A 54,026-nucleotide genomic window follows, 5' to 3' on the forward strand; every position below is an offset into this window, starting at 1 on the left:
TTCGATGACCCATCCGGTATTAGCCCCGATTTCTCGTGGTTATCCCAGACCTGAGGGCAGGTTCTTTACGTGTTACTCACCCGTCCGCCGCTCATTCCGTCGACTTCCCCCCGAAGGGTTCCGTCGATTTCCTGCGCTCGACTTGCATGTATTAGGCACGCCGCCAGCGTTCGTCCTGAGCCAGGATCAAACTCTCCAAAGAATTTGATATAGCTCTTGAAAATGACGAAGCTTGCGCTTCAATCAAAAATTGTAAAACTTTTTTTGCCTCATCGTTCAGTTTTCAAAGACCAAATGTTGTCGTGTTAGCGACTTTTTAATAATAGCGAGTTCACTTTTTAAAGTCAACCGTTTTTTATTATTTTTTCACTTTTTTTCTGTTGCTCAAATTTGAACAGCAGCGACGTTTATTAATATATCAATGCCTGCACTATTCGTCAACTGTTTTTCTAAAAAAACTTTGATTGCTTCAAAAATTATTTCGATACGCTTAAATTGGCCGTGGACTCCCTTCTTAACCAATGGAAAAGCTCAGGCGAAATCACCTGAGCTCATCACTGGCAAGAGAACATTACGACGATTTAGACGAGACGCGTTTCTTCGCCTTTAATGACTCTTTAGGACCACTATTCGATTTTGACACTGCTTCACCGTGCGCTGGCGCTTGGAAGCGATGAAGCATCAACACTTGATAAGCGTTGGCGAACACGAGCGTCGCAAGTGCCGGCCATAGAAGAGCGATCTCATCTGTCGCTTGCAGTGCCGGAATCCACTCAATCAACGTAATGACGATCATCAAGAAGAGCGCAGGGATAAATGCACTCGCGTTCGTCTGTCTCGCCTTGCTCGTCGCTACGATCCACGACACGACGACTAGGACGAGCATCTCTCCGATATAACGCCACATGTGATCATTTCCAAATGCGAGCATGCGTAGATAGACCGCGTCAAATAACGCGAATACAATCAAGAGCACTTGAACTCGATTCCACAGTTTCGCTCCACGGAATAAATCCAAGCCGACACGGTGGACGATCAAGTAGGCAAAAAAGCCCATCATACTGATTCCCGTCCACGTGCTCGAGTAACTGAGTGCCGTCACGATCGCTTCCCACGACTGACTGACCAAATAACCCGGATTGGCGAGTAAATTCATCAGGAACCCAAATAGCGTCCCAAAAACGAGTGTCGTCCAAAACAAACGTAAAAAACCTTGTACTTTCATCTGCTAACCATTCACCCTTCTATTTGTTGAATGACCGATTGCGCCAATTCATCATATGTTGTCTCAAACGGATGCCCATCCCGGTAGACCGAAGGCGCAAAGTCGTCTTCATTGTCATACGGCTGACCGAGCGGGATTTGCGCGAGCAGTTTACTCTTGAGCGCTTCTGATAATTTTTCGCCGCCGCCGTAACCGAAGACGTATTCTTTCTCGCCCGTTACCTTGCTCTCGAAGTACGCCATATTCTCAATGATTCCGAGCACTTTATGGTTCGTCTTGATTGCCATCGCACCCGCTCGAGCCGCGACGAACGCAGCGGTCGCGTGAGGTGTCGTTACAATCAACTCCTGGCATGACGGGAGCATCGAGTGGATATCAAGCGCGACGTCACCTGTCCCTGGCGGTAAATCGAGCAACAAGTAGTCGAGGTCGCCCCACTCCACATCATTGAAGAAGTTGTTGAGCATCTTCCCGAGCATCGGTCCGCGCCAGATGACCGGCGCATTGTCTTCGACGAAGAAGCCCATCGAGATGACTTTTACCCCGAACCGCTCGACCGGGATGATTTTTTCACCTCGGACGACGGGACGTTCTTCAATCCCGAGCATGTCCGGGACACTGAACCCGTAAATATCGGCATCGATCAAGCCGACCTTTTTACCGGCACGTGCTAACGCGACCGCCAAGTTGACCGACACCGTCGACTTCCCGACGCCGCCTTTTCCTGAGGCGATTGCTATGAACGTCGTTCCTGAGTTTTCACGAAGGATAGCCGGTTTTGTCGCTTCTTTTAAACTTTCGTCATTTAGCGCTTCGAAACGAAGGCCGACCGTCTTAAAGCCTTTTCCTTTCAGCAATGTGACGATCTCTTGCTGCAGCTGAAGCTGCTCCCCGCTCCCGGTCTGACCGAGCGCCACTTTCACGCTGACATAGTCTTCTTTAATTCGGACGTCTTTCACGCCAGCTGTATCTCCAAGCGTACGATTGATCGTCGGATCGACCAATCCTGCTAATTCTTCACGAACTTGTTCTACTGTAAGCATGTCATTTCCCCCTAATTTCTGTCTCGATAACAGTATATCAAAAAAAGCGTTTTCTTGAGGGAACGAAAACCAACTATTTCTCGAGCAACAAAAAAACTCTCCGCCCATAAAGGGCGAAGAGTTTAGACCAAACTGTTCGAAGATTAACGCTTCGAGAACTGTGGTGCGCGACGTGCTGCTTTAAGACCGTATTTTTTACGCTCTTTCATACGTGCGTCACGAGTCAAGAAGCCTTTTTCTTTGAGGCTTGGACGGAATTCTGGGTCCGCTTGAAGAAGCGCACGTGATACGCCGTGGCGAATCGCTCCAGCTTGTCCAGTGAATCCACCACCGTTAACGTTAACGATGATATCGTATTTACCTTCTGTTTCAGTCAATACGAGTGGTGATTTTGCCATCATGATCAAAGTCTCATGACCGAAGTATTCTGAAATATCACGGCCATTTACAACAACTTTGCCGTCACCTGCAACGAGGTGAACACGAGCCACCGAGTGCTTGCGGCGGCCAGTTCCGTAGTAACGTACATCTGCCATCGTTTAGTTCCTCCTTGTGTCCCGATTAACCGCGAAGTTCGTAAACTTCTGGTTTTTGTGCTTCGTGGTTGTGCTCAGCTCCAGCGTAAACGTGGAGTTTAGTGAATTGTTGACGACCGAGTGATCCTTTTGGAAGCATCCCTTTGATCGCGAGTTCAAGCATACGCTCTGGGCGTTTTGCAAGAAGCTCTTTTGCAGTTTGTGATTTCAAGCCGCCTGGATGACCTGAATGACGGTAGTACATCTTGTCGTTCAGTTTGTTACCAGTCAATTTGACTTTCTCAGCGTTGATGATGATGACGTGGTCTCCGCAATCAACGTGTGGTGTGAAAGTTGGCTTGTGCTTACCGCGAAGAAGTGATGCTACTTCACTAGTCATACGACCGAGTGTTTTGCCTTCTGCATCGATAAGGTGCCATTTGCGTTCTACTTCAGATGCTTTAGCCATGAATGTCGTGCGCATGTGGAATACCTCCTAAAATGTCTGTTCATTTGAATTTTTTAATGCTTGTTTGATGCTTTATCATAATCCTAGTTTACGGGGCTAAGATTGTGGTTCATCTCTCAATGTGAAAATGAAATGCCAATGAATATGATACGTTTTTACAAGGGGAATGTCAATCTACTTTTTTATAATTCACATTCCATAAATATAAACCGTGCGGTGGAGCCGTAATCCCAGCACTGCGGCGGTCTTTCGCCGCGAGCATTCGACTCACATCGGCCGGCTCATACTTCCCTCTGCCAACCTCCATTAACGTACCGACCATAATCCGGACTTGGTTGTACAGAAAGCCGGATCCGACGAACCGAAAGTACATTTCGTCTCCCGCCTCAACGAGTTCCGCTTCATAAATCGTGCGGACACGGTCCACCACTTCTGACTTCGTCACCGAAAACGAAGTGAAATCATGTGTCCCGACGAGTGACCGGAGCGCTTGACGCATCCGTTCCCGGTCAAGCGCATACGTCACCGTCACGGCATGATGGCGGCGGAACGGATCAACGTCAGTGCGAATGAAGTAACGATACTCTTTCCGTTTCGCACCATAGCGGGCATGGAAAGAAGCATCTACTTCTTCGGCCGAACAAACAAGGATATCATCTGGCAACATCGCGTTCAACGCTTTGACGAAGCGATCTGCCGGCATCGATAAATGCGTATCGAAGTGGATGACCTGACCTTTAGCGTGGACACGGGCGTCCGTCCGCCCAGAAGCGACGACTTTCACCGCTTGACCATGCATCTTCGCAAGAACCGTCTCGACTTCGGCCTGAACCGTATTGCCGTTCGGCTGGACTTGATAGCCCGCATAATTCGTCCCATCATAAGCAATCGTCAATTTAACCCGTCTCATCCTATCCCTCGCAATCCAATCAATATGAGCGTCAAGCAGACAAACACGATCAACAATCCGGTATCGCGCCGTTCCCACGTCATCTCACGCCATCTCGTCCGCCCTTCACCCCCACGGTACCCGCGAGCTTCCATCGCCGTGGCAAGGTCCTCAGCCCTCTTAAACGCGGACACGAACAACGGGATCATGAGCGGGACGACCGCTTTTAACCGATCTTTAATCGGACCACTCTTCAAATCGACGCCTCGTGCCTGTTGCGCCTTCATGATGCGATCCGTCTCGTCGGCTAGCGTCGGCAAGAAACGAAGCGAGATGGACAGCATCAGGGCGATCTCGTGTGCCGGCACTCGTATGCGTTCGAGGGGACGAAGACCGGCTTCAATCGAATCGGTCAGTTCCATCGGCGTCGTCGTCAAGGTGACGAGCGTCGTCAACATGACGAGATAGAAGAAACGGAGCGAGACGATCAAGCCCATTCTCACCCCTTCCGAATAAATCGAGAACGGACCGAGTGAAACGAGCAACGTCCCTTCCCGATTAAAGAACAGTTGCAACAGGAGTGTGAACACGATCAAAAATAAAATCATTTTCAACCCGTTCCATAAATAGCGCCATGACAACTGAGACAATTTGACCGCAAATAACGTGAACGCGAGTAAAAACACGTTCGTCCACAAATTGTCGGCCAAGAAGACGACTGGAATAAACCCGAGGATGAACAGCGTTTTGGCCCGAGCGTCAAGTGTGTGCAGCCATGAATGACCGGGAATGTATTGCCCGATGATCATATGGCTCCCCCCTTTCTCAACTCGGCCGCAATCCAGTCCGCCAGTTCGACTTCCGTCCGAAGGGATGGAGGCTCGACCCCGAACGCCGGTGCGAGTTCAAGCGCGAGCCGAAGCACGTTCGGGACGTCGAGTTGCAACGAGCGAACGAGTGACTCGTCCTTGAACAGTTCGAACGGGTCACCATCGAAGGCGACTCGTCCTTGTTCCATGACGACGACACGTTCCGCATACGTCAACACGTCATCCATGTCATGCGAGACGAGGATGAGCGTCAAGTCGAGTTCTTCTTTTAAACGTTTAAACAGTGCCAGCATGTCTTGACGGCCGAGCGGGTCGAGTCCTGCCGTCGGTTCATCGACGACTAAGACGTCCGGACGGCTCGCGAGCACGCCCGCAATCGCGACGCGTCGCATCTGTCCGCCCGACAAATCGAACGGGGAACGGTCCCATAACGTTTCATCGAGACCGACAAGGCGCAGGGCCGCATGGGCCCGTTCTTTCGACTCGGCCTCCGTCGCACCGAAGTTGCGGGGACCAAACATAACGTCGCGTTCGACCGTCTCTTCAAACAGTTGATGCTCGGGATACTGAAAGACGAGCCCAACGCGGCGCCGAAGCGGAAGCAAACTTTGCTTTTTATCGCGACGCTTCGTAATCGCACGTACTGTAATGTCATCCACGACGACACGACCTTTTGTCGGTCGCAGTAAGCCGTTCATATGCTGAACGAGTGTCGATTTCCCAGAGCCGGTATGGCCAAGAAACGCAACAAGCGCCCCCGACGGAATAAATACATTCACATCGCGCAGCGCGGTTCGTTCAAACGGAGTATTCAATTGATAAAGGTATGTCACTTCTTCAATGCTAATCGGCATAGATGGTTCACCAACTCCGAATGTTGTAGCATCAGACGATCGAGTGGTATGCCCCGTTCCTTCAGTTCGAGTTGCATCCGTACGATAAACGGCACATCCAATTGGATGGCACGTAACGCTTCCGGATTTCTAAACACGTCTTCTGGTGTACCGGTCATTGCGATTTTCCCTTTAGACAGGGCAATGATACGGTCGGCAAACAACACTTCGTCGAGCTCGTGTGTAATGGCGACAACGGTCATCCCTTCTGAGACGAGCTGTTGTACCGTTTGTAACACCTCTTTACGCCCAATCGGGTCGAGCATCGAGGTAGCTTCATCGAGCACGAGGACATGCGGGCGCATTGCGAGAGCCGAAGCAATCGCAACACGCTGCTTTTGTCCACCGGATAACTGATGCGGTTCACGGTCCGCTAGTTCCGATAATCCAACGCGCGCTAGACTGTCATCAATTCGACGAACCATTTCTTGACGTGGAAGTCCCATGTTTTCGAGAGAGAACGCCACATCATCGCGCACGGTCGCCCCGACAAACTGATTGTCGGGATTTTGGAAGACGACACCGATCCGTTTACGAACGTCCCACACGTCTGTGGCGTCCGTCGGATCGAGCGTCTCAACCCGGACCTCTCCTTCCTGAGGAAGCAAAAGCCCGTTCCACAACTTCGTCAAAGTCGACTTGCCGGAACCATTATGGCCAACGATGGCGAGCCATTCCCCTTTGTATACATCGAGTGACAACCCGTCTAAGGCTGGCTCGGTTTGTCCCGGGTAACGAAACACGACATCACGTACCATAATTTGAGATTCCATCTGTCGACTCCTTTCCGATGTGGAAACAGGGCAATACGTGACCGCATGCCCTGTTGACTGCCTAATGAATTAGACGAGTTCGATGATTACGACTTCCGCACCGTCACCGCGGCGTGGGCCGACTTTCATGATGCGTGTGTATCCACCTTGACGTTCAGCGTAGCGTGGTGCCACGTCTTCGAACAATTTTTGGATTGCGTTTTTCTCTCCAGCGCTCTCTTTGCGAACGAATGAAGCTACTTGACGACGGGCATGAAGATCGCCACGTTTTCCAAGAGTGATTAATTTTTCAACGACTGGGCGAAGTTCTTTCGCTTTTTGTTCAGTTGTTTGAATGCGCTCGTTGATAATAAGGTCAGTTGCAAGATCACGCAAAAGAGCCTTGCGTTGCGAGCTTGTACGGCCAAGTTTCGAATAAGCCATTACATTTCCCTCCTTCGGTTGAACTTAGTCTTCTTTACGCAAGCCCAAACCGAGCTCGTCCAACTTGAGTTGAACTTCTTCGAGTGATTTACGTCCGAGGTTACGGACTTTCATCATCTCTTCCTCTGATTTGTTTGCGAGTTCTTGAACAGTGTTGATGCCGGCGCGCTTCAAGCAGTTGTACGAACGAACTGAGAGATCGAGTTCTTCGATCGTCATTTCAAGTACTTTTTCTTTTTGGTCTTCTTCTTTCTCGACCATAATTTCTGCGTTGAGAGCTTCGTCAGTCAAACCAACAAAGATATTCAAGTGTTCTGTCAAAATTTTCGCTCCAAGCGATACTGCTTCTTCCGGACGGATTGAACCATCTGTCCACACGTCTAATAGAAGCTTATCGAAGCTAGCATCTTGACCGACACGTGTTTTGTCTACTTCGTAGTTCACGCGTTGAATCGGTGTATAGATCGAATCGATTGGAATGACACCAATCGGCATATCATCACGTTTGTTATCTTCTGCCTGGACGTAACCACGACCACGGCGAGCAGTCAAACGCATGCGAAGCGTCGCATTGTCAGCGAGAGTCGCGATGTGGAGCTCAGGATTCAAGATTTCAACGTCGCTATCATGGGTAATGTCTGCCGCAGTGACAGCACCGGCACTTGAAACGTTAATCTCAAGCGTTTTCTCTTCTTCCGAGTACACTTTGAGCGCTAACTTCTTGAGGTTTAAAACAATTTGGGTGACGTCTTCGACGACTCCGTCAATCGTTGAGAACTCGTGAAGCACGCCATCGATTTGAACCGCCGTAATCGCTGCACCAGGAAGCGATGACAATAAAATTCGACGCAGTGAGTTGCCGAGAGTAGTGCCATATCCACGTTCAAGCGGTTCCACCACGAATTTACCAAACGTAGCATCCTCGCTGATTTCGACCGTTTCGATCTTTGGTTTTTCAATCTCGATCATCTGAACCCCTCCTTGAGTGTATCCTGCCACGCAGCTTGCGCTGCATTGTATATGTTGTTCGTGCTAGGTAAGCCCATCACACGCACAAACGATTATACGCGGCGACGTTTTGGAGGGCGGCAACCGTTGTGCGGAACAGGTGTTACGTCACGGATTGCAGTTACTTCAAGACCAGTAGCTTGGAGGGCACGGATTGCCGCTTCACGTCCAGCACCAGGACCTTTAACGTTAACTTCTACTGTACGCATACCGTTGTCCATTGCAACTTTCGCTGCAGTTTCAGCAGCCAATTGTGCTGCGAACGGTGTCGATTTACGTGATCCTCTAAATCCAAGGTTACCAGAAGTAGCCCATGAGATCGCGTTACCTTGCGTGTCAGTGATTGTGATGATTGTGTTGTTAAATGTAGAACGGATGTGTACCACACCGACTTCAATATGCTTTTTGACTTTACGTTTTGAACGTACATTTTGCTTACGTTTCGCCATTGTTCAATTCCCTCCTTTACTTCTTCTTGTTCGCTACTGTACGGCGTGGGCCTTTACGAGTACGCGAGTTGTTCTTCGTGTTTTGTCCGCGAACAGGGAGACTACGGCGATGACGGACACCGCGGTAGGCGCCAATCTCGATCAAACGCTTAATGTTGAGTGAAACTTCACGACGAAGGTCACCTTCAACTTTAATTCCGTCAATTGCTTCACGGATGCGGTTGATTTCGTCTTCTGTAAGATCACGTGTGCGTGAATCTTCAGATACGTTTGCAGTCTTCAAGATTTCTTGTGCTTTTGTTTTACCAATACCAAAGATGTATGTGAGCGAAATAACGATACGTTTTTCGCGCGGAATATCTACACCAGCAATACGTGCCATGTGTGCACCTCCTCTTAGATTAACCTTGTTTTTGTTTGTGTTTCGGGTTTTCGCAAATTACCATTACTTTTCCTTTACGGCGAATAACTTTACATTTTTCGCAAATCGGTTTTACCGACGGTCTTACTTTCATGATTATACCCTCCTCCTGGAAAAATCGGAGTTACTTATAACGGTACGTGATTCGCCCGCGAGTCAAGTCGTACGGAGACAACTCGACAGTTACGCGGTCGCCTGGAAGGATTCGAATGTAGTGCATCCGAATTTTCCCTGAGACGTGCGCGAGCACCGTGTGGCCGTTTTCTAACTCCACTTTAAACATTGCGTTTGGAAGTGGTTCGATAACAGTGCCTTCCACTTCAATGACATCTTGTTTCGCCATCATTTATTCCCCTTTCTATATGAAGATATTTAGGAGCACAGACGATCTATTGTACAGTACTGTGAGAGAAGGATCCATAACGGATCAGCACGCAACAATAGAGCCTCATTCACCGGAATCGAGTTTCGTTAAAATCTCGTATCCATCGTCTGTGATGGCGATGGTGTGCTCAAAGTGGGCGCACATGCTACCGTCCACTGTCACAACTGTCCAGTTGTCAGCCAGCGTTCGAACATAGCGTTGACCAGCGTTGACCATTGGTTCAATGGCTAACGTCATCCCAGTCTTTAGGCGCGGCCCTTTCCCCGGTGGACCATAGTGCGGAATTTGCGGTTCTTCATGCAAATTTTGACCGACACCATGACCGACATACTCACGGACGACAGAAAACTCATGAGATTCAACATACGCTTGAATCGCATGCGAGATGTCTGTCAATCGCAGTCCAGCCTTGGCGTGCTCCAATCCTTTATACAGACTTTCTTCGGTTACGTCAAGCAACCGCTGTGTCTCTTCTGAGATTGTTCCCACTGGATAAGTCCAAGCGGAATCTCCATGGTATCCGTTATAGTGGGCACCGATGTCGATCGAGATGATATCTCCATCGTTCAATACCCGTTCTCCGGGAATTCCATGAACAAGTTCTTCGTTCACTGAAGCGCAAACACTACCGGTAAAACCGTTGTAGCCTTTGAACGACGGTGTCGCACCTTGGCTGCGAATGTAATCTTCCGCAATCCGGTCGAGCTCTAGCGTCGTAATACCTGGTTTGATGTGCTCTTTGAGCACCTGGTGCGTTCGAGCAACAATTTGCCCAGCCTCACGCATAATCGCAATTTCTCGAGGCGTCTTCGTGATGATCATTCAGTATCACCGAGTAACGCTTTAACATCGGCATAAACGACATCGATTGGACGATCTCCATCCAATGTACGAAGATACCCTTTTTCTGCATAAAAGTCAATAAGTGGTTTCGATTGCTCGATGTTGACGTCAAGGCGACGGCGAACCGTTTCCTCTTTATCGTCTTCACGTTGCATGAGTGCCGACCCATCCACATCACAGATGCCTTCCACTTTTGGTGGATTGAAGATCACATGATATGTCGCTCCACACGTCGGGCAGATCCAACGACCTGTCAAACGCGGAACGAGAATTTCCGCAGCCACATCAATGTTGACGACGTGGTCGATCTGTTTCCCCAAATCTTTAAGCAAACTTTCGAGTGCCTCTGCTTGAGCAACAGTACGCGGGAATCCATCGAGTAAAAAGCCATTTTTCGTATCATCTTGACTCAAGCGTTCACGTACGATTCCGATTGTTACCTCATCCGGTACGAGTTCACCTTTATCCATGAACGATTTAGCTTCTTTACCAAGTGGCGTTCCGCCTTTGATTGCCGCACGAAACATGTCGCCTGTCGAAATGTGTGGGATTTGGTACTCTTCGACGATTTTAGCCGCTTGAGTCCCTTTCCCTGCACCCGGTAAGCCCATGAGTACTAGATTCATCTCAGTTAGCCTCCAGTTTTGATTTTCACAACACATCGTAAACACGACAGGAAGGAAGGGAGAGCCCTTCCTTCCGCTTTAACGGATAAAGCCTTTGTAGTGTCGTTTTACGAGTTGACTTTCGATTTGTTTCATCGTTTCGAGGGCTACCCCGATTACGATCAACAAGCTCGTCCCTCCGATTTGCACCGAAGTTGGGAGACCGGCAAGCTTAATGAAGATTGTCGGCATGATCGCGACGAGCGATAGGAAAATCGCTCCGAAGAAAGTCAATCGATAGAGCAACTTCGTGATGTACTGTTCTGTTTGCGCCCCAGGACGAATCCCAGGAATATAGCCACCTTGCTTCTGCAGATTTTCTGCCATTTGCTCTGGGTTGACCTGAATAAATGTATAGAAGTAAGCGAACGCGATGATGAGCGCTACGTAGATTGACATTCCGATTGGAGATGTCGTATCGAAGTAAGTCTGCAACTTCTGCGTCGTTTCCGGAGAAGCAATGAAGCTTGCAACAGTTGGCGGTGTCACCATGAAGGAAATCGCGAAGATAACCGGGATGACACCAGCAGCGTTTAGCTTGATTGGCAAGTGCGTCGACTGACCGCCCACAGGGGTACGGTTCGCCGTGCGCTTCGCGTATTGAATCGGAATCTTACGTGCCGCTTGTTGAACATAAATGATCCCAACCGTCACAGCAAGAATAACGAGCAAAAGCACAGCCAAGTAAACGATGTTAATGAATAACGCGTCTCCAGCATTTTGGAGCTTCGTCTCGTAAATCTGCGTGAAGATTCTTGGGAACCCAGCGATGATACCCGCGAAGATGATGACGGAAATACCATTCCCGACACCTTTCTCCGTTGTCATCTCACCGAGGAACATCAAGAACGCCGTACCTGCAGTAAGTACAATCGCGATCACGAAATAGGTTGCCGTTCCCCACGTCTCATTGACGAGACCTGGGTAGAGGCGGTTAAATCCGAACGACAGTGATGTCGCTTGGACAAACCCTAACATGATCGTCCCATAGCGCGTGACCGTCGCTAGCTTCTTACGCCCGGACTCGCCTTGTTTTGCCCATTCGGCAAACTTCGGAACGACGTCCATTTGTAAAAGTTGTACAACGATCGATGCCGTGATGTACGGCATGATCCCCATTGCGAACAGGGAGAAGTTCTGTAAAGCATTTCCTCCAAACAAGTTCAAGAAGTCGAGTAGACCTCCTGAGTCAAAACGCAACACATCCGTATTCACCATCGGCACCGGGATATGGGCCCCGATGCGGAAAATGATGATGATTGCGAGTGTGAAGAGAATACGCTGTCGAATATCTTTCACGCGCCACATATTGGAGATCGTCTGAAACATCAGATCACCTCAACTGAACCGCCAGCTGCTTCGATCGCTTCTTTCGCTGCACCCGAGAATTTGTTGGCTTTAACAGTTAATTTTGTTTCAAGCTTGCCGTTAGCAAGTACTTTGATTCCGTCTTTAGCAGAGCTGACGACACCAGTCTCGATTAAGAGTTCTGGAGTGACTTCAGTACCTGCTTCGAAACGGTTAAGCGTGTCTAGGGAAACAACTGCATACTCTTTACGAGTAGGGTTGTTGAAACCGCGTTTTGGAAGACGACGGTAAAGTGGGTTTTGTCCACCTTCGAACCCTGGACGAACGCCACCGCCTGAACGAGCTTTTTGACCTTTATGTCCACGGCCAGAAGTTTTACCGTTACCAGTCGCCATACCGCGACCGACACGGTTGCGTTCGTGACGCGAACCTGGAGTTGGCTTCAATTCATGGAGTTTCATAGTGGCACCTCCTTATTATTAAAATCGATATTATTCGTTAATTTCTTCTACAGTCACAAGGTGCGACACTTTTTTGATCATACCACGCATCGCGACGTTGTCAGGGACAACGACGGTTTGATGCATTTTGCGAAGACCAAGTGTACGTACTGTTACACGCTGATCCTCGGGACGACCGATTGTGCTGCGTGTGAGGGTGATTGCGAGTTTCGCCATGTCTAGTTCCCTCCCTTATTTAAGAAGTTCTTCTACGCTTTTACCGCGTAGTTTAGCAACTTCCTCTGCTTTTTTAAGCTCTGTCAAGCCTTTGACCGTCGCACGGACGATGTTGATCGGTGTGTTTGATCCAAGCGATTTCGAAAGGATGTCACCTACACCTGCAAGTTCGAGCACTGCACGAACTGGACCACCGGCGATAACCCCAGTACCTTCAGAAGCAGGTTTCATGAATACACGACCTGCTCCGTATACTCCTGTGATTTCGTGTGGAATTGTTGTACCAACCATTGGTACTTGAACCATGTTTTTCTTAGCGGCTTCAATAGCCTTGCGGATCGCTTCTGGCACCTCTTGTGCCTTACCTGTACCGAAACCGACGTGACCATTTTTGTCACCTACGACTACGAGAGCGGCGAAACGGAAGCGACGGCCACCTTTCACAACTTTCGCGACGCGGTTTACGGTAACAACGCGTTCTTCAAGTTGTTCCATGTTAACGTCTAACTGGCGCATCGAGTGTCCCCTCCTTTTTGTTAGAATTTAAGACCCGCTTCACGAGCTGCTTCTGCAACAGCTTTGACGCGGCCATGATAGAGGTATCCACCACGGTCGAACACAACAGTGTCGATACCTTTCTCGAGTGCACGTTCAGCTGCAAGTTTACCAACAGCTTTCGCTGCTTCAACGTTGCCGCCGTTTGTAAGATCGAGTGCTTTATCTTTCGAAGATGCTGACACAAGCGTTGTTTGTGACGCGTCATCGATAAGTTGTACGTAGATGTTCTTGCTCGAACGGAATACGTTCAAACGTGGACGAGCTGCCGTCCCGGTGATCGTACGACGTACACGAGCATGACGTTTCTTACGAACTGCATTTTTATCTGCTTTTGTGATCATTTATGCCACTCCTTTCCGTTCATTTCGTGACGAATTACTTACCAGTCTTACCTTCTTTACGGCGAATACGTTCATCAGAGTAACGAACACCTTTACCTTTGTAAGGTTCTGGAGCACGGTACGAGCGGATTTGAGCTGCAACGTGACCGACGCGCTCTTTGCTAATCCCTTTTACGATGATTTGCGTGTTTGAAGGAACTTCGATCTCGATACCTTCTTCAGCAACGTACTCGATTGGATGCGAGTAACCGAGGCTGAGGACGAGTTTGTTACCTTGCTTAGCAGCACGGTAACCAACCCCTGAGATCTCAAGTGTTTTCTGGAACCCGTTAGACACACCTTCCACCATGTTGGCGATGAGGGCACGTGTCGTACCGTGGATCGTACGGTTCTCTTTCGAGTCATCCGGACGAACAACAGTTAGTTCGTTTTCTTCAATTTTGACTTCCAAGGCTGGGTTAGCTGAAAGCGAAAGTTCACCTTTAGCACCTTTTACTGTGACAATGTTGCCTTCTGCAACCGTTACAGTAACGCCAGCTGGAATCGTAACTGGTTTTTTACCAATACGTGACATTGATTACACCTCCGTTCTTGTTAGAAAAGTGACTTACCAGATGTAGGCGAGCACTTCGCCGCCGACTTGTTGTTGGCGAGCTTCTTTATCAGTCATAAGACCTTTTGATGTCGAAAGAACTGCGATACCGAGTCCTCCGAGTACTTTTGGTACTTCATCTGCTTTTGCATATACACGAAGACCTGGTTTCGAAATACGTTTGAGACCAGTGATAACACGTTCGTTGCTTGCTCCATATTTAAGGAAAAGACGAAGTGTACCTTGTTTAGCGTCCTCGATATATTCAACATCGCGAATGAAACCTTCACGCTTGAGGATCTCTGCAACCTCACGTTTGATATTAGAAGCTGGAAGCTCCAATTTTTCATGGCGAACCATGTTAGCGTTACGGATACGTGTAAGCATATCTGCAATAGGGTCTGTCATTACCATGCGATGTACCTCCTTTCACACTGTTAGTGGATTACCAACTTGCTTTTTTAACACCAGGGATTTGACCTTTGTATGCAAGATCACGGAACTTGATACGGCTGATCCCGAATTTACCCATGTAACCATGTGGACGACCTGTGATACGGCAACGGTTATGAAGACGTACAGGTGACGAGTTACGTGGCAATTTGCTGAGTCCGATGTAGTCGCCTTCAGCTTTTAATTGCGCGCGTCTCTCAGCGTACTGGGCAACGAGTTTCTCGCGTTTTTGCTCGCGATTCACCATTGACTTTTTAGCCATGTTGTCGACCTCCCTTTATTATTTTTGGAATGGCATTCCGAGAAGTGTGAGCAATTCACGTGCTTCTTCGTCTGTGTTCGCTGTTGTAACAACAACGATATCCATACCGCGTACTTTAGTTACTTTATCGTAATCGATTTCAGGGAAAATAAGCTGCTCTTTCACACCAAGCGTGTAGTTACCGCGTCCGTCGAATGCTTTCTTCGATACACCGCGGAAGTCACGTACACGTGGAAGTGAAACAGTTACTAATTTGTCGAGGAAATCGTACATGCGCTCGCCACGAAGTGTTACTTTCGCACCGATCGGCATGCCCTCACGAAGTTTGAAACCAGCGATTGATTTCTTAGCCTTCGTTACGAGTGGTTTTTGACCTGAAAGAATTGATAATTCTTCCACTGCCATGTCAAGAGCTTTCGAGTTCGAAACAGCGTCACCTACACCCATGTTGATGACGATCTTGTCGACTTGTGGCACTTGCATAACCGAGTCATAGTTGAATTTATCCATCATCGCTTTCACGATGTCGCTTTTATACTTCTCTTGCAAACGGTTCATAGTCGAATGGACCTCCTTTCGTCACGTTGTTCTTATTTATCGAGTACTTCGCCCGATTTCGCGACACGAACTTTTTTACCATCGACTACTTGGAAACCAACGCGAGTTGGTTTGCCCGTTTTAGGGTCGATTGGCATGACGTTCGAGACGTGAATTGGTGCTTCGATTTCAAGGATACCGCCTTGTGGATTCGCTTGTGATGGTTTAGCGTGTTTTTTCATCACGTTAACCCCTTCAACGACTACGCGGTTCTTGCTTGGCATAGCTTTGAGGATAACCCCTTGCTTGCCTTTATCTTTACCAGACATTACCTGGACTGTATCGCCTTTTTTAACATGCATCGTTTTGCGCACCTCCTTATAGGATTGAAATTGGAAATTAAAGTACTTCCGGTGCCAACGAAACGATCTTCATGAATTCTTTTTCACGAAGTTCACGTGCAACTGGCCCGAAGATCCGAGTGCCGCGTGGGCTCTTGTCATCTTTGATGATGACTGCTGCGTTCTCATCGAAACGGATGTACGAACCATCTTTACGACGAGCGCCGCGTTTTGTACGAACGACAACTGCTCTGACAACGTCACCTTTTTTAACAACGCCACCTGGTGTTGCTTGTTTTACCGTCGCGACGATGATGTCACCGATGTTTGCAGTCTTACGACCTGAACCACCGAGGACTTTAATTGTCAACAGTTCACGCGCGCCAGAGTTGTCTGCTACTTTCAAGCGAGATTCTTGTTGAATCATGCGAGTGTACCTCCCTCCGGATGTTTATAGATCCGAACTGTTATTAGATGATTACTGATTCTTCTACTACTGTTACGAGACGGAAACGTTTGTCTTTAGAAAGCGGACGTGTTTCCGCGATGCGGACCACATCGCCTACTTTAGCGACATTGTTCTCATCGTGCGCTTTAAATTTCTTCGTGTAGTTTACACGTTTTCCATAAAGCTTATGACGTACTTTTGTTTCAACTGCAACGACGATCGTTTTGTCCATTTTGTCAGACACGACGCGTCCAGTGAGTACTTTACGCTTATTGCGTTCCATGAGTGTTACCTCCTCTTCAATAATCCGATTAGATTAGCCGTTGTTGATGCCGAGTTCGCGTTCACGAAGAATCGTTTTAGCACGCGCAATCGACTTGCGTACTTCACGGATACGAGCAGGATTCTCAAGCTGACCTGTAGCTAATTGGAAACGAAGGTTAAAGAGTTCTTCTTTCCACTCGCCTACTTTACCGTTGAGCTCTTCATTTGTTGATTGACGGAGATCAGTTGCTTTCATTCGTATCACCACCATTTTCTTCACGTTTCACGAACTTACATTTCACTGGAAGTTTGTGCGCTGCAAGGCGAAGTGCCTCACGTGCGACTTCCTCAGATACACCCGCGATTTCGAACATTACTTTACCAGGCTTAACTACAGCTACCCAGCCTTCTGGAGCACCTTTACCCGAACCCATTCGAACTTCGAGAGGCTTTTTAGTGTACGGCTTGTGTGGGAAGATCTTGATCCACACTTTACCGCCACGTTTCATATAACGTGTCATTGCGATACGTGCTGATTCGATTTGACGGTTTGTGATCCAGCTCGCTTCGAGCGATTGGAGACCGAATTCACCGAAATGTACTGTTGTGCCGCGTTTTGCATTTCCGCGCATTTTACCACGGTGTACACGACGATATTTCACGCGTTTAGGTAACAACATAGTGTGTTGCCTCCTTCCTGAAAGAGTGTTTATTATTTAGTGTTTTTTGTTGGAAGAACTTCTCCGTGGTAAAGCCATACTTTAATTCCGATTTTACCATACGTTGTGTCAGCTTCAGCTGTTCCGTAGTCGATGTCGGCACGGATTGTATGAAGCGGAACTGATCCTTCTGAGTACTTCTCTGAACGAGCGATATCAGCGCCACCAAGACGACCAGAAACTTCTGTTTTGATCCCTTTGATGCCAGTGCGCATCGAACGTTGAATTGACTGTTTCATTGCACGACGGAATGACACACGGCCTTCCAATTGACGAGCGATGTTTTCAGCAACAAGCTTAGCGACTGCATCCGCGTTTTTCACTTCAACAACGTTGATGTGAACACGTTTGCCTTCAGCAAGCTTTGTGATATTTTTACGGAGTGACTCGATTTCCGAACCACCTTTACCGATGACCATACCTGGTTTCGCAGTGTGAAGCGAAATGTTTACGCGGTTTGCAGCGCGTTCGATTTCAACTTTAGCCACACTAGCATCCTTCATTTTGTTTTCGATGTATTCACGAATAACGTAGTCTTCATGAAGGAGATCTGCGTAGTCTTTCTCAGCGTACCAACGCGAATCCCAGTCTTTGATAACACCAACGCGAAAACCGTGCGGATTTACCTTTTGACCCACTACATATCCCTCCTTATTTCTCAGTTACCACGATGTGAATGTGGCTTGTGCGTTTGTTAATACGACTTGCGCGACCCATCGCACGTGGGCGGAAGCGTTTGAGTGTTGGACCTTCGTTGACGAAAATTTCAGATACAACAAGGTTCTCAATGTTCATATCGTAGTTGTGCTCTGCGTTAGCGATCGCTGATTTCAATACTTTTTCAACGATTGGCGACGCTGCCTTGTTCGTGTGAGCAAGGACAGAGAGCGCTTCGCCGACTTGTTTCCCGCGAATTAAGTCTACAACGAGACGTGCTTTGCGAGGAGCAAGACGGACCATATTAGCTGATGCTTTAGCTTGCATGGATTTGACCTCCCCTCAGATTACCGTTTCGTTTTCTTGTCTGATCCGTGACCTTTGTACGTGCGTGTTGGAGCGAATTCACCAAGTTTGTGACCGACCATGTCTTCTGTCACGAATACTGGTACGTGTTTACGACCATCGTGTACACCGAACGTGTGACCCATGAATTCTGGGAAGATTGTCGAGCGACGTGACCAAGTTTTGATGACTTGCTTCTCACCAGATTCGTTAAGTTTGTCAACTTTAGCGAGCAAATGGTGATCTGCGAATGGACCTTTTTTCAAGCTGCGACCCATGATAGAACCTCCCTTTGGAATGATTCGGGAACGGCTCTTTCGAACCGCCCAAGAATCATGTAATAATTATTTCTTACGACGACGAAGGATGTACATGTCGCTCGATTTGTTTTTCTTACGAGTTTTGTAACCAAGAGCTGGTTTACCCCAAGGAGTAAGTGGGCCCGAACGACCGATTGGCGCACGACCTTCACCACCACCGTGTGGGTGATCAACCGGGTTCATTACAGAACCACGTACTGTTGGGCGTTTGCCTAACCAACGTGAACGTCCTGCTTTACCGATGTTTACAAGTTCGTGTTCTTCGTTACCAACTGAACCGATTGTAGCGCGGCAAGTGCCGAGGAACAAGCGTGATTCACCTGATTGAAGACGAACGATGACGTACTTGCCGTCACGTCCTTGGATTTGTGCCGATGCACCAGCCGCACGAACAAGCTGACCGCCTTTACCAGGCTTAAGCTCGATGTTGTGGATAGTAGTACCGACAGGGATGTTTACGAGTGGAAGAGCGTTCCCCACTTTAATATCCGCTTCAGGACCAGACATGATTTCCATGCCTACTTTGATGCCCTTAGGAGCGAGGATGTAACGTTTCTCACCATCTGCATAGTTGATGAGGGCGATGTTAGCTGAACGGTTTGGATCGTATTCGATCGTAGCAACGCGTCCGATGATAGCATCTTTGTTACGTTTGAAATCGATGATACGGTATTTACGTTTGTGCCCGCCACCTTGGTGACGTACAGTCAAACGACCTTGGTTGTTACGACCGCCTTTTTTCGAAAGCTTTTCAGTTAACGATTTCTCAGGACGGTTCGTTGTGATCTCTGCAAAGTCGAGAGATGTCATGTTACGGCGACCGTTAGTGGTCGGCTTAAACTTTTTAATTGCCATCGAGGATTCCCTCCTTTTCTTCTAAGGTAGTAAATTAACCGAGGAAGTCGATTGTGTTGCCTTCAGCAAGAGTTACGATCGCTTTTTTACGACGCGATGTGTAACCAGAGTGACGACCGACACGTTTCGCTTTCGGTTTCATGTTCATTGTGTTTACCGAAGCAACTTTCACGTTGAAAATTGTTTCGATAGCGTGCTTCACTTGTGATTTAGTCGCTTTAACTTCGATCTCGAAAACGTATTTGTTAGCTTCCATGAGGCTAACTGAACGCTCAGTGATGATCGGACGTTTGATGATATCGTATGCTTGAGCCATTATGCAAGCACCTCCTCTACCTTCGCAACCGCATCTTTAGTGAAGATGACTTTATCGTTAGCAATGAGGTCAAGAACGTTAACGCCCGCTGCCTCGATTACAGTCACTCCTGGGATGTTACGAGCTGCGAGAGCGATAGTCTCATTGTAGTCCGCTGTGACTACAAGAGCCTTACGTTCTACTGATAGGCCAAGAAGTACTGCGACCATATCTTTTGTTTTTGGTGCATCGAAAGCAAGGCCTTCGAGGACGATCATTTCGTTGTTTTGTACTTTCGACGACAAAGCCGAGAGAAGTGCAAGACGACGAACTTTTTTAGGAAGCTTGTAAGAGTATGAACGTGGAGTTGGACCGAAGACTGTTCCACCACCAACCCATTGTGGTGAGCGGATCGAACCTTGGCGCGCACGACCAGTTCCCTTTTGTTTCCATGGTTTACGGCCGCCACCGCGTACTTCCGAGCGACCTTTCGTATCGTGAGTACCTTGACGGCGTGATGCTTGTTGCATGACGATCGCGTCATAAAGTACTGATTCGTTTGGCTCGATACCGAAGATGGCTTCAGCCAATTCGATTTCGCCAACTTGTGAACCTGTTTGGTTTAGCAAAGCTACTTTAGGCATTCGTAATTCCTCCTTTCCGTGCAGTTAATTAGTTACCTTTGACAGCTGTCTTGATGATGACGTTCGATTTACGAGCGCCTGGGATTGCGCCTTTAACGAGTACAAGGCCGCGTTCCACGTCAACTTTGACAATTTCAAGGTTTTGAATCGTTTTACGCTCGCCACCCATTTGACCAGGAAGAAGCTTCCCTTTAAATACGCGGTTAGGCGCTACAGGACCCATTGAACCAGGGCGACGGTGGTAACGCGAACCGTGGGACATTGGTCCACGTGATTGTCCGTGACGCTTAATCGCACCTTGGAATCCTTTACCTTTTGAAGTACCTGTTACGTCCACTAATTCACCTGCAGCGAAAATGTCCGCCTTGATCTCTTGACCGATTTCGTATCCTTCTACTGAAGTACGAATTTCTTTCATGAAGCGCTTAGGTGTCGCGCTTGCTTTCGCAGCGTGACCTTTTGCCGGTTTGTTTTGACGTGATTCTTTGATGTCTCCAAAACCGAGTTGAACTGCTTCGTAACCGTCTGTTTCAAGTGTTTTAACTTGAAGCACGACGTTTCCTTCGACAGCAACTACTGTTACCGGTACGACTTCGCCTGCTTCGTTGAAGATTTGAGTCATACCAAGTTTTGTTCCTAAGATTCCTTTAGCCATGAGATACACCTCCTGTTTAATAATTATTGTCTCTTCTGGCTAGTATCTACTATATGAAGAATTAAAGTTTGATTTCGATGTCAACACCTGATGGTAATTCGAGACGCATAAGCGCATCAACCGTTTTTGGTGTTGGGTTAACGATGTCGATCAAGCGTTTGTGTGTACGCATTTCGAACTGTTCACGAGCATCTTTATACTTGTGGACCGCACGAAGGATCGTGTAGATCGATTTGTCAGTTGGAAGCGGGATTGGGCCCGAGACCTTCGCACCTGAACGTTTCGCAGTTTCAACGATTTTCTCAGCTGATTGATCGAGAACGCGATGGTCGTATGCTTTTAAGCGAATACGGATTTTTTCATTTGCCATGTAAGTTTCCCTCCTTTGTCGCCTACTTTTAAAAATAGACAGTTCTCAGCGGAAATTTCCACACCGGCCATGGCAAAGCTGCCTGGCGTGTCATAACCTCCCGCTTCATCGCAGCGTGCTTGTGTCAGCAGAGGCATCCGATCATTGCAATTCAACGATAGGACCCATTTTCTGCTGTAAAGTCTCTCACCACTCGCACAAACACTTAATCATTATATCGAATCTGCAAAACAAATGCAAGATTTGATTTTTTTCGATCGTGCCGGATGTCTGATGAGTTGTTCAACGTTCACTAATGTAACAAGATTCGAATCCTTTTGCAAGTTCTTTTCCTTCTTTTGTTGAACTATTTTTCAAAAGAAGGCCCATGCCAACTCTTCCTAGCGTTTCATATACTCTTTAAACTGCTCAGTGACGGCTTCGACGACCGATGCCGGAGCTCGTTTCAAACACGTTTGCACAATCGAGTTGTTGAACGGGTGCGTCATAAAGTATTCGTGCAGCTTGTCGACTTTCTCTTCCCGCCCCATCACTGAATAGAGGACGACCCACTCTTCAAGATGCATCCAACTCTCGTCCGGTTCAATGTAAGGATGCGTATAAATCCCGTCCGTGCAACGCATCCGAAAACTAGCCATCACGTCGATGTCCTGGCCTTCAAACGTATATTCGCCAAAGTACGTCGTCATATACTCGTCGTGCGGACCAGACTCTTCTTTTTTTCCGGCACGGCTGAGCACACGGTCAATCGTCTCGAACTGGTCAGGCTCAACGAATAGATCCAAGTCACGCGCCGTCTCGACGATTCCGTGATGCTTGAGTAAACTTGACCCGCCAAAGCGGCAGGCAACGCCGTTCAACCGGCAAAGCGTCTCCACTTGCTTTTCCATCATCGATTCTCCTTCCTACAATCCTATCTCCTATCCTATCACTTCGTTTCAAAAAACAAAAAAGCAGCCCGCAAATGCGGACTGCTTAAGACATCGATTACTCGACGATTTCTGTTACCGAACCAGCACCTACAGTACGGCCACCCTCACGGATTGAGAAACGTGTTCCGTCTTCGATCGCGATTGTAGAAATCAATTCGATCGTCAACTCGATGTTGTCTCCTGGCATTACCATTTCAGTACCTTCTGGAAGGTGAACGATACCTGTTACGTCAGTTGTACGGAAGTAGAACTGCGGACGGTAGTTCGCGAAGAATGGCGTGTGACGGCCACCCTCTTCTTTAGAAAGAACGTAGATTGAAGCTTTGAATTTAGAGTGCGGAGTGATTGTACCTGGTTTAGCAAGTACTTGTCCACGCTCGATGTCTTCACGTGATACACCACGGAGAAGAGCACCGATGTTGTCGCCAGCTTCTGCATAGTCAAGAAGCTTACGGAACATCTCTACACCAGTACATACAGTTTTCTTAGTTTCTTCTGTAAGACCAACGATTTCAACTTCGTCGTTGACGCGGAGAATACCACGCTCAACACGACCAGTCGCTACAGTACCGCGACCAGTGATTGAGAATACGTCCTCAACTGGCATCATGAAGTCTTTGTCCGTGTCACGAACAGGCTCAGGGATGTACTCATCAACTGCGTTCATGAGTTCCATGATTTTTTCTTCCCATTGTGGTTCGCCGTTAAGCGCGCCAAGAGCTGAACCTTTGATTACAGGGAGGTCGTCGCCTGGGAAGTCATATTCAGAAAGAAGTTCACGGATTTCCATCTCAACGAGTTCGAGAAGCTCTTCGTCGTCAACCATGTCAACTTTGTTCATGAATACTACGATGAAAGGAACACCTACTTGACGTGAAAGAAGAATGTGCTCACGTGTTTGTGGCATTGGGCCATCTGTTGCCGAAACAACGAGGATCGCGCCGTCCATTTGTGCAGCACCAGTGATCATGTTTTTAACATAGTCAGCGTGACCTGGGCAGTCAACGTGTGCGTAGTGGCGTTTTTCAGTTTCGTACTCGATGTGAGCTGTTGCGATTGTGATACCGCGCTCGCGCTCTTCTGGAGCACCATCGATTGCGTCAAACTTTGTAGCTGTTTTCCCTTGTGCTTTTGAAAGTACAGCTGAAATCGCTGCAGTCAAAGTTGTTTTACCGTGGTCGACGTGGCCAATTGTACCAACGTTAACGTGCGGTTTAGAACGGTCGAATTTTTCTTTACCCATTCTAGATTCCTCCTCTATAGACAATTAATTTTTTATTTAACTAGGAAGACGTAGGCTACTTTTAACATACGTCCTCCTTAGCTTACAACAATCATTTCAGCGTTACAACCGTTATTAGCCGTTCGCTTTTTTGATGATTTCTTCTGCAATTGACTTCGGTACTTCTTCGTAGTGGTCGAAGTGCATCGAGTACGTTCCACGTCCTTGCGTACGTGAACGGAGTGACGTTGCATATCCGAACATTTCCGAAAGTGGAATCATCGCTTTAACGACTTGTGCGTTACCGCGAGCTTCCATACCTTCTACGCGTCCACGGCGTGACGTGACGTCACCCATGATGTCTCCCAAGTATTCTTCTGGGATGACAACTTCAACACGCATCATTGGCTCAAGGATGACAGCTTTCGCTTGTTCCTTAAGTTGTTTGACCGCCATCGAAGCAGCAACTTTAAACGCCATCTCGTTCGAGTCGACATCGTGGTACGATCCGAAGACGAGGGCAGCTTTAACGTCAACTACTGGGTAACCAGCGAGGATACCGTTTTCGAGAGCTTCTTGAATACCGTTTTGAACAGCTGGTACGTATTCACGTGGAACAACACCACCGACGATCTTGTTCTCAAATTCGAATCCAGCACCTTCTACGTTCGGTTCGAATTCAACGACAACGTGACCGTACTGACCGCGTCCACCCGATTGACGTACGAATTTCGAATCGATCTTCGCAGCGCTACGGATTGTCTCACGGTAAGCAACTTGTGGTGCACCGACGTTTGCTTCGACTTTGAATTCGCGACGCATACGGTCAACGAGGATATCAAGGTGAAGCTCACCCATACCAGAGATGATCGTTTGACCAGTCTCTTGGTTTGTTTCAGTGCGGAAAGTTGGATCCTCTTCTGCGAGTTTCGCGAGGGCTTGACCCATCTTGTCTTGGTCTGCTTTCGATTTAGGCTCGATTGCGACCGAGATAACCGGTTCTGGGAATGTCATTGACTCGAGAACGACGTTGTCTTTCTCTGAGCAAAGTGTGTCACCAGTCGTTGTATCTTTAAGACCAACAGCAGCGGCGATGTCACCAGAAAATACCATTGGAATTTCTTCACGGCTGTTTGCATGCATTTGAAGGATACGACCGAGACGCTCGCGCTTCCCTTTAGTCGAGTTCTTCACATACGAACCAGCTTGTGCTGTACCAGAGTACACACGGAAGAATGTCAATTTACCGACGTAAGGGTCAGTCATGACTTTGAACGCAAGTGCCGAGAACGGCGCTTCGTCAGAAGGTTCACGCGTGATTTCTTCTTCTGTATCGAGGTTGATTCCTTTGATTGACTCGACATCAACTGGTGATGGGAGGTAATCAACAACAGCGTCCAACATCAATTGAACACCTTTGTTTTTAAAGGCCGAACCTACAAGTACAGGATAGAATTCAACGCTAAGTGTTGCTTGACGAATACCAGCTTTGAGTTCTTCGATTGAGATCTCTTCGCCTTCGAGGTATTTCATCATCAAATCTTCGTTGTAATCCGCAACGCCTTCGATCAAGCGACCACGAAGTTCTTCAGCTTGGTCAGCCATATCAGCTGGGAAGCCTTCTGTTACTTCGATGTCAGTACCGAGGTCGTTCGAGTACATGTATGTCTTTCTTTCGACGAGGTCGATGATTCCTTTGAATTCATCTTCTGCGCCGATTGGAAGTTGGATTGGGTGTGCGTTAGCGTGCAAACGTTCGTGAAGTGTTTTCACCGAGTACATGAAGTCCGCACCAATCTTATCCATCTTGTTGACGAATACGACACGTGGAACACCGTATGTTGTCGCTTGACGCCATACAGTTTCTGTTTGTGGTTCAACACCTGACTGAGCGTCAAGTACAGCAACTGCGCCATCAAGTACACGGAGTGAACGTTCAACTTCAACTGTGAAGTCTACGTGTCCAGGTGTATCGATGATGTTTACACGGTGGCCATTCCACTGTGCAGTCGTCGCTGCAGAAGTGATCGTGATTCCACGCTCTTGCTCCTGCTCCATCCAGTCCATTTGTGAAGCTCCTTCATGAGTTTCACCAATCTTGTGGATACGACCTGTGTAATAAAGAATACGTTCAGTTGTAGTCGTTTTACCGGCATCGATGTGAGCCATGATCCCGATGTTACGAGTATTCTTTAGGGAGAATTCTCTTGCCATACTGGGTATTCTCCTTCCGCATGTGTTTTTCGTGTGCTGGCACACGATATGATTATACCCGAAAGCCACTCCATTAAGCCACCGCTTGGTGACGTGGAGTGGTCTTTACGTTTAACTTACCAACGATAGTGAGCAAACGCTTTGTTCGCTTCTGCCATCTTATGCATGTCTTCGCGTCTCTTAACAGAAGCACCAGTGTTATTGGCTGCATCCATGATTTCATTCGCGATACGTTGCTCCATCGTCTTCTCGTTGCGGAGACGAGCGTAGTTCACGAGGTAACGAAGACCAAGTGTCGTACGGCGTTCTGGACGAACTTCAACAGGAACTTGGTAGTTTGCTCCACCTACACGGCGAGCTTTAACTTCAAGTACAGGCATGATGTTTGTCATTGCTTCTTCGAACACTTCCATAGGCTCTTTGCCTGAGCGTTCAGCGATGAGACCAAATGCGTTGTAAATGATAGTTTGAGCTGTACCTTTTTTACCGTCTAACATGACACGGTTAATGAGGCGAGTTACCAATTTCGAGTTGTAGATCGGATCTGCGATAACGTCACGACGTTCTGCACGGTTTTTACGCATCCGAGTACCCTCCTTTCAAAATTTCAGTAGTTTAGTTTGCGAGAATTACTTCTTCGCAGCTTTCGGACGTTTCGTACCGTATTTAGAACGGCCTTGCATACGTCCGTCCACACCTGCAGTGTCAAGTGCACCACGAACGATGTGGTAACGTACTCCTGGTAAGTCTTTTACACGTCCTCCGCGGATAAGAACAACGCTGTGCTCTTGAAGGTTGTGGCCAATACCTGGAATGTACGCAGTCACTTCGATTTGGTTAGTCAAACGAACACGGGCATACTTACGTAAAGCCGAGTTCGGTTTCTTCGGAGTCATTGTACCAACACGTGTACAAACACCACGTTTTTGTGGTGAGCTCACGTTTGTTTGTGACTTGATGAAACTGTTGTAACCTTTGTTAAGTGCTGGAGAGTCAGATTTAACGACTTTCGATTTGCGTCCTTTACGGACTAACTGGTTGATAGTAGGCATCTTTGAAGATCCTCCCTTCCTGAATTATGCTATTTTCTAGACCCACCGACCCGGGTGGTTCATTTAAGGTCATAACGAAACGCTTTTACGAGGCGTAGGCATTCCATGACCTCGCAAAAACGTGAGTTATACCTTGAAAGTGGCAATAATAGCAGCCAAACCTTTCCGTAGAAAGATCGGTTAACGTCCAAGTAGCTTGCCGACTGCTGGACACCATTGTCATCGACAACAACCGATTGGCGGCACTAAATCATAGTAGCACCGCCAAAGAGTGCTGTCAAGACGTTTTTACTCGACGTTCGCGTCTTCGAGGACGGCTTTCGACGCATCTTCTTTAAGTTTAACGTCACGGTATACCGGCATCCCTGTACCAGCTGGCACGAGTTTACCGATGATGACGTTCTCTTTGAGTCCGAGAAGATAGTCGCGTTTGCCTTTGATGGCAGCGTCTGTCAACACGCGAGTCGTTTCTTGGAACGAAGCGGCCGAGAGGAACGAATCTGTCTCAAGCGACGCTTTCGTGATTCCGAGAAGGACCGGTTTCGCCGTTGCTGGGCTCTTACCTACGCGAAGTACATCTTTACACGCTTCTTTGAAGACGCCGATGTCGACGAGTGAACCAGGGAGAAGTGGCGTGTCACCTGACTCGATGACTTTGACGCGACGAAGCATTTGGCGAACCATGACTTCGACGTGTTTGTCGCCGATTTCTACCCCTTGCATCCGGTATACTTTTTGAACTTCTTGAAGAAGATAGTTTTGGACACCAGACACACCACGGACGGTGAGCAATTCTTTCGGATCGATCGAACCTTCCGTGAAGACTTCCCCGGCATCTACCGTGTCGCCGATCTGAACGCGTAAACGCGCTCCGAACGGAATCGTGTACGTACGAGTCTCACTGAGTCCTTCGACCGTGAGTTCCCGCTTGTCACGCGACTCGGTAAAGTCGATGACCGTACCAGGAATTTCCGAGATGACCGCTTGACCTTTCGGGTTACGAGCCTCGAATACCTCTTGGATACGTGGAAGACCTTGCGTGATATCATCTCCGGCTACCCCACCTGTGTGGAAGGTACGCATTGTAAGCTGCGTTCCTGGCTCACCGATTGATTGCGCGGCGATGATTCCGACTGCTTCGCCAACTTCAACGTTCGAGCCGGTCGCCAAGTTACGGCCGTAGCACTTCTTACATACGCCGTGTGACGTGTTACATGTGAAGGCTGTACGGATTTCAACTCGTTCGATACCAGCGTCGACGATGTCGCGGGCGATATCTTCTGTGATCAATTGGTTCTTCTCAATCATGACTTCACCCGTTTCCGGATGTGCCACTGTCTCGAACGCTGTACGGCCGACGAGGCGGTCATACAAGTTTTCGATTTCTTCCGTGCCTTCGCGGAGAGCGGCAACGCGGATTCCGCGGTCCGTTCCACAATCTTCTTCACGGATGATGACATCTTGGGCAACGTCGACGAGACGACGCGTCAAGTAACCTGAGTCAGCCGTTTTAAGGGCTGTATCGGCAAGACCTTTACGCGCACCGTGCGTTGAGATGAAGTATTCTTGAACCGTTAGTCCCTCACGGAACGACGATTTGATTGGAAGTTCGATGATGCGGCCAGATGGAGCGGCCATCAAACCACGCATCCCTGCGAGCTGCGTGAAGTTGGACGCGTTACCACGGGCACCTGAGTCAGACATCATGAAGATCGGGTTCAAGCGGTTGAGGGATTTCATCAATCGCGATTGAATCTCGTCCTTCGCTTCGTTCCAAGAGCGTACAACGCGCTCGTAACGCTCATCTTCAGTGATGAGACCACGACGGAACGACTTCATGATTTGGTCGACTTGAGTTTGCGCTTCATCAAGGATTTCTTGTTTGTCCGGAAGAACGATGATATCGGCGATTCCGACCGTCACACCCGCTTTAGTCGAGTGTTTGAAGCCGAGATCTTTCATCCGGTCAAGCATGCGGCTCGTTTCAGTCGTTTCAAACTTCTGGAACACTTCCGCGATGACTTTACCAAGGAATCCTTTTTTGAACGGTTCGATGAGTGGACGTGCGGCAATTTCTTCCGCGACGTTGGCACCTTTTTCGATGAAGTACTTATCAGGCGTTGCTTCCTGCAAGTTTTCCATCGTCGGTTCGTTCAAGTATGGGAACGTGTTCGGCAAGATCTCGTTAAAGATCATCTTACCGACTGTCGTGATTAACATTTTCTCATTTTGCTCCGCTGTGAACGTCGGGTTGTTGAGCGTACGTGCTGGAAGGGCGACACGTGTATGCAAGTGGACGTATCCATTTTGATACGCGATGAGCGCTTCGTTGACGTTCGACAAAATTTTCCCTTGTCCGATGGCATCGTCGCGTTCAAGCGAGATGTAGTAGTTACCGAGGACCATATCCTGCGATGGTGTAACAACTGGTTTACCATCTTTCGGGTTCAAGATGTTCTGTGCAGCGAGCATGAGGAGACGAGCTTCTGCTTGCGCTTCGGCTGAAAGTGGTACGTGGACCGCCATTTGGTCACCATCAAAGTCGGCGTTGTAAGCCGTACATACGAGTGGGTGTAGACGAATCGCACGGCCCTCGACGAGAATCGGTTCGAAAGCTTGAATCCCTAGACGGTGAAGTGTAGGGGCACGGTTCAAGAGAACCGGATGCTCACGAATGACTTCTTCGAGGACGCCCCAGATTTCTGGTTGCATCTTCTCAATTTTGCGTTTGGCGTTCTTGATGTTCGACGCGATCCCGCGACCGACAAGTTCTTTCATCACGAACGGTTTGAAGAGTTCAAGGGCCATCTCTTTCGGGAGACCACATTGGAACATCTTCAAGTTCGGTCCAACGACGATAACCGAACGTCCTGAGTAGTCGACCCGTTTACCAAGAAGGTTTTGACGGAAACGACCTTGTTTCCCTTTCAACATATGTGAAAGCGACTTAAGTGGACGGTTACCTGGACCTGTTACCGGACGACCACGACGACCGTTGTCGATGAGGGCGTCAACCGCTTCTTGAAGCATACGCTTCTCGTTTTGCACGATGATGTTCGGCGCGCCGAGATCGAGCAAACGTTTGAGACGGTTGTTACGGTTGATGACTCGACGATATAAATCGTTCAAGTCAGAAGTCGCAAAGCGCCCACCATCGAGCTGCACCATCGGGCGAAGCTCAGGTGGAATGACAGGAAGTACTTCGAGGATCATCCAATCTGGATCATTCCCCGACGTGAAGAACGCATCGAGCACTTCAAGACGTTTGATCGCACGTGTACGACGTTGGCCTTGAACTGTCTTCAATTCTTCGCGGAGTTCTCCGACTTCCTTCTCGAGTTGTACGTCTTGAAGGAGTGTCCGGATCGCTTCCGCACCCATGTCTGCTTTAAAGTCACTACCGTACTTCTCACGGTAGAGACGGAATTCTTTTTCCGAGAGAAGTTGTTTCTTCTCGAGCGGAGTGTCACCTGGTTCTGTCACGACGTACGACGCGAAGTAGATTACTTCTTCGAGCGCACGCGGTGACATATCGAGAACAAGCCCCATTCGACTTGGAATCCCTTTGAAGTACCAGATGTGCGAAACCGGAGCCGCGAGCTCGATGTGGCCCATACGTTCGCGACGCACTTTCGCTTTCGTCACTTCAACGCCACAGCGGTCACAAATGACTCCTTTATAACGGATTCGTTTGTATTTCCCGCAGTAACATTCCCAGTCTTTCGTAGGACCGAAGATTCGTTCACAGAACAGTCCGTCCTTCTCTGGTTTGAGTGTACGATAGTTGATTGTTTCCGGCTTTTTGACTTCCCCGTAAGACCACGAACGGATCTTTTCGGGTGAAGCCAAGCCGATTTTCATATATTCAAATCGATTAACATCTACCAAGGGGCCGACCTCCCTTTTCGCCTTATTCCTCTTCCGTAACAGTCGGTTGAACGACTTGTTCTAACGCCGATGTTGCGTTCGGGATGTTGTCGTCATCTTCATCTTTCATTTCAACTTCTTCGTCGTCCACAGACATCATCTTGACTTCCATACCGAGCGCTTGAAGCTCTTTGATCAAGACGCGGAACGATTCAGGAACGCCCGCTTTCGGAACGCTCTCGCCTTTCACGATTGCTTCGTATGCTTTCACACGACCAACCGTGTCATCCGACTTGATTGTAAGGATTTCTTGGAGCGTGTAGGCTGCGCCGTACGCTTCAAGTGCCCAAACTTCCATCTCACCGAAGCGCTGTCCACCGAACTGTGCTTTACCACCGAGCGGTTGTTGCGTAACGAGCGAGTATGGTCCTGTCGAACGAGCGTGAAGTTTATCATCAACCATGTGCGCAAGTTTGATCATATACATGACACCGACCGAGACGCGGTTATCGAACGGTTCACCAGTACGACCGTCATAGAGACGAGTCTTGGCATCTTTGTCCATTCCAGCTTCTTCAATCGTTGCCCATACGTCTTCTTCACGTGCGCCATCGAATACAGGTGTCGCCACTTTGATGCCGAGCTTTTTAGCCGCCATTCCAAGGTGGAGTTCAAGTACCTGACCGATGTTCATCCGCGATGGTACACCGAGTGGGTTAAGCATGATGTCAATCGGTGTGCCGTCTGGCATGTATGGCATGTCTTCTTCAGGGAGGATCCGCGAGATAACACCTTTGTTACCGTGACGTCCCGCCATCTTATCCCCTTCGTGAATCTTACGTTTTTGAACGATGTAGACACGAACCATTTGGTTCACACCCGGTGAAAGTTCGTCGCCGTTCTCACGGTCGAACACCTTGACGTCCAAAATGATGCCGTCGCCGCCGTTTGGTACACGGAGTGACGTATCACGGACTTCACGGGCTTTCTCACCGAAGATCGCATGCAAGAGACGCTCTTCCGCCGTCAGTTCAGTTACACCTTTAGGCGTGACTTTCCCGACGAGGATATCGCCATCTTTCACTTCCGCACCAATGCGGATGATCCCACGATCGTCCAAGTTGCGAAGCGCGTCATCACCGACGTTCGGAATATCACGTGTGATTTCCTCAGGTCCGAGTTTCGTGTCTCGTGACTCTGACTCATACTCCTCGATGTGAATCGAAGTGTAGACGTCATCTTTCACGAGGCGCTCACTCATGATGATCGCATCCTCATAGTTGTAACCGTCCCAAGTCATGAAGGCGACAACGACGTTACGACCGAGCGCGAGCTCACCCATATCCATCGATGGACCGTCAGCAAGGATTTCTCCTTTTTCGACTTGGTCACCAGCAGCGATGATCGGCTTTTGGTTATAGCACGTTCCTTGGTTCGAACGAACGTACTTTTGAAGTTTGTAGCGGTCAAGGTCACCTGAAACCGTTGTTCCATTCACGTCAGACGTGCGGCGGACCAAGATTTCACGCGCTGTGACACGCTCGACGACACCTGGGTATTTCGCGATAATCGCGGCCCCAGAGTCTTTCGCTGACACGTACTCCATACCAGTACCGATAATCGGCGAGTCTGGTTGAAGGAGTGGTACAGCTTGACGTTGCATGTTCGCTCCCATGAGGGCACGGTTCGAGTCATCGTTCTCAAGGAACGGGATACATGCTGTTGCCGCAGAAACAACCTGTTTCGGCGAAACGTCCATGTAGTCGACTCGACTTGGCTCAACTGACAAGTTTTGTCCGCGGAAGCGGCAAAGGACTTGCTCGTTTGCAAAGTAACTGTCTTCAGTGAGCGGCATGTTCGCCTGGGCGACGACGTAGAGATCTTCTTCATCCGCCGTCATATATTGAATCTCGCTCGTGACGAGACCTGTTTCTGGGTCGACTCGGCGGTACGGTGTCTCAATGAAACCGTACTCGTTTACTTTCGCAAAAGATGAAAGCGAGTTGATGAGACCGATGTTCGGTCCTTCAGGTGTTTCGATTGGACACATCCGACCGTAGTGCGAATAGTGAACATCTCGAACTTCGAAGCCGGCACGCTCACGTGTCAAACCACCCGGTCCGAGTGCAGAGAGACGACGCTTATGCGTGAGCTCTGCGAGCGGGTTTGTTTGGTCCATGAACTGTGACAACTGCGAGCTACCGAAGAACTCTTTCAGCGATGCGATTACCGGGCGGATGTTAATCAGCGCCTGTGGTGTGATCGCATTTTGATCTTGAATCGACATCCGTTCTTTTACGACACGTTCCATACGAGAAAGACCGATACGGAATTGGTTTTGGAGAAGTTCTCCGACTGAACGAAGACGACGGTTTCCTAAGTGGTCGATGTCATCTGTTGTTCCGACTTCGTGAAGTAAGTTGAAGAAGTAGTTGATCGATGCAATGATATCCGCTGGTGTGACGTGCTTGATGCTACGGTCGATGTTGCCATTACCGATAATGTTCAAGACACGCTCTCCATCCGGGTCATCCGGTGAGATGACTTTAATCGATTGGAGACCAAACGGCTCACCTTCAGCAACGCCGCCAGTTGGCTCAGCGTCCATGTAACCGAGACCGTTTTCCAAATGCGGAAGGACGCGGTCTAAGTTGCGACGGTCGAGGATTGTTCCAGCTTCGGCGATCACTTCGCCTGTCTCTGGGTCAACGAGCGTCTCGGCCAATTTCTGACCGAAGAGACGGTTTTTAAGATGAAGTTTTTTGTTCATCTTATAACGACCAACGTTTGCGAGGTCGTAGCGTTTCGGGTCAAAGAAACGTGAGACGAGAAGTGATTTCGCGTTTTCAACCGTTGGTGGTTCACCAGGGCGGAGACGCTCGTAAATCTCGATCAACGCTTTCTCTGTCGACTCGGTATTATCTTTTTCAAGGGTGTTCCGAAGATATTCATCATCCCCGAGAAGGTCGATAATTTCTTGGTCCGTACCAAATCCGAGAGCACGCAACAACACCGTTACCGGGATCTTACGGGTACGGTCGATACGAACATAAACGATATCCTTAGCATCTGTCTCAAGTTCGAGCCATGCTCCACGGTTCGGGATGACTGTTGCACCGAAACCACGTTTACCGTTTTTATCGAGTTTAGAATTGTAATAGACGCTCGGCGAACGAACAAGCTGGGAAACGATGACGCGTTCTGCGCCGTTAATAATAAACGTTCCCGACTCTGTCATAATCGGGAAATCACCCATGAATACTTCTTGTTCTTTAAGCTCACCTGTCTCTTTGTTTTGCAGACGTACTTTCACGCGCAATGGCGCAGAATAAGTGACGTCGCGCTCCTTCGAGTCATCAATCGAATATTTCGGCTCGCTAAGCGAGTAATCGATGAACTCAAGCACGAGGTTTCCAGTGAAGTCGGAGATTGGCGAAATGTCGGTAAACATCTCTTTCAATCCTTCACGTAAGAACCACTCATAAGAAGCAGTTTGAATTTCAATCAAATTCGGAAGCTCTAATACCTCACTGATACGGGCAAAGCTTCTTCTCTGACGGTGACGACCGTACTGAACAAGTTGACCAGTCAACTGATTCACCTCTCAGACCCCCAATTCTCTATCGAATTTTTCGGGCGTAATAATCGAACATTGTCATTGAATGTCGCCCTTTTTCCGCGTCTAAAAAGCGGCAAACGCGGCAATTCAAGGCGAATTCCATTCCAATGGCATTTTATAATGTTAGCATATACGTTATAGCGAGTCAACAAGACTCAACCGTTTGTCAAGAGCGAATTGCCCGGAAAATAAAATAGCCTTTGTCTTTGGCAACCGTCTCGACCTGACCGAACACATCTTCAAGCAACTTCTTAGCAGAAGGCGCTCCTTGTTTCTTTTGAATGACGACGTAGAGTGCCCCGCCTATGACGAGATGCGCGTACGCATCTCTTAAAATCGTGTGAACCACTTGCTTCCCGGCCCGAATCGGCGGATTGGTCACGATAGCGGCAAATTGCTCGCCTCCGACTCCATCATATGCGTGGCTAAGCCGTGTTTCGATCGTCACCCCGTTTTGGGCGGCGTTTTGCTCTGACAAGGCAAGCGCTCGTTCGTTCACGTCGACGAGAAGCGCTTCACGCCCAGAGGCGTCGGCAAGCGAGATCCCCATCGGACCGTAGCCGCAGCCTACATCTAAAATGCGACCTTCAACTTCCGGCACTTCAAATGACTCGATTAAGAGACGTGACCCAAAATCGACCGATCCTTTCGAGAACACGCCGCGGTCCGAGGTGAAGCGATACATCTTCCCTCGCAACTCATACGTCCACGTCTCAGGGGCACTTTTCGAACTCGGATCGTTCGTATAGTAATGATCTCCCATGCATTGAACCTCCTAACCCACTCTTCAAGGAAATAAAAGAAGCTCGCCATAGCGAGCTTCTATACGTTGTGAAGTAAAAGTTAGATTACTTAACTTCGACAGATGCGCCAGCTTCTTCAAGCTTAGCTTTAACTGCGTCTGCATCTTCTTTAGAAACGCCTTCTTTGACTGGAGCCGGAGTTCCGTCAACGAGTGCTTTTGCTTCTTTAAGACCGAGGCCAGTAAGTTCACGTACTGCTTTGATTACGTTGATCTTACCAGAACCTGCGCTTGTGAGGATTACGTCGAATTCAGTTTGCTCTTCAGCTACTGCTGCGCCTGCACCTGCTGCTGCTACTGGAGCTGCTGCTGATACGCCGAATTCTTCTTCGATTGTTTTTACGAGTTCGTTAAGTTCGAGAACCGTCATTGATTTGAGGTCTTCGATGAATTGCTCTTTGTTGAAAGCCATTATGGTTTTCCTCCTTTGATGTTGTAAAAAGTTTTTTTACGCTACGCGACAAAGATTAAGCAGACTGCTCTTCTTTTTGTTCTGCGATTGCGTTTGTTGCGATTGCGAGCCCGCGGATCGGAGCTTGAAGGACGCTGAGAAGCATCGAGAGAAGACCATCGCGTGATGGAAGTTCTGCAAGGGCTTTAACTTCTTCGAGTGAAGTTACTTTGCCTTCGATGATTCCGCCTTTAAGTTCGAGCGCTTTGTGCTCTTTTGAGAAGTCGTTCAAGATCTTCGCTGGAGCAATAACGTCTTCTTTCGAGAACGCGATTGCAGTAGGACCTGTGAAGACTTCATCGAGACCGTCATAACCAGACTGAGTCGCCGCGCGACGAAGGAGACCGTTTTTGTATACTTTGAACTCGATTCCAGCGTCACGAAGTGTTTTACGGAGTGTAGTCACTTCTTCAACTGTAAGTCCACGGTAGTCAACAACGATCGTTCCAACGCTTGCTTGCATTTTCTCAGCGATTTCATCAACGAGTACCGATTTCTGAGCTACGATTTTTTCGCTTGCCATGTTTGTGCACCTCCTAGTCAATTCTTATACCGGACGAGAGGCTGCTCTCCAAAAAGAAATCCCTCGTATGAAGACATACGAGGGCGTAATTGTTTGAAAGTAAACCTGTGACAACAGGCTCAAGTTCGAGCAAAGACACCTCGGAAGGGTTTACGGACCGATGTCCACCTTCTGTCTGCGGTAATCCAACATATTCGGTTGAACGTGTTTTACTTTAACAGCGGCATCACACGTTGTCAACAGTTTATTTCAAGTGAATTACTTGATGAAATCGGCAGTCGCGACACGGATACCAGGACCCATTGTCGAAGAAAGCGCGATGTTTTTGAGGTAAGTTCCTTTTGCAGTAGCAGGCTTAACTTTCATGAGTGTCTCGAGGATAGTCTCGATGTTCTCAGAGAGTTTTGTTGCTTCAAATGACTTCTTACCAACTGGTACGTGGATGTTACCGGCTTTATCAACACGGTACTCAACTTTACCAGCTTTGATGTCCGCGATTGCTTTCGCAACGTCGAACGTGACTGTGCCTGTTTTCGGGTTAGGCATGAGGCCTTTTGGTCCGAGAACGCGACCGAGTTTACCAACTTCACCCATCATGTCAGGTGTCGCAACGATAACATCGAAGTCGAACCATCCTTGTTGGATTTTAGTGATGTACTCAGCGTCGCCGACGAAGTCAGCGCCAGCCGCTTCAGCTTCTTTAACTTTTTCGCCTTTTGCAAAGACGAGAACTTTTTGTGTTTTACCAGTACCGTGTGGAAGTACAACGGCACCGCGGATTTGTTGGTCCGCTTTCTTCGGATCTACGCCGAGACGGACAGCAATTTCGATTGTTTCATCGAACTTAGCTGTTGCAGTTTTTTGAACGAGTTCAACCGCTTCTGCGAGGTCGTAAGACTTCGTGCGATCAACAAGCTTAGCTGCTTCTTGGTGTTTTTTACCCATGATTCTTTTCCTCCTTGTGGTTAGCGGAATTTCCTCCCACATAATGAAGGGATTGAAGGTGAGCAAAATATGCACCGACAATCCCAGAGACTAATAAATTAGTCTTCGATTACAATACCCATACTGCGCGCAGTACCTTCAACCATAAGCATCGCTGTTTCTACAGACGCTGCGTTAAGGTCAGGCATTTTAAGTTCAGCGATTTCGCGAACTTTATCACGCTTAACCGTTGCTACTTTCTTACGGTTCGGTTCTCCTGAACCGCTCTCGATACCAGCAGCTTTTTTCAAAAGAACTGCAGCTGGTGGAGTTTTCGTAATGAATGTAAACGAACGATCTTCGTATACCGTAATGACTACAGGAATAATCAATCCGGCTTGGTCTTGTGTACGAGCGTTGAACTCTTTACAGAATCCCATGATGTTAACACCTGCTTGACCAAGTGCTGGACCAACTGGTGGTGCTGGGTTAGCTTTACCAGCAGGGATTTGAAGTTTAACGAGTTTAGTAACTTTTTTCGCCACGAGACACACCTCCTTAAGTCTAAAATGTGGTTTCTTGGACGTTGTGCGCCCTCCCACTCAATCTATTAGGTCGAGTTTGTACTGAAATATAGCACAACATCAAACATTTCCGATTGTACCATCCGTTTCCGAGAATGGCAAGTGGGTTTTAGTTAATTTTCTGAACTTGTTCGAAATCAAGCTCAATTTTTGTTTCGCGGCCGAACATGTCGACGACGACTTTGAGCTTCTCTTTGTCAGTTTCGATCTCATCAATCGTACCTTCAAAGTTCTCGAACGCGCCTTCTTTGACACGAACGAGATCGCCAAGCTCATAGTTATAACGGTCTTTCTTCTCGATCAGACCCATCTGCGAAAGGACGTTCGTCACTTCGTCAGGCTGGAGCGGGATCGGCTTGGCGCCGCCCCCGGTTGATCCGAGGAAGCCCGTTACGTTTGGCGTGTTACGAACAACATACCATGAATCGTCTGTCATAATCATCTCGACGAAGACATATCCAGGGAAGTTTTTCACTTCACGCTCTTTAATTTTCTTTTCGCCACTCTTCAACGTGACTTCTTCTTGCGTTGTTTCGGTCGGAACGAGGACGCGGAAAATTTTATCTTCCATGTTCATCGAACCGATTCGACGTTCTAGGTTTTCTTTGACATTGTTCTCAAAGCCAGAGTACGTCTGGACAACAAACCATTGTTTCTCCACGGCTTTCACCTCTTTCCTTAGTTAATCAATAGGTTGACGAGATAACTGACACCAGTATCTACGCCGAACACGAACAGGCCGATCACGACGACCGTCGCGATGACTGTGATGGTATATTTTGTGAGCTCTTTACGAGTCGGCCAACTCGTCTTCTTTAACTCTTTCCATACATCGCGCAAAAAGTTCATGGTAGCTTCCTCCTACGTTGAATGCCAATCTACGTTACTTTGATTCTCGATGTGTTGTGTGCGCATTGCAACGACGGCAGAACTTGTTCAGCTCGAGCCGCGTCTGCACATCATCTTTCTTGGTCGTCGAGTAAACTCTTGACCCGCAATCCGCGCACTCGAGACTTACTTTCTTTGCCATCCATAAGCGCCCCTTTCGACAGCTCCATATTAAAAAAGAGCGAAAAAAAAACGCCTCCTGTAAATGGCGTCTACGGACAAGGCGCTGCCTTAAAAGTATCACATAGGAGGCGTGCGGTCAATACGAGTTAACTCGTCAGCATTTTAACGTCAACATGCCGCTCGAATTTTTTCTTCACGCGCTGCAAGGCGTTATCGATCGACTTCACGTGACGGTCAAGGTCGTCAGAGATTTCTTGATACGAACGGCCATCCAAATAAAGACGAAGCACTTTTCGTTCCAAGTCACTGAGGAGCTCATCCATCTTCTCTTCCATGAACAGTTGTTCTTCCCGCGTGACGAGCAAGTCTTGCGGATCGTTCGGATGCGGAGGCAAAATCACGTCGAGCAACGTCCGGTCAGACTCATCGTCAAAGATCGGCTTGTCGAGCGAGACGTATGAGTTGAGCGGAATATGCTTCTGACGCGTCGCCGTCTTAATCGCCGTGATCATCTGACGGGTGATACACATCTCGGCAAAACTCTTAAACGACGCGAGGCGTTCATCCCGATAGTCACGCACGCCTTTATACAGACCGATCATTCCCTCTTGGACGATATCCTCGTGGTCGGCGCCAATCAAAAAGTAAGACCGCGCCTTCGCCCGCACGAAGTAACGGTAACGTTCAATCAAAAACTCGAGCGCATCACTATCCCCTTCATTCCGCGCTAGAGAGACGAGCTCTTCGTCTGACATCGTTTCAAACTGCTCGTATGGCCATCCGTTCATGTTTCATACCCCCCGGCAATTGATAATGAACTATGTAAGTTAGTGCTCTTATTATAGGCGTCATACAAAACGACCGTCAAATAAATTTCGAAAAATTCCGTCAATTAGATATGGTGTAGCTCATACAACTAATAGTATACAACATTTCTTTCCAAAAAAATGTCAAACTAAAAACAAAAAACGAGTCCATTGTATGAACTCGTCAGTGAGAATCCTCACCGTTCGACTTACGGCGCCGCATTTCTTCAAAACGGGCCATGACGTCGGGCGGGATATCGATTGTTTTTCGATTGGACCGGTCGCTCGCGAGCGTCTGACGCTCTTGCTCAATCGCCACTTTCGCTTGCTTCCAATCCTTTAATAGTTCGGTCGCTGGGACACGGAGGGCACCTTGACCGAAGATGACCCATTGCTCGGTAAAGTCGTTTGTGGCGACGAATAACGTCACTAAACGATCGTCCACGAGTTCATGGGCCCGCCGTTCGATCCACTCATCCGCCGTTTCGTTCTCCTTCGTATAGACGACCTCGACCCGGCTCCGCTTCTGGATCGACTCGCGCCCATAGCGCATGTGGGCATCAAAGACGACCGTCACCATGCGGCCTGTAGCGGCCTGATACTCGGCCATCGCTTCAATCAAGTCATTTCGAGCTTGATCGAAGTCGATGTCCCGCAGTTTTCGAAGATGCGGCCACGCCCCAATGATGTTATAGCCATCGACGAGGAGTAATTCTCGCTTTTTCAGGCTCATGATAACGGATTACGAGAGCGATGCACCTCATACAGAAGAAGTGCGGCCGCGACCGAAGCGTTGAGCGACGTGACATGACCGACCATCGGCATATGGACGAGGAAGTCACACGCCTCGCGCACGAGACGGCCCATCCCTTTCCCTTCGCTGCCGATGACGACGACAAGTGGCATGTTCCCATCGAGCCGACGATAGTCTTGACTCTCACTCGCGTCAGTTCCGACGATCCACATCCCTTTTTCTTTCAATTCTTCGAGCGTCCGCGTCAAGTTCGTGACACGCGCGACCGGGATATATTCAATTGCTCCCGTCGAGGCTTTCGCGACGGTTTGCGTCAAGCCGACCGAGCGCCGTTTCGGAATGATGACTCCATGGGCGCCGACCGCGTCAGCTGTCCGTAAAATCGATCCCAAGTTGTGCGGGTCCTCTAGCTCATCGAGCAAAATAAAGAGCGGTGTCTCCCCTTTAGACTCGGCAAGCGCGAACATATCGTCAAGCGTCTTATACTCGTAAGCCGCAACGGCCGCGACGACGCCTTGATGGTGTTCACTGCCCGCCATCTTTTCAAGCTTCGTCTTCGGGACGAACGAGATCTGTACCGAGGCCTCATTGGCCATGCCGATAATTTGGGCGAGCGGCCCTTTGTGCTGCCCTTCCATGATAAAGACTTTATTCATATCCCGTCCGCTCCGAAGCGCCTCGATTACTGGATTACGTCCATATAAGAAATCGATGCCTTCTTCAAGGACGTCAACTTCTTGATAGTCCGGGCGTTCCGGCTTTTGACGGTGCGGACGGTCGCCCCGTTCGCCTCTTGGACGGTCGAACGAACGCTTGTCGTTCGCTCGTCCTCCGTCATGTCGTTTCGGGTTGCTCGGTTTCGAGCCATGTGAGTGCCTGTTCGATGAGTTCTTCAAGACGATCCCTTCTTTCTATTAGATATGTGTAGCCGATCAATGCCTCAAAAGCTGTCGAGTAGCGGTACGTGTGGACGTCGGTGCGTTTCGGGATCGACCCTGATTTCGCATTTTTACCGCGCCGGACGATCGCTGTCTCGTCCTCGCTCAAGATACCCGTCTCTAACCAGTGGGTGACGACGCTCGCTTGCGCGGTTGCGTTCACGTAACGGACGGCCCCGCGATGGAGGTCGTTCGGTCGCGTCAACCCTTTGCCGAGCAGTCGTTTTCGTACCGCCATCTCATACACTGCGTCGCCCATATAAGCGAGGGCGAGCGCGTTTAGTTGATTCGCATTCGTCATGACCGTTTCCACCGTACGCCTTGCGCCGTATCTTCGAGCTGGATGTTCTGTTGTTTCAACAAGTCACGGATCTCGTCGGCACGGGCAAAGTTACGCTCTGCTCGGGCCGTATTCCGCTCGAGAATCAACTGATCGATCTCGGCGTCGAGTAGTTCTGTTTCCACTTCAATCGTCAACCCGAGCACGCCCGTCAATTCCTTGAACAAGTCGAGCACTTGCTCGAGCGTATCTTTCGAGACATGGTCTGCTTTGGCGTAGATGTTTGCCTCTTTTGCTAAATCAAACAATACTGTCACGGCGTTCGCCGTGTTGATATCATCATCCATCGCTTCGATAAATGCTGCTTTCACCGTCGCAAGTTTTCGCTCCATCGCCTCGCTCGGTTCAACGAGACCGGCCGTGACCGACAGACGGTATTCGACGTTATGGTACGCTTCCTTGATCCGGTCCCATCCGTTCGCGGCCTGATTGATCAGCTCGCGGCTATAGTTGATCGGATGACGGTAGTGGACCGATAACATGAAGAAACGGAGCACCATTGCGTCGACTTCTTTTAACGCCTCGTGGACGAGCAGGAAATTCCCGAGTGATTTCGACATCTTCTCGTTCTCGATGTTGATGAAGCCGTTGTGGAGCCAGTAGTTCGCAAACTTCGTATGGTTGCACGCCTCAGACTGCGCAATCTCATTCTCGTGGTGCGGGAATTTGAGGTCATGCCCGCCTGCGTGAATGTCGATCGTTTTGCCGAGGTGCTTCTTCGCCATGGCCGAGCATTCGATATGCCAGCCGGGGCGTCCTTGTCCCCAAGGGCTGTCCCAAGCCGGCTCATCTGGTTTAGCCGCTTTCCAGAGCACGAAGTCGAGCGGGTCTTCCTTCTTCTCCCCGACGTCAACACGTGACCCGGCCCGAAGGTCTTCAATCGACTGTTGGCTGAGCTTGCCATACTCTTCAAACTTACGCGTCCGGAAATAGACATCGCCTTCTGACGCGTAGGCGTAGCCTTCATCCTCTAAGTTACGGATAAAGTCGATGATTTCCTCCATCGTGTCGGTGACACGTGGATGCACGTCCGCTGGCAAGACGTTCAACGCACCCGTATCCGCCAAATAAGCGTCGATATAGCGGTTCGTCAGCGTTCCGACATCTTCACCGAGCTCATTCGCCGTACGGATGATCTTATCATCCACATCGGTAAAGTTGAGGACGTACTTCACGTCGTAGCCTCGGTATGTCAAATAGCGGCGTACCGTGTCGAATGCGATGGCCGGACGGGCGTTTCCGACGTGAATATAATTATAGACGGTCGGTCCGCATACGTACATGGACACTTTCCCAGGAACGATCGGGTTGAACGGTTCTTTCTTATTCGTGAGGCTGTTGTAAAACTGAATCATGTGACTTCTCCTCCATCTGTTTCTCGAGTAATGCTAACTTACGTTCCAAATCAGCCACGGCGTTCTCTAACCGCTCTTGGCATTCACGATCCGGGTCCGGTAAGCGATGGTCGAGGTCGTGCTGTTTGACCCGCTCCCCGTTGCGGATGACGACACGTCCAGGGATTCCGACGACGGTCGAGTCTGATGGGACATCTTTTAAGACGACCGAACTGGCCCCGATTTTGACGCAATCGCCTATCGTGATATTACCGAGCACTTTCGCGCCGGCCGAGATGAGCACATCGTTCCCGATGGTCGGATGCCGCTTCCCTTTTTCTTTGCCGGTTCCGCCGAGCGTCACGCCTTGATAGATGGTGACGTTGTTGCCGATGATGGCCGTCTCCCCGATGACGATCCCGAATCCGTGGTCGATAAAGACACCTTCGCCGATGATGGCACCCGGATGAATCTCAATCCCGGTCACCCAGCGACTCGTCTGGGCAATCATTTTAGCCAATAGTTTAATATTGCGAGTCCACAACCCATGCGCGATCCGATGCGACCATAAGGCATGGAGGCCTGGATACGTCAATACGACTTCTGCTTTTGAGCGGGCAGCCGGATCGAGTTCGAGCACGTTCCGGATGTCGGCGCTCACACTTTTCCAAAATCCCATAATTGTTCTCCTTTTCCATATCAAAAACAAAGACGCCCCTGTGCCAAGGCACAGAGACGCCGTAAGCGCGGTTCCACTCTGTTTGGGAAAGTTCCCCTCTCAAGTCTCGTTAACGCCGAGTCGCGGTCCCGACTACATATCGCCGGAACGGCTCCGAGGTGCACTTCGACGGGGGACGCTTCTAGAACTTCCAGCCTAGGTTCTAGTCTCTGACAAGTGTCAACCCGCTTACTTTCCTCATCGTTGCCTTTAAGCTAATAATGTTGTGAGACGTGCCAACACACGCTCTTTGCCAATCAGCGCAATCGCGTTTGGAAGTTCTGGTCCATGTGTTTGTCCGGTCGTGGCGACACGGATTGGCATGAACAAGTTCTTTCCTTTTTGCCCAGTAGCTTTTTGAGTGGCCTTCGTAGCCGCTTTGACAGCTTCCGGTGTGAAGTCCTCAATCGCCTCGAGCTGCGTTTTGAACTCGGCGAGTACAGCCGGCACCGCTTCACCGGCAAGCACCGCGTTCGCCGCCTCGTCATACTCGACCTCGTCTTTAAAGAACAAGTCTGTCAACGGTACAATTTCGGCACCGTGTGTCATTTGTTCTTTATAAAGAGCGATGAGCGCTGTGGCCCAGTCCGCCTCTTCCATTGACAAGGCTTCAGGCAATCGTCCTGCTTCTTGTAAGAATGGTAAACTGAGTGCCACCACTTCGTCAAGCGAAGCCTGCTTCATGTAGACACTGTTGATCCAAGCGAGCTTATGCTGGTCGAATACGGCCGGACTCTTCGATAGACGGCCCGCGTCGAACATGTCGATAAACGCTTCTTTCGTGAAGATTTCCTCTTCACCGACTGGAGACCAACCGAGAAGCGAGATGAAGTTGAAGAGCGCACCAGGGAGATATCCGAGGTCTGCATATTGTTCGATGAACTGGATGATCGACTCATCACGTTTCGAGAGCTTCTTATGGTTCTCGTTATAGATCAATGTCATGTGACCGAACGTCGGATACTCCCATCCGAGTGCATCGTATACCATCATCTGTTTCGGTGTGTTCGCGATATGGTCATCCCCGCGCAACACGTGGCTGATTTTCATCAAGTAGTCATCGACGACGACGGCAAAGTTGTACGTCGGGATTCCGTCTTGCTTGACGATGACCCAGTCTCCGAAGTCTTTCGACTCGAACGAAACGTCGCCTTTGACAACGTCTGTCCATTTGTACGTAACCTGTTCTGGCACTCGAATCCGAATCGACGGCTTCCGTCCTTCGGCTTCAAACGCCGAGCGCTCAGCGTCGCTCAAGTCGCGATGTGCTCCCGAGTAGCGTGGTGCTTCACCGCGTGCGATCTGTGCCTCGCGCTCCGCTTCGAGTTCTTCTGACGTCATGTAGCATTTATAAGCGAGCCCTTTGTCCATCAACTCGTTCACGTGTTTATTGTAGAGATCGAGTCGTTCCATTTGGAAATATGGACCGTAATCGCCATCGCGACCTGGACCTTCATCCCACTCGATACCGAGCCATTCCAAGTACTTCATCTGACTTTCGACACCGTTCTCGACGTTTCGTTTTTGATCCGTGTCCTCGATCCGAAGAATCATTTTCCCGCCTGCGTGGCGAGCATATAAATAGTTAAATAGCGCGGTCCGGGCGTTCCCGATATGAAGGTGACCCGTCGGACTTGGCGCATAGCGTACACGCACTTCACTCATAATATTTCCACCTTTCTTCTCTTCTGCCCAAATAGTATACCACTTTTTTCAAGCACGGTTGAGCAAGATGACCGCCTGGGCGGCGATTCCTTCTTCACGTCCCGTGAAACCTAACCGTTCCGTCGTCGTCGCTTTCACGTTCACTTGGCTAATATCAGCTTCAAGCAGTTCGGCGATGACCGCGCGCATGTCATCGATATACGTCCGGAGCTTCGGCCGTTCCGCCATAACGGTCGCGTCTACGTTGCCGAGCACATACCCTTCTGCCTTGACGAGTTGCCATACGTGTTGGAGCAACACTTTCGAGTCTGCATCTTTAAAATCGGGATCCGTATCCGGGAAGTGTTTGCCGATATCCCCTGCCGCGATGGCACCGAGCGCCGCATCTGCGATGGTGTGAAGTAACACGTCGGCATCCGAGTGTCCAAGCAAACCGCGGTCGTGGGGAATCTCGATCCCTCCTAATATAAGCGGGCGCCCTTCTGCGAACGCATGTACATCAAAACCTTGTCCGATTCTCATCGATAGTCCTCCTTCGTCAAGATCGCTTCCCCGAACAACAAATCCTCAGGGGTCGTCATTTTTATGTTGTGATAGTCACCTGGAATGACGGTGACTTCTTTACCTGACCACTCGAACAAGCTCGCATCATCAGTCCCGATGAATCGGGATGATTCTGCCTGGTCATGAATCGCCCGGATGTCAGCCACAGGAAACGCTTGCGGTGTCTGAGCGAGCCAAAGCGTCTCACGGGGAACAGTTTGCGTAATCGTCCCCGCGGTCACTTGTTTCACCGTATCTTTCACAGGAACGGCTAAAATGGCCCCTTTCGTCTGAGCCGCTTCCGCTACTTGATGCAACTGACTGATTCGAACGAACGGCCGGGCCCCGTCATGGATCAACACAACTCCGTCCGTGTCGATTGTCTGTAAACCGGCTCGAACGCTCTGTTGCCGTTCTTCCCCGCCTGCCACGTACGTAATCGGCGTCGGGACGTGACGTAACTCATGCGCGAACCAGGCTTCTTCTTCCGGACGAATCGCCAGAACAATCTGTTCACACCATGTGTCTCTCGCAAACGCCTCGACGGTCCAGACGATGATCGGTTTTCCTTGGAGCGACAACATCAACTTGTTCTCATCGGCTCCCATACGTTTGCCTTTCCCGGCAGCCGGGATGACGACCGTGTAACGTACCATCACGTTCACCTCTCTTCGTGAAAAAAGAGAGCGCTGATGCGTCTCTTTTTTCATACTTATTCAGGGCGAGCAAAAATCATTCGGCCCGCGGATGTTTGGAGTACGCTCGTCACGACGACAGGGAGCGTCTTCGAGATGAGCTTGCGTCCGCCTTCGACAACGACCATCGTCCCGTCTTCGAGGTAAGCGACCCCTTGGTTTTGTTCTTTCCCTTCTTTGATGACCGTCACGACCATCTCTTCTCCGGGAATGACGATCTGTTTGACCGAGTTGGCCAAATCATTAATGTTGAGCACCGGTACGTTTCGGACTTCACACACTTTATTCAAGTTGTAATCGTTCGTCACGACAATGCCTTTCTTTAACTCGGCGAGCTTGATCAATTTAATATCGACTTCGGCTACGTCTTCAAAGTCACCATCGTAAATCTCGACCTCGATTCGATCGTTGTTTTGGAGCTCTTTTAAAATATCCAGACCGCGTCGGCCTCGATTCCGTTTAAGCGTATCCGACGAGTCGGCGATGTACTGCAACTCTCCGATGACGAACTGAGGAACGATGAGCGTCCCTTCGATGAATCCGGTCTTCGAAATATCGGCGATCCGACCATCGATGATCACGCTCGTATCTAATATCTTGTCGTTCGAGCGGCGTAACGGTTCCGCTTCCGGCTTGTCCCGTTCACTTTTCACGAACAACTTGATCCATTCGTTCCGCTTCCGGTAACCAACGGCGAATCCAAAGTAACCGAACAAGGCAGTCACAAAAATCGGTACAATCTTACTGAGTAAGAAGATGCCTGTGACCTCAAGCGATACACTGATCAAAAAGGCAATCAATAAACCGATGATCAATCCGATCGAGCCGAATAAAATATCGCCGACCGGTAAACGGACGAGCCGTTCTTCGACAAAACGGATAAATTTGACGATCACATCGGTCAAAAATAAACTGAGAATGAAGAAGATAAGTCCACCAATCAAACTAGCAACGTAAGGAATCGTCAACCATGCCGGCACGCTGACACCGAGGTCATCAAGAAGCACCATCGCTTCAATCATGCCAAACCATCCGACGACGAGTCCAATCAAAATAAATCCGAGTCGCACTGCAATCTTCACTCATTCCACCTCCTTCTATTGAATTAAAATTTCAAAAAAATAACACTTATATTGTAACACGGTTCTTTTAAATCCGTTCGTTACAAAGCGTTAAAAACTGCCGGAAGCGCCCCGTCAGAACGGGATGGCAAGTTGGAGCGCTTCATCGACAGTACTGACACCGACCACGTCGATACCAGGCGGGGCGGTCCAGCCCCCTAGGTTATTCTTCGGAATAATCGCACGCGTGAAACCGAGCTTGGCCGCTTCCGCGACACGTTGCTCAATCCGTGACACACGGCGCACTTCTCCGGTCAATCCGACCTCGCCGATGCAGACATCGGTCGGACGAGTCGGACGGTCCCGGAAACTCGAGGCGATGGAAATACAAATCGCCAAATCGATCGCCGGTTCATCGAGCTTGACCCCGCCCGCCGCCTTCAAATAAGCGTCTTGCGTTTGAAGCAAGAGACCCGAACGTTTCTCCAGCACGGCCATAAGAAGAGCGACCCGGTTTTGGTCGATTCCCGTTGCCATCCGGCGCGGGTTCCCGAACGACGTCGGGGAAATGAGTGCTTGCAGCTCAACGAGTACCGTCCGTGTCCCTTCCATCGACGCGACGACCGTCGAGCCTGAGACGCCCGCCGTCCGTTCTTCGAGGAAAATCTCTGACGGATTGAGCACTTCCTCAAGACCGCCTTCTTTCATCTCGAATATTCCAATCTCGTTCGTCGAACCGAACCGGTTTTTGACGGCCCGTAAAATCCGGAACGTGTGGTGACGTTCTCCTTCAAAATACAGAACAGCATCCACCATATGCTCGAGCAGACGCGGTCCGGCAATCGATCCTTGCTTCGTCACGTGGCCGACGATAAAGACGGCGACCCCTCGTGTCTTGGCAATTTTCATCAGCGCAGCCGTACATTCCCGCACTTGGGCGACGCTGCCTGGCGCCGATTGGATTTCATCCATGTATACCGTCTGAATCGAGTCGATAATGACGAACCCAGGTTCCTCTTCATCGATGACCCGTTCGATCATGAGCATGTCCGTCTCGGCGAGAACGTATAAATCCTGTGTCGGCAATCCGAGTCGTTCCGCGCGCAGCTTTGTCTGCTTCAACGATTCTTCCCCAGAAATATATAGCACTTTCCGACCGCTATGGGCGAGATGTGCACTCACTTGCAGGAGAATTGTCGACTTCCCGATCCCCGGGTCCCCACCGACGAGGACAAGCGAGCCCGGGACAATTCCGCCCCCGAGCACCCGGTCGAACTCTTGACTGTTCGTATGCACACGTGTTTCTTCTTGGGAAACGACGTCTGAAAGACGCTCTGGCTTCAGTTGTCGCGACGAGCTATGGACGAACGCAGCTCCCCGTTTCGCTTTCTTTTCTTCAACAAATTCTTCGACGAGCGTGTTCCACTCGTTACATCCCGGACAACGACCCATCCATTTTGCGGATTCATAGCCACAAGACTGACATACGTACTTCGTTTTAATTTTTGCCATGTTATTCCCTTCTGTCTAAAAAAGCCCCCTCACAAGAGAGAGGGAGCTCCGTATTTACTGGACGACACCTTCGTTGCGGACGATGAATTCACCGTCTTGAACATCGAGAGCCACTTTACTGCCTTTCGTGATCTCCCCGCTGAGCATCGATTCTGAGAGTCGGTCTTCCACCTCGCGCTGGAGCGCACGGCGGAGCGGACGAGCCCCGTACTCAGGGTCATAGCCGACGACGGCAATCTTCTCAAGCGCCGATTCTGTCAAAGTGAAATCGATGCCTTGCTCGCCAAGTCGGTCTGTGAGCGTCTTCGCCATAAGTTTGACGATTTCTTGGATATGCTCTTTTTGAAGCGAATGGAAGACGGTGATCTCGTCGATCCGGTTCAAGAACTCAGGCCGGAACGCTTTCTTCAATTCTTCCATGACTTTATCTTTCATTTCCGTATATTCACGTTTCACGTCATCTTCGACGGTGAAACCGACATATTTGTTCCGTTTAAGTGCGGCCGCACCGACGTTTGACGTCATGATGATGACCGTGTTGCGGAAGTCGACCGTACGACCTTTCGAGTCGGTCAGACGCCCGTCATCGAGCACTTGGAGCAAAATGTTGAACACTTCAGGGTGAGCTTTCTCAATCTCATCAAGCAAGATGACCGAGTATGGCTTACGACGGACTTTCTCCGTCAACTGACCGCCTTCTTCGTATCCGACATACCCTGGAGGTGATCCGACGAGACGGCTCGTCGCATGTTTTTCCATATACTCCGACATGTCGATTCGGATGATCGCATCCTCGTCACCGAAGAGCGCCTCAGCGACAGCACGCGCTAGTTCCGTTTTCCCGACACCGGTCGGTCCGAGGAAAACGAATGAACCGATCGGACGTTTCGGATCTTTCAGTCCGGCCCGGGCCCGACGGATCGCCCGTGAGATTGATTTGACGGCTTCATCTTGACCGATGACCCGACCGTGTAAGATCGACTCGAGCTTGAGGAGACGGTCTGTCTCCTCTTCGGCAATTTTTGTCACCGGCACACCCGTCCAGCTTGCGACGACTTGAGCGATGTCTTCTTTCGTCACTTCAAGCTTTTCATTGCCTTGCTTGTTCTGCCATTCTGATTTGAGATGCTCGAGTTCATCGCGAAGCTTCTGTTCTGTATCACGAAGCGAAGCCGCTTTTTCAAACTCTTGGCTCTGGACGGCCGCATCTTTTTCTTTACGGATCGATTCGAGACGTGCTTCAAGCTCTTTTAAGTTCGGCGGCGCCGTGAATGAACGGAGGCGAACTTTCGAAGCCGCTTCGTCGACGAGGTCGATCGCTTTATCTGGAAGGAACCGGTCCGAAATATAGCGGTCAGATAAGACAACCGCTTCATGAATCGCCTCATCCGTAATTGTGACACGGTGGTGAGCCTCATAGCGGTCACGCAAACCAAACAAGATCTGTTCAGCCTGGTCCGTCGTCGGCTCATTCACTTGAATCGGTTGGAAGCGGCGTTCGAGTGCGGCATCCTTCTCAATGTATTTCCGGTACTCGTCAAGCGTTGTTGCACCGATACATTGGAGCTCCCCTCGCGCGAGCGACGGTTTCAAGATGTTCGAGGCATCGATCGCCCCTTCGGCTCCACCCGCCCCAATCAACGTGTGTAACTCGTCGATGAAGAGAATGACGTTGCCGGCCTGGCGAATCTCGTCCATGACTTTTTTCAATCGGTCTTCAAATTCACCGCGGTATTTCGTTCCCGCGACGAGCGTACCCATGTCGAGCACCATGACGCGTTTGTTGCGAAGCGTCTCCGGCACTTCATTATTGATGATCTGTTGCGCGAGTCCTTCGACAACTGCCGTCTTACCGACGCCTGGCTCTCCAATCAAGACCGGGTTGTTCTTCGTCCGGCGAGACAACACTTCGATGACCCGTTGGATTTCACCGGCACGGCCGATAACAGGGTCGAGACGTGACTCACGGGCTTGTTGCGTCAAGTCGCGGGCCAAGCCATCAAGTGTCGGTGTCGCAGCGCTCGTGCCTGGTTGTGATGCGTTTGACGACGATTCCGTGTTCCCGAGAAGTTGAAGCACTTGTTGCCGTGCTTTCGTCAAGCTGATACCAAGGTTGTTCAAGACGCGGGCAGCGACGCCTTCGCCTTCACGAATCAATCCGAGTAAAATATGCTCTGTCCCGACGTAAGAATGACCGAGTTTACGGGCTTCATCCATCGAGAGCTCGATTACTTTTTTCGCACGCGGCGTGTAGTGGATTGTCGACCCGTTCTCAGAACCACGGCCAATCAACGCCTCGACTTCTTGTTGAATCTTCTCAGAAGTTAGACCGAGAGCGAACAACGCTTTGGCAGCAATCCCTTCACCTTCACGGACAAGTCCGAGCAAGATATGTTCCGTACCAATATTATGATGGCCAAGTCGTACCGCTTCCTCTTGTGCTAAAGCTAATACGCGCTGAGCTCGTTCTGTAAATCGACCAAACATCATTGACAAAACCTCCTTAAAGTTGGATCAAACTAAACCATGATCTAACGTTCGACGTACGAGAGTCGCTCGTTCGCGATCTCGTTCTTTCGTAGATAATGTTTTCCCGAAATGTTTTTGTAGGAAACCTGATTGTAGGCGGACGATCAAATCATGAAACTGCGGTGGACTCCAGTCGGACAAAATACCGAGGTCACTCGCTAAATGTAAATCGGATAACCGTTCAATCGCCTCTGTCGACGACAATAATTTGGAATACCGTAAAATCCCGTAAGAACGATAAAACTGATCTTCCAATTCATCTTGGTTACTGGCTAGGAGCTGTTCTCGGGCTTGACGTTCCGCGTGGACGATTTGTTCTGTAATTTCCATAAAATCAGATAACAGCTGCGATTCATCGCTGCCAAGCGTCCGTTGATTCGATAACTGGAACAAACGCCCGGCTGCGTCACTGCCTTCTCCGTAACGTCCTCGAATCGTGTATCCGAGTTTGCGAAGTTCTACTAATATAGGAGTTATTCGTCCCGTTAACGTCAGACCCGGCAGGTGCAGCATGACCGATGCGCGAAGTCCGGTACCGATGTTGCTCGGACACGTCGTCAAATAGCCTAGCTCTTCATCGAAAGCGTATGGGAGCGACTCGCCACAAAGCGCGTCGACTCGTTTCGCAAGTTCGAACGCTTCTTGGACTTGATAGCCGGGAAGCAACGTTTGGATGCGCAAATGATCTTCTTCGTTAATCAACACGCTAATCGTCTCGTCTTCACTCAGGAAAACAGCACTCTCATCTTTTTCCGCAATCGTCGGGCTGATCAAATGCTTTTCGACGAGAGCTTGCCGCGTCACTTGATCATAGGCGCGCATATGCAGATATTCAAAGCCTTGTAAGCCGCCCAAGGCCGTCTCGATGCGTTCGCATAGCTGTCGCTGTCCTTCTTGAGACAATGTCGGAGAAAAGACGGTGTCTTTTAAATTGCGTGCCAAACGAATTCGTGTCGAGATGACAAGATCATCAAGCTTGGCCCGTTCTTTCATTTTTGGACCGAGTGGATGTTTGAGGAATGTCTCCATCACGCCTCACCTTGCCCTTTCAGTTGCGTCATTTCTTTTTTGATTCGTGCCGCTCGTTCATAATCTTCTTGTTCGACGGCCCGTTCTAACTCCCCTGCTAACTTTACAAGACGTTCGCCGATTCGCTCATCCGGTGTGCGTAACGCGTCAGGTACCGAACCGACATGATGGTCATGCCCTTGCTGGTACTGACGTGTCATTTTAATCAACTCTTCACGGAAAACTGTGTAGCATGAGGCGCAGCCCGCTTTTCTTAGGTGCGTCACCTCGCTCTGTGTCATCTGGCAAGTTGGACACCGCTTCACGACAGGAACGTAACCGGCCATCACTTCGACTGTACAGTTCCGACATAGTTTTCGTTCGACTGGGACCCCGTTTTCCAACATAACGACTTCATTGACGGCAGGACGCCGTTTACACCGTTCGCATAACATGTCTTAAGCCTCCGTCAGTGATAACTAAGTAACTTCATCAAGGCGAGTAGCTGCTGTCTTCGAATCAGATAGCGGTCGTCGGCGTTCAAGCCGAGCGTTTCGTCGGACAACAAGTGGTACAGTAAACGGACATCCCGCTCGCTCAACATACCTTCTTCAAATAAACGGATCAAAATGTTTTCAACAAGTTGTTCCGTCAGGCGAGGATGGTCTTGTAAAATGTCCATTAAACTCGTCAGCAAGTCTTGTTTCTCATGAAGAATGACACGACGAATTCGAATATAACCGCCCCCACCTCGCTTACTTTCTACAAGGTAGCCTTTTTCGACCGTAAAACGTGTATTGATGACATAGTTGATTTGAGACGGAACACATTCAAAACGTTTCGCGATATCTTGTCGTTTGATTTCAATCGCTTCTGCCTGACTTTCCTTCAGCACTTGCTTCAAATACTGTTCGATTACATCAGATATGTTTCTCATCTCCACCACCCTCTGACCATCTTTGACTTTTGTTTTTATTCTATCACTGATTTAAAAAAAGGCAAACGAAAAGCGACGACGCAAATGCGTCGTCGCTCAAAAGAAAAGACGACCAAGCATGTGCTTGGTCGTCCTTCATATGGCCTGGCAACGTCCTATCCTCACAGGGGGAGACCCCCAACTACTTTCGGCGCTGAAGCGCTTAACTTCCGTGTTCGGCATGGGAACGGGTGTGGCCGCTTCGCTATCGCCACCAGACAAGGGATTGTTCCCTGAAAACTGAAGACTCATCAAGTTCAAACCGTTTCTAGATCAAAGCCTCGACCGATTAGTATCATTCAGCTCCACACGTCGCCGTGCTTCCACCCATGACCTATCTACCTCATCGTCTCTGAGGGGTCTTTCTTGATTGCTCAAAGGGAAATCTCATCTCGGAGGGGGCTTCATGCTTAGATGCTTTCAGCACTTATCCCGTCCGCACGTAGCTACCCAGCGATGCTCCTGGCGGAACAA

Annotated in this window: 68 protein-coding genes, 3 rRNA genes and 2 other annotated features; all 71 genes read right to left on the minus strand. The window is 49.3% G+C overall.

All coding sequences use genetic code 11. The annotated features are described in order from the left end of the window. Window positions 1-202, minus strand: a 16S ribosomal RNA gene (locus tag BJU60_RS12815); the annotation flags it as partial. A 369-nt stretch (window positions 203-571) separates the two neighbouring features. Further along, window positions 572-1,225 carry a KinB-signaling pathway activation protein gene (locus BJU60_RS12820; protein ID WP_070329231.1) on the minus strand — a complete coding sequence of 218 codons (654 nt, stop codon included), beginning with the start codon at window positions 1,223-1,225 and terminating at the stop codon, window positions 572-574. 11 nt (window positions 1,226-1,236) lie between these two features. Further along, window positions 1,237-2,268, minus strand: coding sequence for a P-loop NTPase (locus BJU60_RS12825; RefSeq protein WP_016510780.1), 1,032 nt, complete (start codon window positions 2,266-2,268; stop codon window positions 1,237-1,239). A 143-nt stretch (window positions 2,269-2,411) separates the two neighbouring features. After that, entirely contained in the window at window positions 2,412-2,804 is a 393-nt protein-coding gene (gene rpsI, locus BJU60_RS12830) for a 30S ribosomal protein S9 (protein WP_070329232.1), read from the minus strand. 25 nt (window positions 2,805-2,829) lie between these two features. Then, entirely contained in the window at window positions 2,830-3,267 is a 438-nt protein-coding gene (rplM, locus tag BJU60_RS12835) for a 50S ribosomal protein L13 (RefSeq protein WP_016510784.1), read from the minus strand. A 154-nt stretch (window positions 3,268-3,421) separates the two neighbouring features. After that, a complete protein-coding gene (gene truA, locus BJU60_RS12840) occupies window positions 3,422-4,162 on the minus strand; it encodes a tRNA pseudouridine(38-40) synthase TruA (RefSeq protein ID WP_070329233.1) in 741 nt (246 codons plus the stop codon). Next, a complete protein-coding gene (locus tag BJU60_RS12845; RefSeq protein WP_070329234.1) occupies window positions 4,159-4,950 on the minus strand; it encodes an energy-coupling factor transporter transmembrane component T family protein in 792 nt (263 codons plus the stop codon). Before BJU60_RS12845 ends, truA begins: the two co-directional genes overlap by 4 nt. Continuing rightward, a complete protein-coding gene (locus BJU60_RS12850; protein ID WP_070329235.1) occupies window positions 4,947-5,825 on the minus strand; it encodes an energy-coupling factor transporter ATPase in 879 nt (292 codons plus the stop codon). Before BJU60_RS12850 ends, BJU60_RS12845 begins: the two co-directional genes overlap by 4 nt. Beyond that, on the minus strand, window positions 5,801-6,637 hold the full coding sequence (locus BJU60_RS12855) for an energy-coupling factor transporter ATPase (protein WP_070329236.1): 837 nt from the start codon (window positions 6,635-6,637) through the stop codon (window positions 5,801-5,803). Before BJU60_RS12855 ends, BJU60_RS12850 begins: the two co-directional genes overlap by 25 nt. 69 nt (window positions 6,638-6,706) lie before the next feature. Beyond that, window positions 6,707-7,060 (minus strand): 50S ribosomal protein L17, encoded by a 354-nt coding sequence (gene rplQ / locus BJU60_RS12860; protein ID WP_016510776.1) that lies wholly within the window; start codon window positions 7,058-7,060, stop codon window positions 6,707-6,709. Window positions 7,061-7,084: 24 nt separating this feature from the next. Continuing rightward, a complete protein-coding gene (locus BJU60_RS12865) occupies window positions 7,085-8,029 on the minus strand; it encodes a DNA-directed RNA polymerase subunit alpha (protein ID WP_070329237.1) in 945 nt (314 codons plus the stop codon). A 92-nt stretch (window positions 8,030-8,121) separates the two neighbouring features. Then, window positions 8,122-8,517, minus strand: a complete 396-nt coding sequence (gene rpsK, locus BJU60_RS12870) for a 30S ribosomal protein S11 (RefSeq protein ID WP_070329238.1) — start codon at window positions 8,515-8,517, stop codon at window positions 8,122-8,124. A gap of 16 nt (window positions 8,518-8,533) precedes the next feature. Continuing rightward, window positions 8,534-8,899 (minus strand): 30S ribosomal protein S13, encoded by a 366-nt coding sequence (gene rpsM, locus BJU60_RS12875; RefSeq protein ID WP_035386113.1) that lies wholly within the window; start codon window positions 8,897-8,899, stop codon window positions 8,534-8,536. 19 nt (window positions 8,900-8,918) lie between these two features. Further along, window positions 8,919-9,032, minus strand: coding sequence for a 50S ribosomal protein L36 (rpmJ, locus tag BJU60_RS15060; protein ID WP_003156543.1), 114 nt, complete (start codon window positions 9,030-9,032; stop codon window positions 8,919-8,921). A gap of 30 nt (window positions 9,033-9,062) precedes the next feature. After that, on the minus strand, window positions 9,063-9,281 hold the full coding sequence (gene infA, locus BJU60_RS12880; protein WP_035386112.1) for a translation initiation factor IF-1: 219 nt from the start codon (window positions 9,279-9,281) through the stop codon (window positions 9,063-9,065). A 105-nt stretch (window positions 9,282-9,386) separates the two neighbouring features. Continuing rightward, window positions 9,387-10,145 (minus strand): type I methionyl aminopeptidase, encoded by a 759-nt coding sequence (gene map, locus BJU60_RS12885; RefSeq protein ID WP_016508902.1) that lies wholly within the window; start codon window positions 10,143-10,145, stop codon window positions 9,387-9,389. Beyond that, the gene (locus BJU60_RS12890) at window positions 10,142-10,792 is read right to left on the minus strand and encodes an adenylate kinase (protein WP_070329239.1); all 651 of its coding nucleotides are present in this window, start codon (window positions 10,790-10,792) and stop codon (window positions 10,142-10,144) included. Before BJU60_RS12890 ends, map begins: the two co-directional genes overlap by 4 nt. A 78-nt stretch (window positions 10,793-10,870) precedes the next feature. Further along, window positions 10,871-12,160: a preprotein translocase subunit SecY gene (secY, locus tag BJU60_RS12895; protein WP_070329240.1), complete on the minus strand. Its 1,290-nt coding sequence runs from the start codon at window positions 12,158-12,160 to the stop codon at window positions 10,871-10,873. Next, window positions 12,160-12,600 (minus strand): 50S ribosomal protein L15, encoded by a 441-nt coding sequence (gene rplO, locus BJU60_RS12900; protein ID WP_021066618.1) that lies wholly within the window; start codon window positions 12,598-12,600, stop codon window positions 12,160-12,162. Before rplO ends, secY begins: the two co-directional genes overlap by 1 nt. 30 nt (window positions 12,601-12,630) lie before the next feature. Beyond that, window positions 12,631-12,816 (minus strand): 50S ribosomal protein L30, encoded by a 186-nt coding sequence (gene rpmD / locus BJU60_RS12905; RefSeq protein ID WP_016508937.1) that lies wholly within the window; start codon window positions 12,814-12,816, stop codon window positions 12,631-12,633. 15 nt (window positions 12,817-12,831) lie between these two features. Continuing rightward, on the minus strand, window positions 12,832-13,332 hold the full coding sequence (gene rpsE / locus BJU60_RS12910) for a 30S ribosomal protein S5 (protein WP_016508948.1): 501 nt from the start codon (window positions 13,330-13,332) through the stop codon (window positions 12,832-12,834). Window positions 13,333-13,352: 20 nt separating this feature from the next. Continuing rightward, window positions 13,353-13,715: a 50S ribosomal protein L18 gene (gene rplR, locus BJU60_RS12915; protein WP_070329241.1), complete on the minus strand. Its 363-nt coding sequence runs from the start codon at window positions 13,713-13,715 to the stop codon at window positions 13,353-13,355. Between the two features lie 34 nt (window positions 13,716-13,749). Further along, window positions 13,750-14,289: a 50S ribosomal protein L6 gene (gene rplF / locus BJU60_RS12920; RefSeq protein WP_016508938.1), complete on the minus strand. Its 540-nt coding sequence runs from the start codon at window positions 14,287-14,289 to the stop codon at window positions 13,750-13,752. Window positions 14,290-14,322: 33 nt separating this feature from the next. Next, window positions 14,323-14,721, minus strand: coding sequence for a 30S ribosomal protein S8 (rpsH, locus tag BJU60_RS12925; RefSeq protein ID WP_021066614.1), 399 nt, complete (start codon window positions 14,719-14,721; stop codon window positions 14,323-14,325). 31 nt (window positions 14,722-14,752) lie between these two features. After that, a complete protein-coding gene (gene rpsN / locus BJU60_RS12930) occupies window positions 14,753-15,022 on the minus strand; it encodes a 30S ribosomal protein S14 (RefSeq protein ID WP_035386110.1) in 270 nt (89 codons plus the stop codon). A gap of 18 nt (window positions 15,023-15,040) precedes the next feature. Then, window positions 15,041-15,580 carry a 50S ribosomal protein L5 gene (rplE, locus tag BJU60_RS12935; RefSeq protein WP_016508927.1) on the minus strand — a complete coding sequence of 180 codons (540 nt, stop codon included), beginning with the start codon at window positions 15,578-15,580 and terminating at the stop codon, window positions 15,041-15,043. A 32-nt stretch (window positions 15,581-15,612) separates the two neighbouring features. After that, window positions 15,613-15,921: a 50S ribosomal protein L24 gene (gene rplX, locus BJU60_RS12940; protein ID WP_070329242.1), complete on the minus strand. Its 309-nt coding sequence runs from the start codon at window positions 15,919-15,921 to the stop codon at window positions 15,613-15,615. A gap of 37 nt (window positions 15,922-15,958) precedes the next feature. Further along, on the minus strand, window positions 15,959-16,327 hold the full coding sequence (gene rplN, locus BJU60_RS12945) for a 50S ribosomal protein L14 (RefSeq protein WP_012727667.1): 369 nt from the start codon (window positions 16,325-16,327) through the stop codon (window positions 15,959-15,961). 43 nt (window positions 16,328-16,370) lie between these two features. Further along, the gene (rpsQ, locus tag BJU60_RS12950; protein ID WP_016508930.1) at window positions 16,371-16,631 is read right to left on the minus strand and encodes a 30S ribosomal protein S17; all 261 of its coding nucleotides are present in this window, start codon (window positions 16,629-16,631) and stop codon (window positions 16,371-16,373) included. A 33-nt stretch (window positions 16,632-16,664) separates the two neighbouring features. Continuing rightward, complete coding sequence (gene rpmC, locus BJU60_RS12955) at window positions 16,665-16,868, minus strand: 50S ribosomal protein L29 (RefSeq protein WP_016508900.1); 204 nt, start codon at window positions 16,866-16,868, stop codon at window positions 16,665-16,667. Beyond that, the gene (gene rplP, locus BJU60_RS12960; protein WP_016508922.1) at window positions 16,855-17,292 is read right to left on the minus strand and encodes a 50S ribosomal protein L16; all 438 of its coding nucleotides are present in this window, start codon (window positions 17,290-17,292) and stop codon (window positions 16,855-16,857) included. The genes rpmC and rplP overlap by 14 nt, the downstream gene beginning before the upstream one ends. Window positions 17,293-17,324: 32 nt before the next feature. Beyond that, on the minus strand, window positions 17,325-17,969 hold the full coding sequence (rpsC, locus tag BJU60_RS12965; RefSeq protein ID WP_035386108.1) for a 30S ribosomal protein S3: 645 nt from the start codon (window positions 17,967-17,969) through the stop codon (window positions 17,325-17,327). A 13-nt stretch (window positions 17,970-17,982) separates the two neighbouring features. Continuing rightward, complete coding sequence (gene rplV, locus BJU60_RS12970) at window positions 17,983-18,315, minus strand: 50S ribosomal protein L22 (protein ID WP_021066609.1); 333 nt, start codon at window positions 18,313-18,315, stop codon at window positions 17,983-17,985. Between the two features lie 20 nt (window positions 18,316-18,335). Next, complete coding sequence (gene rpsS / locus BJU60_RS12975) at window positions 18,336-18,611, minus strand: 30S ribosomal protein S19 (RefSeq protein ID WP_012727673.1); 276 nt, start codon at window positions 18,609-18,611, stop codon at window positions 18,336-18,338. 66 nt (window positions 18,612-18,677) lie between these two features. Further along, complete coding sequence (gene rplB / locus BJU60_RS12980; protein WP_070329243.1) at window positions 18,678-19,508, minus strand: 50S ribosomal protein L2; 831 nt, start codon at window positions 19,506-19,508, stop codon at window positions 18,678-18,680. A gap of 34 nt (window positions 19,509-19,542) precedes the next feature. After that, window positions 19,543-19,824 (minus strand): 50S ribosomal protein L23, encoded by a 282-nt coding sequence (gene rplW, locus BJU60_RS12985; RefSeq protein WP_024372184.1) that lies wholly within the window; start codon window positions 19,822-19,824, stop codon window positions 19,543-19,545. Beyond that, window positions 19,824-20,447: a 50S ribosomal protein L4 gene (rplD, locus tag BJU60_RS12990; RefSeq protein ID WP_070329244.1), complete on the minus strand. Its 624-nt coding sequence runs from the start codon at window positions 20,445-20,447 to the stop codon at window positions 19,824-19,826. Before rplD ends, rplW begins: the two co-directional genes overlap by 1 nt. A gap of 28 nt (window positions 20,448-20,475) precedes the next feature. Next, a complete protein-coding gene (rplC, locus tag BJU60_RS12995; protein WP_016508913.1) occupies window positions 20,476-21,102 on the minus strand; it encodes a 50S ribosomal protein L3 in 627 nt (208 codons plus the stop codon). Between the two features lie 61 nt (window positions 21,103-21,163). After that, window positions 21,164-21,472, minus strand: coding sequence for a 30S ribosomal protein S10 (gene rpsJ, locus BJU60_RS13000; RefSeq protein WP_016508894.1), 309 nt, complete (start codon window positions 21,470-21,472; stop codon window positions 21,164-21,166). 380 nt (window positions 21,473-21,852) lie between these two features. Further along, window positions 21,853-22,362 carry a hypothetical protein gene (locus BJU60_RS13005; RefSeq protein WP_070329245.1) on the minus strand — a complete coding sequence of 170 codons (510 nt, stop codon included), beginning with the start codon at window positions 22,360-22,362 and terminating at the stop codon, window positions 21,853-21,855. A gap of 97 nt (window positions 22,363-22,459) precedes the next feature. Then, window positions 22,460-23,647: an elongation factor Tu gene (gene tuf / locus BJU60_RS13010; RefSeq protein WP_070329246.1), complete on the minus strand. Its 1,188-nt coding sequence runs from the start codon at window positions 23,645-23,647 to the stop codon at window positions 22,460-22,462. Between the two features lie 114 nt (window positions 23,648-23,761). Beyond that, window positions 23,762-25,840, minus strand: a complete 2,079-nt coding sequence (gene fusA, locus BJU60_RS13015) for an elongation factor G (RefSeq protein ID WP_070329247.1) — start codon at window positions 25,838-25,840, stop codon at window positions 23,762-23,764. Between the two features lie 116 nt (window positions 25,841-25,956). Then, complete coding sequence (gene rpsG / locus BJU60_RS13020) at window positions 25,957-26,424, minus strand: 30S ribosomal protein S7 (protein ID WP_016508928.1); 468 nt, start codon at window positions 26,422-26,424, stop codon at window positions 25,957-25,959. Window positions 26,425-26,469: 45 nt separating this feature from the next. Then, on the minus strand, window positions 26,470-26,892 hold the full coding sequence (rpsL, locus tag BJU60_RS13025) for a 30S ribosomal protein S12 (protein WP_012727683.1): 423 nt from the start codon (window positions 26,890-26,892) through the stop codon (window positions 26,470-26,472). A 288-nt stretch (window positions 26,893-27,180) separates the two neighbouring features. Then, window positions 27,181-30,780, minus strand: coding sequence for a DNA-directed RNA polymerase subunit beta' (gene rpoC, locus BJU60_RS13030; protein ID WP_070329248.1), 3,600 nt, complete (start codon window positions 30,778-30,780; stop codon window positions 27,181-27,183). Window positions 30,781-30,802: 22 nt separating this feature from the next. Beyond that, on the minus strand, window positions 30,803-34,351 hold the full coding sequence (gene rpoB, locus BJU60_RS13035) for a DNA-directed RNA polymerase subunit beta (RefSeq protein WP_070329266.1): 3,549 nt from the start codon (window positions 34,349-34,351) through the stop codon (window positions 30,803-30,805). Between the two features lie 193 nt (window positions 34,352-34,544). Beyond that, a complete protein-coding gene (locus tag BJU60_RS13040) occupies window positions 34,545-35,141 on the minus strand; it encodes a class I SAM-dependent methyltransferase (RefSeq protein WP_070329249.1) in 597 nt (198 codons plus the stop codon). An 85-nt stretch (window positions 35,142-35,226) separates the two neighbouring features. Continuing rightward, entirely contained in the window at window positions 35,227-35,592 is a 366-nt protein-coding gene (rplL, locus tag BJU60_RS13045; protein WP_070329250.1) for a 50S ribosomal protein L7/L12, read from the minus strand. Window positions 35,593-35,647: 55 nt separating this feature from the next. Beyond that, on the minus strand, window positions 35,648-36,154 hold the full coding sequence (gene rplJ, locus BJU60_RS13050; protein WP_070329251.1) for a 50S ribosomal protein L10: 507 nt from the start codon (window positions 36,152-36,154) through the stop codon (window positions 35,648-35,650). Between the two features lie 45 nt (window positions 36,155-36,199). Then, window positions 36,200-36,353, minus strand: a sequence feature (ribosomal protein L10 leader region). 59 nt (window positions 36,354-36,412) lie between these two features. Continuing rightward, entirely contained in the window at window positions 36,413-37,099 is a 687-nt protein-coding gene (gene rplA / locus BJU60_RS13055; RefSeq protein ID WP_083274148.1) for a 50S ribosomal protein L1, read from the minus strand. Between the two features lie 98 nt (window positions 37,100-37,197). Further along, the gene (gene rplK, locus BJU60_RS13060) at window positions 37,198-37,623 is read right to left on the minus strand and encodes a 50S ribosomal protein L11 (protein ID WP_070329252.1); all 426 of its coding nucleotides are present in this window, start codon (window positions 37,621-37,623) and stop codon (window positions 37,198-37,200) included. A 148-nt stretch (window positions 37,624-37,771) separates the two neighbouring features. Continuing rightward, the gene (nusG, locus tag BJU60_RS13065) at window positions 37,772-38,323 is read right to left on the minus strand and encodes a transcription termination/antitermination protein NusG (protein WP_016508920.1); all 552 of its coding nucleotides are present in this window, start codon (window positions 38,321-38,323) and stop codon (window positions 37,772-37,774) included. Window positions 38,324-38,340: 17 nt separating this feature from the next. Continuing rightward, window positions 38,341-38,511: a preprotein translocase subunit SecE gene (secE, locus tag BJU60_RS13070; protein WP_012727692.1), complete on the minus strand. Its 171-nt coding sequence runs from the start codon at window positions 38,509-38,511 to the stop codon at window positions 38,341-38,343. 34 nt (window positions 38,512-38,545) lie between these two features. Beyond that, on the minus strand, window positions 38,546-38,692 hold the full coding sequence (rpmG, locus tag BJU60_RS15065; RefSeq protein WP_083274150.1) for a 50S ribosomal protein L33: 147 nt from the start codon (window positions 38,690-38,692) through the stop codon (window positions 38,546-38,548). Window positions 38,693-38,819: 127 nt separating this feature from the next. Next, window positions 38,820-39,461 carry an RNA polymerase sporulation sigma factor SigH gene (sigH, locus tag BJU60_RS13075; RefSeq protein WP_070329253.1) on the minus strand — a complete coding sequence of 214 codons (642 nt, stop codon included), beginning with the start codon at window positions 39,459-39,461 and terminating at the stop codon, window positions 38,820-38,822. A gap of 202 nt (window positions 39,462-39,663) precedes the next feature. Next, window positions 39,664-40,212 carry a YacP-like NYN domain-containing protein gene (locus BJU60_RS13080; RefSeq protein WP_070329254.1) on the minus strand — a complete coding sequence of 183 codons (549 nt, stop codon included), beginning with the start codon at window positions 40,210-40,212 and terminating at the stop codon, window positions 39,664-39,666. Then, window positions 40,209-40,946, minus strand: coding sequence for a 23S rRNA (guanosine(2251)-2'-O)-methyltransferase RlmB (gene rlmB, locus BJU60_RS13085; RefSeq protein WP_035386115.1), 738 nt, complete (start codon window positions 40,944-40,946; stop codon window positions 40,209-40,211). Before rlmB ends, BJU60_RS13080 begins: the two co-directional genes overlap by 4 nt. 121 nt (window positions 40,947-41,067) lie before the next feature. Beyond that, window positions 41,068-41,472 carry a Mini-ribonuclease 3 gene (locus tag BJU60_RS13090; RefSeq protein ID WP_035386102.1) on the minus strand — a complete coding sequence of 135 codons (405 nt, stop codon included), beginning with the start codon at window positions 41,470-41,472 and terminating at the stop codon, window positions 41,068-41,070. Then, the gene (gene cysS / locus BJU60_RS13095) at window positions 41,469-42,866 is read right to left on the minus strand and encodes a cysteine--tRNA ligase (protein ID WP_070329255.1); all 1,398 of its coding nucleotides are present in this window, start codon (window positions 42,864-42,866) and stop codon (window positions 41,469-41,471) included. Before cysS ends, BJU60_RS13090 begins: the two co-directional genes overlap by 4 nt. Beyond that, complete coding sequence (gene cysE, locus BJU60_RS13100) at window positions 42,835-43,524, minus strand: serine O-acetyltransferase (RefSeq protein WP_070329256.1); 690 nt, start codon at window positions 43,522-43,524, stop codon at window positions 42,835-42,837. The genes cysS and cysE overlap by 32 nt, the downstream gene beginning before the upstream one ends. Window positions 43,525-43,573: 49 nt before the next feature. Then, window positions 43,574-43,777 (minus strand) — a binding site (T-box leader). Further along, the gene (gene gltX, locus BJU60_RS13105; RefSeq protein WP_174545522.1) at window positions 43,774-45,231 is read right to left on the minus strand and encodes a glutamate--tRNA ligase; all 1,458 of its coding nucleotides are present in this window, start codon (window positions 45,229-45,231) and stop codon (window positions 43,774-43,776) included. Its footprint overlaps the feature before it by 4 nt. A 45-nt stretch (window positions 45,232-45,276) precedes the next feature. Beyond that, complete coding sequence (gene ispF / locus BJU60_RS13110; RefSeq protein ID WP_070329258.1) at window positions 45,277-45,750, minus strand: 2-C-methyl-D-erythritol 2,4-cyclodiphosphate synthase; 474 nt, start codon at window positions 45,748-45,750, stop codon at window positions 45,277-45,279. Continuing rightward, window positions 45,747-46,427: a 2-C-methyl-D-erythritol 4-phosphate cytidylyltransferase gene (gene ispD, locus BJU60_RS13115; protein ID WP_167615748.1), complete on the minus strand. Its 681-nt coding sequence runs from the start codon at window positions 46,425-46,427 to the stop codon at window positions 45,747-45,749. Before ispD ends, ispF begins: the two co-directional genes overlap by 4 nt. Window positions 46,428-46,483: 56 nt before the next feature. Further along, window positions 46,484-47,548: a PIN/TRAM domain-containing protein gene (locus BJU60_RS13120; RefSeq protein WP_070329260.1), complete on the minus strand. Its 1,065-nt coding sequence runs from the start codon at window positions 47,546-47,548 to the stop codon at window positions 46,484-46,486. 114 nt (window positions 47,549-47,662) lie between these two features. After that, on the minus strand, window positions 47,663-49,039 hold the full coding sequence (radA, locus tag BJU60_RS13125; RefSeq protein ID WP_070329261.1) for a DNA repair protein RadA: 1,377 nt from the start codon (window positions 49,037-49,039) through the stop codon (window positions 47,663-47,665). Window positions 49,040-49,093: 54 nt separating this feature from the next. Then, window positions 49,094-51,529, minus strand: a complete 2,436-nt coding sequence (clpC, locus tag BJU60_RS13130) for an ATP-dependent protease ATP-binding subunit ClpC (RefSeq protein ID WP_070329262.1) — start codon at window positions 51,527-51,529, stop codon at window positions 49,094-49,096. 24 nt (window positions 51,530-51,553) lie between these two features. Beyond that, window positions 51,554-52,597: a protein arginine kinase gene (locus BJU60_RS13135; protein ID WP_070329263.1), complete on the minus strand. Its 1,044-nt coding sequence runs from the start codon at window positions 52,595-52,597 to the stop codon at window positions 51,554-51,556. Next, the gene (locus BJU60_RS13140; RefSeq protein WP_070329264.1) at window positions 52,597-53,031 is read right to left on the minus strand and encodes a UvrB/UvrC motif-containing protein; all 435 of its coding nucleotides are present in this window, start codon (window positions 53,029-53,031) and stop codon (window positions 52,597-52,599) included. The genes BJU60_RS13135 and BJU60_RS13140 overlap by 1 nt, the downstream gene beginning before the upstream one ends. A 14-nt stretch (window positions 53,032-53,045) precedes the next feature. Then, window positions 53,046-53,513, minus strand: a complete 468-nt coding sequence (locus BJU60_RS13145) for a CtsR family transcriptional regulator (RefSeq protein ID WP_070329265.1) — start codon at window positions 53,511-53,513, stop codon at window positions 53,046-53,048. A gap of 142 nt (window positions 53,514-53,655) precedes the next feature. Further along, window positions 53,656-53,771 (minus strand): 5S ribosomal RNA (rrf, locus tag BJU60_RS13150). Between the two features lie 50 nt (window positions 53,772-53,821). Then, window positions 53,822-54,026 (minus strand): 23S ribosomal RNA (locus BJU60_RS13155); the annotation flags it as partial.

It is taken from the genome of Exiguobacterium aurantiacum (assembly GCF_001766415.1).
Taxonomy (GTDB): domain Bacteria; phylum Bacillota; class Bacilli; order Exiguobacteriales; family Exiguobacteriaceae; genus Exiguobacterium; species Exiguobacterium aurantiacum_A.

What these genes read in the sequence shown, in the direction of transcription:
- BJU60_RS13090 (WP_035386102.1), bottom strand. Translation starts at nt 41,472, where the DNA reads ATGACGAATGCGAATCAACTAAACGCGCTCGCCCTCGCTTATATGGGC.
- rplR (WP_070329241.1), bottom strand. Translation starts at nt 13,715, where the DNA reads ATGATCACAAAAGCAGATAAAAATGCAGTTCGTAAGAAACGTCATGCT.
- rplC (WP_016508913.1), bottom strand. Translation starts at nt 21,102, where the DNA reads ATGGCTAAAGGAATCTTAGGAACAAAACTTGGTATGACTCAAATCTTC.
- rplJ (WP_070329251.1), bottom strand. Translation starts at nt 36,154, where the DNA reads ATGGCAAGCGAAAAAATCGTAGCTCAGAAATCGGTACTCGTTGATGAA.
- rpsM (WP_035386113.1), bottom strand. Translation starts at nt 8,899, where the DNA reads ATGGCACGTATTGCTGGTGTAGATATTCCGCGCGAAAAACGTATCGTT.
- tuf (WP_070329246.1), bottom strand. Translation starts at nt 23,647, where the DNA reads ATGGGTAAAGAAAAATTCGACCGTTCTAAACCGCACGTTAACGTTGGT.
- BJU60_RS13040 (WP_070329249.1), bottom strand. Translation starts at nt 35,141, where the DNA reads ATGGGAGATCATTACTATACGAACGATCCGAGTTCGAAAAGTGCCCCT.
- BJU60_RS12845 (WP_070329234.1), bottom strand. Translation starts at nt 4,950, where the DNA reads ATGATCATCGGGCAATACATTCCCGGTCATTCATGGCTGCACACACTT.
- rpsJ (WP_016508894.1), bottom strand. Translation starts at nt 21,472, where the DNA reads ATGGCAAATGAAAAAATCCGTATTCGCTTAAAAGCATACGACCATCGC.
- rplQ (WP_016510776.1), bottom strand. Translation starts at nt 7,060, where the DNA reads ATGGCTTATTCGAAACTTGGCCGTACAAGCTCGCAACGCAAGGCTCTT.
- sigH (WP_070329253.1), bottom strand. Translation starts at nt 39,461, where the DNA reads ATGAACGGATGGCCATACGAGCAGTTTGAAACGATGTCAGACGAAGAG.
- rplE (WP_016508927.1), bottom strand. Translation starts at nt 15,580, where the DNA reads ATGAACCGTTTGCAAGAGAAGTATAAAAGCGACATCGTGAAAGCGATG.
- BJU60_RS12855 (WP_070329236.1), bottom strand. Translation starts at nt 6,637, where the DNA reads ATGGAATCTCAAATTATGGTACGTGATGTCGTGTTTCGTTACCCGGGA.
- rpsN (WP_035386110.1), bottom strand. Translation starts at nt 15,022, where the DNA reads ATGGCTAAAAAGTCAATGGTGAATCGCGAGCAAAAACGCGAGAAACTC.
- ispF (WP_070329258.1), bottom strand. Translation starts at nt 45,750, where the DNA reads ATGAGAATCGGACAAGGTTTTGATGTACATGCGTTCGCAGAAGGGCGC.
- rpmC (WP_016508900.1), bottom strand. Translation starts at nt 16,868, where the DNA reads ATGAAAGCAACTGATCTCCGTCAATCAACAAATGAAGAGCTCAACGGT.
- rpsL (WP_012727683.1), bottom strand. Translation starts at nt 26,892, where the DNA reads ATGCCTACTATCAACCAGTTAGTCCGTAAAGGACGCAAATCGAAAGTC.
- cysS (WP_070329255.1), bottom strand. Translation starts at nt 42,866, where the DNA reads ATGATTCAGTTTTACAACAGCCTCACGAATAAGAAAGAACCGTTCAAC.
- BJU60_RS13140 (WP_070329264.1), bottom strand. Translation starts at nt 53,031, where the DNA reads ATGTTATGCGAACGGTGTAAACGGCGTCCTGCCGTCAATGAAGTCGTT.
- infA (WP_035386112.1), bottom strand. Translation starts at nt 9,281, where the DNA reads ATGGCGAAACAAGATGTCATTGAAGTGGAAGGCACTGTTATCGAACCA.
- clpC (WP_070329262.1), bottom strand. Translation starts at nt 51,529, where the DNA reads ATGATGTTTGGTCGATTTACAGAACGAGCTCAGCGCGTATTAGCTTTA.
- rpsQ (WP_016508930.1), bottom strand. Translation starts at nt 16,631, where the DNA reads ATGGAACGCAATAAGCGTAAAGTACTCACTGGACGCGTCGTGTCTGAC.
- BJU60_RS12820 (WP_070329231.1), bottom strand. Translation starts at nt 1,225, where the DNA reads ATGAAAGTACAAGGTTTTTTACGTTTGTTTTGGACGACACTCGTTTTT.
- truA (WP_070329233.1), bottom strand. Translation starts at nt 4,162, where the DNA reads ATGAGACGGGTTAAATTGACGATTGCTTATGATGGGACGAATTATGCG.
- rplX (WP_070329242.1), bottom strand. Translation starts at nt 15,921, where the DNA reads ATGCATGTTAAAAAAGGCGATACAGTCCAGGTAATGTCTGGTAAAGAT.
- BJU60_RS12890 (WP_070329239.1), bottom strand. Translation starts at nt 10,792, where the DNA reads ATGAATCTAGTACTCATGGGCTTACCGGGTGCAGGGAAAGGGACTCAA.
- rpmJ (WP_003156543.1), bottom strand. Translation starts at nt 9,032, where the DNA reads ATGAAAGTAAGACCGTCGGTAAAACCGATTTGCGAAAAATGTAAAGTT.
- rplV (WP_021066609.1), bottom strand. Translation starts at nt 18,315, where the DNA reads ATGCAAGCTAAAGCATCAGCTAATATGGTCCGTCTTGCTCCTCGCAAA.
- secY (WP_070329240.1), bottom strand. Translation starts at nt 12,160, where the DNA reads ATGTTTCAGACGATCTCCAATATGTGGCGCGTGAAAGATATTCGACAG.
- fusA (WP_070329247.1), bottom strand. Translation starts at nt 25,840, where the DNA reads ATGGCAAGAGAATTCTCCCTAAAGAATACTCGTAACATCGGGATCATG.
- rplO (WP_021066618.1), bottom strand. Translation starts at nt 12,600, where the DNA reads ATGAAACTCCATGAATTGAAGCCAACTCCAGGTTCGCGTCACGAACGC.
- rplW (WP_024372184.1), bottom strand. Translation starts at nt 19,824, where the DNA reads ATGGCTCAAGCATACGATATCATCAAACGTCCGATCATCACTGAGCGT.
- BJU60_RS13135 (WP_070329263.1), bottom strand. Translation starts at nt 52,597, where the DNA reads ATGGAGACATTCCTCAAACATCCACTCGGTCCAAAAATGAAAGAACGG.
- rpsH (WP_021066614.1), bottom strand. Translation starts at nt 14,721, where the DNA reads ATGGTAATGACAGACCCTATTGCAGATATGCTTACACGTATCCGTAAC.
- secE (WP_012727692.1), bottom strand. Translation starts at nt 38,511, where the DNA reads ATGAACTTTTTGCGCGATGTATGGAAAGAGTTAAAGAAGACGAGTTGG.
- rplM (WP_016510784.1), bottom strand. Translation starts at nt 3,267, where the DNA reads ATGCGCACGACATTCATGGCTAAAGCATCTGAAGTAGAACGCAAATGG.
- rplD (WP_070329244.1), bottom strand. Translation starts at nt 20,447, where the DNA reads ATGCCTAAAGTAGCTTTGCTAAACCAAACAGGTTCACAAGTTGGCGAA.
- rplN (WP_012727667.1), bottom strand. Translation starts at nt 16,327, where the DNA reads ATGATTCAACAAGAATCTCGCTTGAAAGTAGCAGACAACTCTGGCGCG.
- BJU60_RS13005 (WP_070329245.1), bottom strand. Translation starts at nt 22,362, where the DNA reads ATGGAAAAGCAAGTGGAGACGCTTTGCCGGTTGAACGGCGTTGCCTGC.
- ispD (WP_167615748.1), bottom strand. Translation starts at nt 46,427, where the DNA reads ATGGTACGTTACACGGTCGTCATCCCGGCTGCCGGGAAAGGCAAACGT.
- radA (WP_070329261.1), bottom strand. Translation starts at nt 49,039, where the DNA reads ATGGCAAAAATTAAAACGAAGTACGTATGTCAGTCTTGTGGCTATGAA.
- rpsK (WP_070329238.1), bottom strand. Translation starts at nt 8,517, where the DNA reads ATGGCGAAACGTAAGCAAAATGTACGTTCAAAACGTAAAGTCAAAAAG.
- rpmD (WP_016508937.1), bottom strand. Translation starts at nt 12,816, where the DNA reads ATGGCGAAACTCGCAATCACCCTCACACGCAGCACAATCGGTCGTCCC.
- rpsI (WP_070329232.1), bottom strand. Translation starts at nt 2,804, where the DNA reads ATGGCAGATGTACGTTACTACGGAACTGGCCGCCGCAAGCACTCGGTG.
- rplB (WP_070329243.1), bottom strand. Translation starts at nt 19,508, where the DNA reads ATGGCAATTAAAAAGTTTAAGCCGACCACTAACGGTCGCCGTAACATG.
- map (WP_016508902.1), bottom strand. Translation starts at nt 10,145, where the DNA reads ATGATCATCACGAAGACGCCTCGAGAAATTGCGATTATGCGTGAGGCT.
- rpmG (WP_083274150.1), bottom strand. Translation starts at nt 38,692, where the DNA reads ATGGCAAAGAAAGTAAGTCTCGAGTGCGCGGATTGCGGGTCAAGAGTT.
- rplF (WP_016508938.1), bottom strand. Translation starts at nt 14,289, where the DNA reads ATGTCACGTATTGGTAAAAAACCAGTTACGATTCCAGCTGGCGTTACT.
- BJU60_RS12850 (WP_070329235.1), bottom strand. Translation starts at nt 5,825, where the DNA reads ATGCCGATTAGCATTGAAGAAGTGACATACCTTTATCAATTGAATACT.
- cysE (WP_070329256.1), bottom strand. Translation starts at nt 43,524, where the DNA reads ATGGGATTTTGGAAAAGTGTGAGCGCCGACATCCGGAACGTGCTCGAA.
- rplL (WP_070329250.1), bottom strand. Translation starts at nt 35,592, where the DNA reads ATGGCTTTCAACAAAGAGCAATTCATCGAAGACCTCAAATCAATGACG.
- rpsE (WP_016508948.1), bottom strand. Translation starts at nt 13,332, where the DNA reads ATGCGCCAGTTAGACGTTAACATGGAACAACTTGAAGAACGCGTTGTT.
- BJU60_RS12825 (WP_016510780.1), bottom strand. Translation starts at nt 2,268, where the DNA reads ATGCTTACAGTAGAACAAGTTCGTGAAGAATTAGCAGGATTGGTCGAT.
- BJU60_RS12865 (WP_070329237.1), bottom strand. Translation starts at nt 8,029, where the DNA reads ATGATCGAGATTGAAAAACCAAAGATCGAAACGGTCGAAATCAGCGAG.
- rpsG (WP_016508928.1), bottom strand. Translation starts at nt 26,424, where the DNA reads ATGCGTAAAAACCGTGCAGAACGTCGTGACGTTATCGCAGATCCGATC.
- BJU60_RS13145 (WP_070329265.1), bottom strand. Translation starts at nt 53,513, where the DNA reads ATGAGAAACATATCTGATGTAATCGAACAGTATTTGAAGCAAGTGCTG.
- rplP (WP_016508922.1), bottom strand. Translation starts at nt 17,292, where the DNA reads ATGTTGTTACCTAAACGCGTGAAATATCGTCGTGTACACCGTGGTAAA.
- rplA (WP_083274148.1), bottom strand. Translation starts at nt 37,099, where the DNA reads ATGGGTAAAAAACACCAAGAAGCAGCTAAGCTTGTTGATCGCACGAAG.
- BJU60_RS13080 (WP_070329254.1), bottom strand. Translation starts at nt 40,212, where the DNA reads ATGAGCCTGAAAAAGCGAGAATTACTCCTCGTCGATGGCTATAACATC.
- rpsS (WP_012727673.1), bottom strand. Translation starts at nt 18,611, where the DNA reads ATGGGTCGCAGCTTGAAAAAAGGTCCATTCGCAGATCACCATTTGCTC.